At 59.8% G+C, this 56,807-nt stretch carries 53 protein-coding genes and 2 tRNA genes (1 of these 55 running past the window's edge); 22 read left to right on the top strand and 33 right to left on the bottom strand.

Features of this window, described 5'->3' with window-relative positions:
- From rlmD to H043_RS0113510, 4 genes are all read right to left on the bottom strand, one after another.
- Positions 1–1,211: the 5' portion of a 23S rRNA (uracil(1939)-C(5))-methyltransferase RlmD gene (rlmD, locus tag H043_RS0113525; RefSeq protein ID WP_027612304.1), read on the bottom strand. 166 nt of this gene lie to the left of the window's left edge; the window shows 1,211 of its 1,377 coding nt (coding positions 1–1,211); its start codon is at positions 1,209–1,211; its stop codon lies beyond the left edge, outside the window.
- The gene (gene cysM, locus H043_RS0113520; RefSeq protein ID WP_027612303.1) at positions 1,211–2,113 is read right to left on the bottom strand and encodes a cysteine synthase CysM; all 903 of its coding nucleotides are present in this window, start codon (positions 2,111–2,113) and stop codon (positions 1,211–1,213) included. Before cysM ends, rlmD begins: the two co-directional genes overlap by 1 nt.
- A 202-nt stretch (positions 2,114–2,315) precedes the next feature.
- Positions 2,316–3,740, bottom strand: a complete 1,425-nt coding sequence (locus H043_RS0113515) for a sensor histidine kinase (RefSeq protein WP_027612302.1) — start codon at positions 3,738–3,740, stop codon at positions 2,316–2,318.
- The gene (locus H043_RS0113510; protein ID WP_027612301.1) at positions 3,727–4,449 is read right to left on the bottom strand and encodes a response regulator transcription factor; all 723 of its coding nucleotides are present in this window, start codon (positions 4,447–4,449) and stop codon (positions 3,727–3,729) included. The genes H043_RS0113515 and H043_RS0113510 overlap by 14 nt, the downstream gene beginning before the upstream one ends.
- Before the next feature lie 217 nt (positions 4,450–4,666).
- Between H043_RS0113510 and H043_RS0113505 the strand changes: the two genes are divergently transcribed.
- Positions 4,667–7,420: a response regulator gene (locus H043_RS0113505; protein WP_027612300.1), complete on the top strand. Its 2,754-nt coding sequence runs from the start codon at positions 4,667–4,669 to the stop codon at positions 7,418–7,420.
- A gap of 83 nt (positions 7,421–7,503) precedes the next feature.
- A complete protein-coding gene (locus tag H043_RS0113500) occupies positions 7,504–8,493 on the top strand; it encodes a 2-hydroxyacid dehydrogenase (protein WP_027612299.1) in 990 nt (329 codons plus the stop codon).
- Positions 8,494–8,505: 12 nt separating this feature from the next.
- On the opposite strand, the gene H043_RS0113495 is transcribed toward H043_RS0113500, so the two are convergent.
- A complete protein-coding gene (locus H043_RS0113495; RefSeq protein WP_027612298.1) occupies positions 8,506–8,946 on the bottom strand; it encodes a hypothetical protein in 441 nt (146 codons plus the stop codon).
- Between the two features lie 133 nt (positions 8,947–9,079).
- On the opposite strand from H043_RS0113495, the gene H043_RS0113490 reads away from it, so the two are divergent.
- Both H043_RS0113490 and H043_RS0113485 read left to right on the top strand, forming a co-directional pair.
- The gene (locus tag H043_RS0113490; protein ID WP_025112952.1) at positions 9,080–9,514 is read left to right on the top strand and encodes a hypothetical protein; all 435 of its coding nucleotides are present in this window, start codon (positions 9,080–9,082) and stop codon (positions 9,512–9,514) included.
- Positions 9,514–9,918 carry an META domain-containing protein gene (locus H043_RS0113485; RefSeq protein WP_007968709.1) on the top strand — a complete coding sequence of 135 codons (405 nt, stop codon included), beginning with the start codon at positions 9,514–9,516 and terminating at the stop codon, positions 9,916–9,918. Before H043_RS0113490 ends, H043_RS0113485 begins: the two co-directional genes overlap by 1 nt.
- A gap of 177 nt (positions 9,919–10,095) precedes the next feature.
- On the opposite strand, the gene H043_RS0113480 is transcribed toward H043_RS0113485, so the two are convergent.
- Positions 10,096–10,563, bottom strand: coding sequence for a TlpA disulfide reductase family protein (locus tag H043_RS0113480; RefSeq protein ID WP_027612297.1), 468 nt, complete (start codon positions 10,561–10,563; stop codon positions 10,096–10,098).
- Between the two features lie 114 nt (positions 10,564–10,677).
- Between H043_RS0113480 and arsC the strand changes: the two genes are divergently transcribed.
- The 3 genes from arsC to H043_RS0113465 are packed head-to-tail and all read left to right on the top strand — an operon-like array spanning position 10,678 to position 12,052.
- Complete coding sequence (gene arsC, locus H043_RS0113475; protein WP_027612296.1) at positions 10,678–11,031, top strand: arsenate reductase (glutaredoxin); 354 nt, start codon at positions 10,678–10,680, stop codon at positions 11,029–11,031.
- Positions 11,028–11,624, top strand: coding sequence for an NAD(P)H:quinone oxidoreductase (gene wrbA / locus H043_RS0113470; protein ID WP_027612295.1), 597 nt, complete (start codon positions 11,028–11,030; stop codon positions 11,622–11,624). The genes arsC and wrbA overlap by 4 nt, the downstream gene beginning before the upstream one ends.
- Positions 11,625–11,626: 2 nt before the next feature.
- Positions 11,627–12,052 carry a DUF2069 domain-containing protein gene (locus H043_RS0113465; protein ID WP_027612294.1) on the top strand — a complete coding sequence of 142 codons (426 nt, stop codon included), beginning with the start codon at positions 11,627–11,629 and terminating at the stop codon, positions 12,050–12,052.
- Between the two features lie 90 nt (positions 12,053–12,142).
- On the opposite strand, the gene H043_RS0113460 is transcribed toward H043_RS0113465, so the two are convergent.
- Complete coding sequence (locus H043_RS0113460) at positions 12,143–12,817, bottom strand: DNA-3-methyladenine glycosylase I (protein ID WP_027612293.1); 675 nt, start codon at positions 12,815–12,817, stop codon at positions 12,143–12,145.
- A gap of 167 nt (positions 12,818–12,984) precedes the next feature.
- A complete protein-coding gene (gene ttcA, locus H043_RS0113455) occupies positions 12,985–13,809 on the bottom strand; it encodes a tRNA 2-thiocytidine(32) synthetase TtcA (protein ID WP_007968702.1) in 825 nt (274 codons plus the stop codon).
- Between the two features lie 374 nt (positions 13,810–14,183).
- On the opposite strand from ttcA, the gene H043_RS0113450 reads away from it, so the two are divergent.
- A complete protein-coding gene (locus H043_RS0113450) occupies positions 14,184–14,786 on the top strand; it encodes a Yip1 family protein (protein WP_016773629.1) in 603 nt (200 codons plus the stop codon).
- Between the two features lie 148 nt (positions 14,787–14,934).
- Positions 14,935–15,429 carry a SprT family zinc-dependent metalloprotease gene (locus tag H043_RS0113445; RefSeq protein ID WP_003227192.1) on the top strand — a complete coding sequence of 165 codons (495 nt, stop codon included), beginning with the start codon at positions 14,935–14,937 and terminating at the stop codon, positions 15,427–15,429.
- 111 nt (positions 15,430–15,540) lie between these two features.
- Here H043_RS0113445 and H043_RS0113440 read toward each other — a convergent pair whose 3' ends face one another.
- Complete coding sequence (locus H043_RS0113440) at positions 15,541–16,722, bottom strand: CaiB/BaiF CoA-transferase family protein (RefSeq protein ID WP_027612292.1); 1,182 nt, start codon at positions 16,720–16,722, stop codon at positions 15,541–15,543.
- Between the two features lie 257 nt (positions 16,723–16,979).
- Entirely contained in the window at positions 16,980–18,314 is a 1,335-nt protein-coding gene (locus H043_RS0113435; protein ID WP_027612291.1) for a dicarboxylate/amino acid:cation symporter, read from the bottom strand.
- Positions 18,315–18,664: 350 nt separating this feature from the next.
- Here H043_RS0113435 and H043_RS0113430 point away from each other — a divergent pair, with 350 nt between their 5' ends.
- A complete protein-coding gene (locus H043_RS0113430) occupies positions 18,665–19,663 on the top strand; it encodes an AraC family transcriptional regulator (protein WP_027612290.1) in 999 nt (332 codons plus the stop codon).
- Positions 19,664–19,806: 143 nt separating this feature from the next.
- Here the strand turns inward: H043_RS0113430 and H043_RS0113425 are convergent, their stop codons facing one another.
- The 3 genes from H043_RS0113425 to H043_RS0113415 all read right to left on the bottom strand — a co-directional run bounded on the left by H043_RS0113425 (position 19,807) and on the right by H043_RS0113415 (position 22,584).
- Positions 19,807–21,153 carry an ATP-binding protein gene (locus H043_RS0113425; RefSeq protein WP_027612289.1) on the bottom strand — a complete coding sequence of 449 codons (1,347 nt, stop codon included), beginning with the start codon at positions 21,151–21,153 and terminating at the stop codon, positions 19,807–19,809.
- Complete coding sequence (locus tag H043_RS0113420) at positions 21,150–21,827, bottom strand: response regulator transcription factor (RefSeq protein ID WP_027612288.1); 678 nt, start codon at positions 21,825–21,827, stop codon at positions 21,150–21,152. The genes H043_RS0113425 and H043_RS0113420 overlap by 4 nt, the downstream gene beginning before the upstream one ends.
- A gap of 151 nt (positions 21,828–21,978) precedes the next feature.
- Complete coding sequence (locus H043_RS0113415) at positions 21,979–22,584, bottom strand: membrane protein (RefSeq protein ID WP_027612287.1); 606 nt, start codon at positions 22,582–22,584, stop codon at positions 21,979–21,981.
- Positions 22,585–22,725: 141 nt separating this feature from the next.
- On the opposite strand from H043_RS0113415, the gene H043_RS0113405 reads away from it, so the two are divergent.
- A complete protein-coding gene (locus H043_RS0113405; protein WP_027612286.1) occupies positions 22,726–23,517 on the top strand; it encodes a dienelactone hydrolase family protein in 792 nt (263 codons plus the stop codon).
- A 139-nt stretch (positions 23,518–23,656) separates the two neighbouring features.
- Entirely contained in the window at positions 23,657–24,382 is a 726-nt protein-coding gene (locus tag H043_RS0113400; protein WP_049827886.1) for a 4'-phosphopantetheinyl transferase, read from the top strand.
- Positions 24,383–24,497: 115 nt separating this feature from the next.
- Here the strand turns inward: H043_RS0113400 and H043_RS0113395 are convergent, their stop codons facing one another.
- Both H043_RS0113395 and H043_RS0113390 read right to left on the bottom strand, forming a co-directional pair.
- Entirely contained in the window at positions 24,498–26,108 is a 1,611-nt protein-coding gene (locus H043_RS0113395) for an ATP-binding protein (protein ID WP_027612284.1), read from the bottom strand.
- On the bottom strand, positions 26,105–26,827 hold the full coding sequence (locus tag H043_RS0113390; protein WP_027612283.1) for a response regulator: 723 nt from the start codon (positions 26,825–26,827) through the stop codon (positions 26,105–26,107). The genes H043_RS0113395 and H043_RS0113390 overlap by 4 nt, the downstream gene beginning before the upstream one ends.
- An 857-nt stretch (positions 26,828–27,684) precedes the next feature.
- Here H043_RS0113390 and H043_RS0113385 point away from each other — a divergent pair.
- Positions 27,685–30,579, top strand: a complete 2,895-nt coding sequence (locus H043_RS0113385; protein WP_007968485.1) for a ribonucleoside-diphosphate reductase subunit alpha — start codon at positions 27,685–27,687, stop codon at positions 30,577–30,579.
- Positions 30,580–31,335: 756 nt separating this feature from the next.
- Here H043_RS0113385 and H043_RS0113380 read toward each other — a convergent pair.
- The 9 genes from H043_RS0113380 to H043_RS0113340 form a co-directional block, all read right to left on the bottom strand.
- Complete coding sequence (locus H043_RS0113380) at positions 31,336–32,721, bottom strand: efflux transporter outer membrane subunit (RefSeq protein WP_027612282.1); 1,386 nt, start codon at positions 32,719–32,721, stop codon at positions 31,336–31,338.
- Positions 32,718–34,694 (bottom strand): MacB family efflux pump subunit, encoded by a 1,977-nt coding sequence (locus tag H043_RS0113375; protein ID WP_027612281.1) that lies wholly within the window; start codon positions 34,692–34,694, stop codon positions 32,718–32,720. The genes H043_RS0113380 and H043_RS0113375 overlap by 4 nt, the downstream gene beginning before the upstream one ends.
- Before the next feature lie 38 nt (positions 34,695–34,732).
- On the bottom strand, positions 34,733–35,893 hold the full coding sequence (locus H043_RS0113370; RefSeq protein ID WP_027612280.1) for an efflux RND transporter periplasmic adaptor subunit: 1,161 nt from the start codon (positions 35,891–35,893) through the stop codon (positions 34,733–34,735).
- A 190-nt stretch (positions 35,894–36,083) separates the two neighbouring features.
- Complete coding sequence (gene flgE, locus H043_RS0113365) at positions 36,084–37,400, bottom strand: flagellar hook protein FlgE (RefSeq protein ID WP_027612279.1); 1,317 nt, start codon at positions 37,398–37,400, stop codon at positions 36,084–36,086.
- Positions 37,401–37,430: 30 nt separating this feature from the next.
- Positions 37,431–38,156: a flagellar hook assembly protein FlgD gene (flgD, locus tag H043_RS0113360; protein WP_027612278.1), complete on the bottom strand. Its 726-nt coding sequence runs from the start codon at positions 38,154–38,156 to the stop codon at positions 37,431–37,433.
- A gap of 15 nt (positions 38,157–38,171) precedes the next feature.
- Positions 38,172–38,615, bottom strand: a complete 444-nt coding sequence (flgC, locus tag H043_RS0113355; protein ID WP_003227217.1) for a flagellar basal body rod protein FlgC — start codon at positions 38,613–38,615, stop codon at positions 38,172–38,174.
- 3 nt (positions 38,616–38,618) lie between these two features.
- The gene (flgB, locus tag H043_RS0113350) at positions 38,619–39,026 is read right to left on the bottom strand and encodes a flagellar basal body rod protein FlgB (protein WP_007917581.1); all 408 of its coding nucleotides are present in this window, start codon (positions 39,024–39,026) and stop codon (positions 38,619–38,621) included.
- A 366-nt stretch (positions 39,027–39,392) separates the two neighbouring features.
- Positions 39,393–40,220, bottom strand: a complete 828-nt coding sequence (gene cheR / locus H043_RS0113345) for a protein-glutamate O-methyltransferase CheR (protein WP_007963053.1) — start codon at positions 40,218–40,220, stop codon at positions 39,393–39,395.
- Positions 40,221–40,266: 46 nt separating this feature from the next.
- Positions 40,267–41,199 carry a chemotaxis protein CheV gene (locus tag H043_RS0113340; RefSeq protein ID WP_027612277.1) on the bottom strand — a complete coding sequence of 311 codons (933 nt, stop codon included), beginning with the start codon at positions 41,197–41,199 and terminating at the stop codon, positions 40,267–40,269.
- Positions 41,200–41,281: 82 nt separating this feature from the next.
- On the opposite strand from H043_RS0113340, the gene flgA reads away from it, so the two are divergent.
- From flgA to H043_RS0113320, 4 genes are all read left to right on the top strand, one after another.
- A complete protein-coding gene (flgA, locus tag H043_RS0113335; protein WP_027612276.1) occupies positions 41,282–42,043 on the top strand; it encodes a flagellar basal body P-ring formation chaperone FlgA in 762 nt (253 codons plus the stop codon).
- Positions 42,044–42,203: 160 nt separating this feature from the next.
- Complete coding sequence (gene flgM / locus H043_RS0113330) at positions 42,204–42,530, top strand: flagellar biosynthesis anti-sigma factor FlgM (protein WP_007917589.1); 327 nt, start codon at positions 42,204–42,206, stop codon at positions 42,528–42,530.
- 48 nt (positions 42,531–42,578) lie between these two features.
- The gene (locus H043_RS0113325) at positions 42,579–43,046 is read left to right on the top strand and encodes a flagella synthesis protein FlgN (RefSeq protein ID WP_027612275.1); all 468 of its coding nucleotides are present in this window, start codon (positions 42,579–42,581) and stop codon (positions 43,044–43,046) included.
- Between the two features lie 92 nt (positions 43,047–43,138).
- Positions 43,139–43,885 (top strand): flagellar brake protein, encoded by a 747-nt coding sequence (locus tag H043_RS0113320; RefSeq protein WP_027612274.1) that lies wholly within the window; start codon positions 43,139–43,141, stop codon positions 43,883–43,885.
- A 178-nt stretch (positions 43,886–44,063) separates the two neighbouring features.
- On the opposite strand, the gene H043_RS0113315 is transcribed toward H043_RS0113320, so the two are convergent.
- The 4 genes from H043_RS0113315 to H043_RS0113300 form a co-directional block, all read right to left on the bottom strand.
- On the bottom strand, positions 44,064–45,440 hold the full coding sequence (locus H043_RS0113315) for an MFS transporter (RefSeq protein ID WP_027612273.1): 1,377 nt from the start codon (positions 45,438–45,440) through the stop codon (positions 44,064–44,066).
- A 69-nt stretch (positions 45,441–45,509) separates the two neighbouring features.
- Entirely contained in the window at positions 45,510–46,751 is a 1,242-nt protein-coding gene (locus H043_RS0113310) for a glutamine synthetase family protein (protein ID WP_177325629.1), read from the bottom strand.
- Between the two features lie 200 nt (positions 46,752–46,951).
- Positions 46,952–47,644, bottom strand: a complete 693-nt coding sequence (locus tag H043_RS0113305; protein WP_027612271.1) for a sensor histidine kinase KdpD — start codon at positions 47,642–47,644, stop codon at positions 46,952–46,954.
- Positions 47,641–49,245: a tetratricopeptide repeat-containing response regulator gene (locus H043_RS0113300; RefSeq protein ID WP_027612270.1), complete on the bottom strand. Its 1,605-nt coding sequence runs from the start codon at positions 49,243–49,245 to the stop codon at positions 47,641–47,643. The genes H043_RS0113305 and H043_RS0113300 overlap by 4 nt, the downstream gene beginning before the upstream one ends.
- Before the next feature lie 236 nt (positions 49,246–49,481).
- Between H043_RS0113300 and H043_RS0113295 the strand changes: the two genes are divergently transcribed.
- Entirely contained in the window at positions 49,482–50,825 is a 1,344-nt protein-coding gene (locus H043_RS0113295; RefSeq protein ID WP_256214202.1) for a lysozyme inhibitor LprI family protein, read from the top strand.
- A gap of 82 nt (positions 50,826–50,907) precedes the next feature.
- Here H043_RS0113295 and H043_RS0113290 read toward each other — a convergent pair.
- Positions 50,908–50,984, bottom strand: a tRNA-Arg gene (locus H043_RS0113290).
- A 294-nt stretch (positions 50,985–51,278) separates the two neighbouring features.
- Between H043_RS0113290 and H043_RS0113285 the strand changes: the two genes are divergently transcribed.
- Entirely contained in the window at positions 51,279–51,509 is a 231-nt protein-coding gene (locus H043_RS0113285; RefSeq protein WP_027612268.1) for a hypothetical protein, read from the top strand.
- Positions 51,510–51,529: 20 nt separating this feature from the next.
- Entirely contained in the window at positions 51,530–51,709 is a 180-nt protein-coding gene (locus H043_RS0113280; protein ID WP_027612267.1) for a PA3371 family protein, read from the top strand.
- Here H043_RS0113280 and phnN read toward each other — a convergent pair.
- Positions 51,684–52,253 (bottom strand): phosphonate metabolism protein/1,5-bisphosphokinase (PRPP-forming) PhnN, encoded by a 570-nt coding sequence (gene phnN, locus H043_RS0113275; protein ID WP_027612266.1) that lies wholly within the window; start codon positions 52,251–52,253, stop codon positions 51,684–51,686. The genes H043_RS0113280 and phnN overlap by 26 nt on opposite strands.
- Positions 52,254–52,641: 388 nt before the next feature.
- Here phnN and H043_RS0113270 point away from each other — a divergent pair, with 388 nt between their 5' ends.
- Positions 52,642–52,968: an Arc family DNA-binding protein gene (locus H043_RS0113270; protein WP_003178899.1), complete on the top strand. Its 327-nt coding sequence runs from the start codon at positions 52,642–52,644 to the stop codon at positions 52,966–52,968.
- 118 nt (positions 52,969–53,086) lie between these two features.
- Here the strand turns inward: H043_RS0113270 and H043_RS29120 are convergent.
- Positions 53,087–54,309, bottom strand: a protein-coding gene (locus H043_RS29120; protein ID WP_177325627.1) for an IS3 family transposase whose coding sequence is annotated in 2 segments (ribosomal slippage) — positions 53,087–53,958 and positions 53,958–54,309 — 1,224 coding nt in all. Because the reading frame shifts where the segments join, the coding sequence is not laid out codon by codon here.
- A gap of 103 nt (positions 54,310–54,412) precedes the next feature.
- Positions 54,413–55,855, bottom strand: a complete 1,443-nt coding sequence (gene mgtE / locus H043_RS0113255; RefSeq protein WP_027612263.1) for a magnesium transporter — start codon at positions 55,853–55,855, stop codon at positions 54,413–54,415.
- A 321-nt stretch (positions 55,856–56,176) separates the two neighbouring features.
- Here mgtE and H043_RS0113250 point away from each other — a divergent pair, with 321 nt between their 5' ends.
- On the top strand, positions 56,177–56,695 hold the full coding sequence (locus tag H043_RS0113250) for a hypothetical protein (protein ID WP_027612262.1): 519 nt from the start codon (positions 56,177–56,179) through the stop codon (positions 56,693–56,695).
- Between the two features lie 18 nt (positions 56,696–56,713).
- On the opposite strand, the gene H043_RS0113245 is transcribed toward H043_RS0113250, so the two are convergent.
- Positions 56,714–56,790 (bottom strand) — tRNA-Arg (locus H043_RS0113245).
- Positions 56,791–56,807: the final 17 nt, after the last annotated feature.

Genomic DNA, 56,807 nt, shown 5'->3' with positions numbered 1-56,807 from the left:
TACACCAACCGTTTGGCACCCAGGGTCGCGAGCTTGCGCACCACCTCGAAAGCACCGTCACGCGGTGGGTCCAAGAGTACCGCAGAAAAGCCGTTTCCGATCCACTGAGCATCGGTCAAAGGCTGGGATAAATCGGCTTGAAAAAACTTTGTGTTATGCAAATTGTTGCTAGCAGCGTTCGCAGCGGCACGGTCGACCATGGTCTGCACGCCCTCCACCGCCACCACTTCACGCACGCTTTTGGCCAGCGGCAAGGCGAAGTTGCCCAGACCGCAGAACAGGTCGAGTACGCGCTCGTCACCGGTCGGCTTCAGCCAGTCCAGCGCCTGCGCGACCATGGCCTCATTGACCCCGGCGTTGACCTGAATGAAATCCCCTGGCCGCCAGGCCAGATCGAGATCCCATTGCTCCAGGCGATAGCCCAGCGCCTGCGTGGCATCCACCGGTTGCGGCTCGCCCTCACCATGCAGCCACAGTTGCGCCTGATGGAACTGGCAGAAATCCTTGAGGATCGTCAGGTCGGCTTCGGACAGTGGCGCCATGTGTCGCAACAACACCGCCAGCGATGAACCACTGAACAACTCGACATGCCCCAGCGCCTGCGGTTTGCTCAAACGACGGAGCATCTCCGGCAAACGGGTCATGATCGGTTGCAAGGGCTGTACCAGCACCGGGCATTCGTTGATGGCGACGATGTCCTGACTGCCGGCAGCGCGGAAACCGACTTCAAGCTGCTTGGCTTTCATGTCCCAGCGCACGGCGATCCGCGCGCGGCGGCGATAGCCGAATTCCGGGCCGGTCAAGGGCGCAGCCCATTCGTCAGGCGCGACCCCGGCAACCTTCGACAACTGCTCGGCGAGCATGCGCTGTTTCAGGGCAAGCTGTTCGGCGTGGGGCAAGTGTTGCACGCTGCACCCGCCGCAGCGGCCGGCATGCTGACAGGCTGCCGGGCGACGCAACTCGCTGGCCTTGAACACGCGCTCGGTGCGCGCTTCGACCACTTTGCCGCGGGCGCCAAGCACCCGCGCCTCGACCTCTTCACCGGCGAGGGCGCCGAGGACGAACCAGGTTTTGCCTTCGAAAAACGCGATGCCGCGACCGTCATTGGCCAGGCGCTCGATGTTCAAGCGCTGTTTTTTGCCGGTCGGAATTTGCGCGGCCTTGCTGCCGCCGGTGGGCTGGAAGCGCAGGCCTCTCTCGTGCTTGGCCATCAGTTGGGCGCGTCGAAAATGCCGGTCGACAGATAACGGTCGCCACGGTCGCAAATGATCGCGACGATCACCGCGTTTTCAACTTCTTTGGACAGGCGCAGCATCGCTGCCACCGCACCGCCCGAGGACACGCCACAGAAGATGCCTTCTTCGCGGGCCAGACGCCGGGTGACGTCCTCGGCTTCGCTTTGCGCCATGTCGACAATGCGGTCGACGCGGTCGGCCTGATAGATCTTCGGCAGGTATTCCTGCGGCCAGCGACGGATACCGGGAATGGCCGAGCCTTCCATCGGTTGCAGCCCGATGATCTGCACGCTGTCGCTCTGCTCTTTCAAGTAGCGCGAGACGCCCATGATGGTGCCGGTGGTGCCCATCGAACTGACGAAATGGGTGATGGTGCCCTGGGTCTGACGCCAGATTTCCGGGCCGGTGGTGGTGTAATGCGCTTCCGGATTATCGCCGTTGGCGAACTGATCGAGCACCTTGCCACGGCCTTCGGCTTCCATCCGCTGGGCGAGATCGCGAGCGCCTTCCATGCCCTCTTCCTGACTGACCAGAATCAGCTCGGCACCGTAAGCGGTCATCGCCGCTTTACGTTCGGCACTGGAGTTGTCCGGCATGATCAGGATCATCTTGTAACCCTTGATCGCGGCGGCCATGGCCAGCGCAATCCCGGTGTTGCCCGAGGTCGCTTCGATCAGCGTGTCACCGGCGTGGATCTGCCCGCGCAGTTCGGCACGGGTGATCATCGACAGCGCCGGACGGTCCTTGACCGAGCCCGCCGGGTTGTTCCCTTCGAGCTTGAGCAATAGGGTGTTGCTGGTGGCACCGGGCAGGCGCTGCAAACGCACCAGCGGAGTGTTGCCGACGCAATCGGCGATGGTTGGGTACTGCAGGGTCATGGCGTATTCGCAATCCAGACGTGCGGGGGCGCCTATCATACCGGCAAACGTTCGCAGGCCATATCACGCAAAGTGCGGTGCTTATGGTTTCTGGGAATAAGCAGATGAATGTCGCACCGGTGGTGCGACTTTTGAGTTCAGCGGTGAATCGAAGGGCCCCTTCGCGAGCAAGCCCGCTCCCACAGGAGGGTGGCGGTGTTGGTTATACAATCTGCGGACGCCCCACATCCACTGTGGGAGCGGGCTTGCTCGCGAAGGCGTCAGCCGTCACGCCGCCGTCATCGGCAATCAGCCGAAAATTCAAGCGCAACCCCGCCCCACCATTCTCCGCCCACACCATCCCACCCTGACGCTGCACCGCATTCCTCGCAATGCTCAGCCCCAGCCCAAAACCGCCGTCCCCCGGGCGCGAGCCGTCGAGGCGGGTGAAGGGTGAGAAGATCCGTTGCAGATCGCCCTCGGCCACCCCGCCGCCCTGATCCTCCAGCCATAAATGCCAGTAATCGCCGTCACGCCGTCCATCGAGGCGCACGATGCCGCCCTCGGGCGAATGCCGAATGGCGTTGCGCAGGATGTTCTCCAGCGCCTGCGCCAAAGTATTGAGGTTGCCGCGCACCCAGCACGACGCCGGCACCGCGCACTGCAATTGCAGGCTCGGCCAGCCGCTTTCATAACAGGCATTGTCGGTGAGCATTTCCCACAAGGCCTGAATCTGGATCGCCTCGTCCGGCAGCGGCGCACGCTCGGTGTCGAGCCACGCCAGTTGCAGGGTGTCTTCGACCAGTCGTTGCATGCCGTCGACTTCACGGCTGATGCGCTCGCGCAGTTGCCGTAGATCCTGTTCGCTTTCACTGGCCACCCGCAGCCGGCTCAGCGGCGTGCGCAGTTCATGGGACAGGTCGCGCAGCAATTGCTGTTGCAGGGCGACGGTGGATTGCAGGCGTTCGGACATTGAATCGAAGGCCCGCGCCAGTTCACCGAGTTCGTCCGGGCGCTGGGTAATGCCGCTCGACAGACGCACATTCAATTGGTCGGCACGCCACGCATTGGCCTGCTTGCGTAGATTGTTCAGCGGCACCACCAGCAAGCGATACAGACCGACACACAGCAGCAAGGTGAACAATCCCGGAATCACCCCGTTGGTGATCACCCGCCAGAACACCCGGTATTTCCCCGGCAGGAAGCGCTCGGGCAACTCGATTACCAGACTGCCGGCGGACGGATTCTGCGGAAACGGTACGCGCAGCCATGGCCGGCCTTGCTTGTGGATCGGCCAGTCGAGGCCGCGCAAAAAGGTCAGGTGCTGGATTTCCTGTTCATCCAGCGGATCGCTGCTCAACGACTGCAGATTGCGGTCGATCACCCCGACCCAGGCGGCTTCGCGCAGCTCCATGCTCTGCAACCAGTTATCGACCCCGTCACGCTCACCGCGCTGCCACGCGCGCTCGGCTTCGCCGGCATAGCGGCTGAGGGTGCCGCGCGCCTCGTCGGAGAGATACTGGTTGCGCTCTTCCATGTAGCGGCCCCAGGACCAGCTCAGCCAGATCATCAACAGACAGAACGCTACCAGCAGACACGCCAGTTTCCAGAACAGCGAATGCCGCCCCGGCAGGTCAGAGACTTTCATCGGATGCACTCAGCACATAACCCTTGCCCCACACCGTGCGCACTTCCCGTTCGAGGTAACCGATGGCCTTGAGTTTGCGGCGGATCTGGCTGATGTGCATGTCGAGGCTGCGGTCGTGGGCCGCGTAGCCGCGTTGCAGCACATGCTGATAAAGGAAGGCCTTGCTCAGCACTTCTTCGTCGTTGCGATTGAGGGTTTCCAGCAGACGGTATTCGCTGCGAGTCAGACCGGCGGCTTGTGCGTTATAGAAGACTTCGCATTGTTCGTCGTCGAAGCGCAGCGCGCCGTGGATCGCAGCCGGGGCAATCGCTGCCGGGCGCCGATCCAGCGCCACCCGGCGCAGGATCGCCTCGATCCGCACATGCAGCTCGGCCATGCTGAACGGCTTGGGCAGGTAATCATCGGCGCCCAGGCGAAAACCGCTGATGCGATCGGCCTCGGCGCCCAGCGCCGACATCAGCAGCACCGGCGTCGAATGACTCTGGCGCAACTGAGTCAGCACCTTCAGGCCGTCGAGCCCCGGCAGCAGAATGTCCATCAGCACCACGTCGAACGGCTGGCGACGCGCAATGTTCAGCCCTTCCTGACCGTTCTGGCACCAGGTCACCGCAAAGCCGCTGCGGCCCAGATGCTCGTGAACATAGGCGCCCAGCACCGGGTCGTCCTCAATGGCGAGAATGCGTGGCAGGTCGGTGGAAACAGGAGTCATGAGTATCTGCTAATAATTCTCAGTTGGCCGATTATTCAAGATTGCCCGCCATCGGGCAACCCAAGCTTGACCGGCCGGACAAACGCGCCAGGCCGCGCCGACCAATGGCGACATGATTTTTCCGAAGATTGCCTGCCTGCAAATCGCTACACTGCGCCAATGTCGCGTGCCGGACGCACGTGCGAGTCAACAGTTCAGCGGGATGCAGGAGATGGGTGTGCTCAAGAAACTGGGAATCAAAGGTCGCGTGTTGTTGCTGACCCTGTTGCCCACCAGCCTGATGGCGTTGGTGCTCGGTGGCTATTTCACCTGGATGCAACAGTCCGATTTGCAGACCCAATTGATGCAGCGCGGTGAAATGATCGCCGAACAACTGGCGCCGCTGGTGGCGCCCGCCATGGGCCACGGCAACACCGATCTGCTCGAACGCATCGCCACCCAGTCCCTCGAACAACCTGACGTGCGCGCCGTCACCTTCCTCGCCCCCGACCGCACACCGCTGGCGCACGCCGGCCCGACCATGCTCAATCAGGCGCCCAGCGGTGACAGTGCACAACTGCAACGGCGCAGCGGCAATGACGCCACCCGTTACCTGATGCCGGTGTTCGGCAAGCATCGCAACCTCGCTGGTGATCTGATCCCCGAAGAATCCGACCGTCTGCTCGGCTGGGTCGAACTGGAGCTGTCGCACAACGGCATGCTGCTGCGCGGTTATCGCAGCCTGTTTGCCAGCCTGCTGCTGATCGCCGCCGGTCTGGCGGGCGCGGCCCTGCTCGCGTTGCGCATGGGCCGCACCATCAACCGCCCGCTGAGCCAGATCAAACAGGCGGTTGCCCAGCTCAAGGACGGTCATCTGGAAACCCGCCTGCCACCGCTCGGCAGTCAGGAACTGGACGAGCTCGCCTCGGGCATCAACCGCATGGCCGGCACCTTGCAGAACGCTCGCGAAGAACTGCAGCACAGCGTCGATCAGGCCACCGAAGACGTGCGGCAGAATCTGGAAACCATCGAGATCCAGAACATCGAACTGGACCTGGCGCGCAAAGAAGCACTGGAGGCGAGCCGGATCAAATCCGAGTTCCTCGCCAACATGAGCCATGAGATCCGCACGCCGCTCAACGGCATTCTCGGTTTCACGCATCTGTTGCAGAAAAGCGAACTGACCCCGCGCCAGCTCGACTATCTGGGCACCATCGAAAAGTCCGCCGACAGCCTGCTGGGGATCATCAACGAGATTCTCGATTTCTCGAAGATCGAGGCCGGCAAACTGGTGCTCGACCACATCCCGTTCAACCTGCGCGATCTGCTGCAGGACACCCTGACCATCCTGGCCCCGGCCGCCCACGCCAAGCAATTGGAGCTGGTGAGTCTGGTCTATCGCGATACGCCGCTGTCACTGGTCGGCGACCCGCTGCGCCTCAAGCAGATCCTCACCAACCTGGTCAGCAACGCGATCAAATTCACCCGCGAAGGCACCATCGTCGCCCGCGCCATGCTTGAAGAAGAACACGAAGACAGCGTGCAGTTGCGCATCAGCATTCAGGACACCGGCATCGGCCTGTCGAGTCAGGACGTGCGCGCGTTGTTCCAGGCATTCAGTCAGGCCGACAACTCGCTGTCGCGCCAACCCGGCGGTACCGGTCTGGGTCTGGTGATCTCCAAGCGTCTGATCGAACAGATGGGTGGCGAAATCGGCGTCGACAGCACCCCGGGCGAAGGCTCGGAATTCTGGATCAGCCTGAGCCTGCCGAAAACCCGCGACGACAGCGAAGACCTGCCGGGCCCGCCACTGCTCGGGCGTCGCGTGGCGGTGCTGGAAAATCACGAACTGGCACGTCAGGCGCTGCAGCATCAACTGGAAGACTGCGGCCTCGACGTCACGCCGTTCAATACGCTGGAGAGCCTGACCAACGGCGTCACTGGCGCACACCAGACCGATCAGGCGATCGACCTTGCGGTGCTCGGCATCACCAGCAACGATATGCTCCCGGAGCGCCTGAACCAGCACATCTGGGATCTCGAACACCTCGGTTGCAAAGTGCTGGTGCTGTGCCCGACCACCGAACAGACGCTGTTCCATCTCTCGGTGCCCAACCCGCACAGCCAGCTGCAAGCCAAACCAGCCTGCACGCGCAAACTGCGTCGAGCGTTGGCCGATCTGGCCAATCCACGCCAGCCGCGTAACGAGCCGGGTGAGCCGCTGTCGAGCCGTGCACCGAAAGTGCTGTGCGTCGACGACAACCCGGCCAACCTGTTGCTGGTGCAGACCCTGCTCGAAGACATGGGCGCCAAGGTTCTGGCCGTGGAAAGCGGCTACGCAGCAGTCAAAGCGGTGCAGAGCGAGTCCTTCGATCTGGTGCTGATGGATGTACAGATGCCGGGCATGGACGGACGCCAGACCACCGAAACCATTCGCCAGTGGGAAAGCGAACGGCATAGCACACCGCTGCCGATCGTCGCCCTCACCGCCCACGCCATGGCCAACGAAAAACGCGCCTTGCTGCAAAGCGGCATGGATGACTATCTGACCAAGCCGATCAGCGAGCGGCAACTGGCGCAAGTGGTGCTGAAGTGGACCGGTCTGGCCTTGCGCAATCAAGGAACGGAACGGGCCAGCGACAGCGCGGCGGGTGGCAATGAGTTGCCGGTGCTCGACCACGAAGAAGGCTTGCGTCTGGCCGCCGGCAAGGCCGATCTGGCAGCCGACATGCTGGCCATGTTGCTCGCCTCGCTGGAGGCTGACCGCGAAGCCATTCGTGCCGCCAGTGAAGCCCGCGATCAGAACGCACTGATCGAGCGCGTGCATCGCCTGCACGGTGCGACCCGATATTGTGGCGTGCCGCAGTTACGCGCGGCCTGTCAGCGCAGTGAAACCCTGCTCAAACAGGGCGATCCGAAGGCAGTGGTGGCGCTGGAAGAACTGGAGCGGGCGATCAATCGACTCGCGACGCAAGCCAGGATCAGCGCCTGATCCACGGCAATGCCGGCAGCGGCATCCGCCGTTAAAGTGGTGGCCGTCAACGCTGACTCGCCACCCCGTTCCAGGAGGAATTCATGCGCACGCTCGTTTTCAGCAGCCAGACCTACGACCGCGACAGTTTCCTCGGCGCCGCCTGCCCGGCCGGGATAGAACTGCACTTTCAACCGGCCCGGCTCAGTCTCGACACCGCCGCCCTGGCCGAGCAGCATGAGGTGGTCTGCGCCTTCATCAATGACGATCTCAGTGCGCCGGTGCTGGAGCGCCTCGCCGCCGGTGGCACACAGCTGATCGCCCTGCGCTCGGCGGGCTACAACCATGTCGATCTGCTCGCGGCAAAACGCCTCGGGCTGGCCGTGGTGCGGGTACCTGCCTACTCGCCACATGCGGTGGCCGAACACGCGGTGGCGCTGATTCTGGCACTCAACCGACGCCTGCACCGCGCCTACAACCGCACCCGCGAAGGCGATTTCACGCTGCACGGCCTGACGGGTTTCGATCTGGTGGGCAAGACCGTGGGGATTGTCGGCACCGGGCAGATCGGCGCGACGTTCGCGAAAATCATGCACGGTTTCGGTTGCCAATTGCTGGCCTACGACCCGTACCCAAACCCTGAGGTCGTGGCGCTGGGCGCACGTTACCTGAGTCTGCCGGAGCTGCTCGCGCAGTCACGAATCATCAGCCTGCACTGCCCACTCAACGCCCAGAGCAAACACTTGATCAACCGCGAGTCACTGGCACACCTGCAACCGGGGGCGATGTTGATCAACACCGGACGCGGCGGCCTGGTCGACACGCCGGCGCTGATCGACGCCTTGAAGGACGGCCAACTGGGCTATCTGGGACTGGATGTGTATGAAGAAGAGGCGCAGCTGTTTTTCGAGGATCGCAGCGACTTGCCGTTGCAGGACGACGTATTGGCGCGGCTGCTGACCTTCCCGAACGTGATCATCACCGCCCATCAGGCGTTTCTGACCCATGAGGCGCTGGGCGCGATTGCCGCGACCACCCTGCACAACATCGCGACCTGGGCCGCAGGCGCGCCGCAGAACCAGGTCGAAGGTTGAAGGCTTGCCGGTTTACTTCGGCGACAGCGACGAGGCCAGGATCAGCAACGCCAGCCAGCCAAAACCGAAAAAGCGCTGCTTCATCGAATGACCGTTACGCAGCAGGAACCAGACGAAGACTATCGGTAGCAGGAACACCATGATCTTCAACCAGCCTTCCACCGGCCGCGAACCGTCGGCGTTGGGCTGAAGTTGAGGTGCGGGTTCCCGTTGCCGACGGCGACGACCGACCGCCGCCGGTGAAACGCGCGGCGCGGGCTCAGGGGCTGCTGGCGGGATAAACGCCTCGGGCACGGATTTGTTGCGCGGCAGGCTGCCAAATGAAATCGTCGCGGCGGCGGCTTGCGCCGGTGTGTGCTCGTGCTGCTGCGCCATCGGAGCACCACAATGAATGCACGCCTTTGCTTCCGAGCTGATGCTCCGCTTGCATTCATAACATTCGATCAGCGCCATGTTCCGTTCCCTCAGAGTGAAGGGCGGCAGTTTGCCATGAGCGCCGGACGATTTGAACCGGATCGAAGGTCGCACGTGTACGCCATCCTGCAATCCAGCCCGTGCTAGCATGTCGCGCAGATTTGGAGGACCCATGGTCGAACACGATTTCCGCTACACCCTGATGAACCCGCAACACACCCTCACCGAATGCCGCGCCCTCGTACCGGGCCGCTATCAGGTCACCGGCAACGGTGGCTCGATCCGCAACGGTGACGTCCTGTTGGTCACCCTCAAAGGCAGCAAGGATTTGTCCATGCGCCTGACCGTCGACACCGTGCGCCACCTGATCAATCCGCCGGGCCAATGGACCGCGATGACCACCGGCCCGGTATTCGGCGAACTGGCGATCCACACCTGGCAGGTCAACTGCGACAGCTGCGCCAAAGAGCTGAACTTCGAGTTCGCGGTGGACGCCAAGCTGGGCAAGACCGCCGAGAAACCGGCCGCCACGGCGCGCATCGCCGAGCTGGGCTGGAAAGCCGTCGGCGACAAGCACCTGTGCCCGAAATGCCAGGAGCCTGCGTGATGAAACGCCTTGCCCTGCCGCTGCTGGTCGGTGCCGCTCTGGTGGGCTGCGCCGCAGAGCCTGTGCAATTGCAGCAGAACCGCAGCTACATTCTGGAGTGGATCGGCGAGCGGCCATTGATGGATTACAGCCATCTGACCGTGACCCTTGGTGACGATGGCCGCGCATATGGCAACGGCGGTTGCAACCACTGGTTCGCGCCGTACACCCTCGACGGCGACAAGCTGAGCTTCGGCCCGATCGGCAAGACCCGCAAACTCTGCGCGCCGGCGCTGATGGAGCAGGAACAACGCTTCCTGCAGGCGCTGCAAGGCGTTGAGCGCTGGGACATCTCGCCGATCGAGCAGATGCGCTTCTGGCCGGCCGAAGGCAAGCCGTTGCGTTGGTGGCTGGAAGAGGGTTAACCCCCTCCTGCTGCTGAGACTACCCTGTGGCGAGGGGATTTATCCCCGATGGGTCGCGGAGCGACCCCCTTCGGAGGTTGAGGATAAACCGGGTTTTCGGGTTTCAGGGCTGCTGCGCAGCCCATCGGGGCGGTGCGACGTTTCGCTAAATCCCCTCACCACAAAACCTCACTTGCCCTACTTGGTAGCCTGCAACGCCTCCAGCTTGGCCATCACCCCCGCCGCCGTCTGCTCGCCCATCAACTGCTCACGCACCTTTCCCTTGTTGTCGATGATGTAAGTCACCGGCAAGGCCTCACTGCGCGGCAGGTCGAACAGGTCCGCCGGATCCTGCGCCAGCACGGTGAATTTGATGCCCAGTTTCTCGCTGGCGCTCTTCAGGTCTTCACCCTGGACGTTGTCGAAGTTGACCCCGAACACACCCACGTTCTTGCTCTTGAGTTCGTCAGCCAAATGATTGAGCTCCGGAATTTCCGTGCGGCACGGGCCGCACCATTCGGCCCAGTAATTGATGACTACCCATTGCTTGTCCAGACGTTCGGACGCGACCTTCTGACCATTCTGGTCAATGCCGTAGTCATTGCCGCAGCCCCCCAGCATCAACGCCCCGATTATCGTCAATGCCGCTGCCAATCGCCGTGTCATGTCATGTTCCCTGGTCAAAAATTGAAGGCGCCTGCGACCCATCGCCTCTGAAGGTTCTGGATTGCGCGCTGCACAGTTAGAATAGCCGCCACTTTACGCCAGAAGCGACCCGCCATGACCGATCTGACGCTTTATCACAATCCGCGCTGCTCGAAATCCCGCGGCGCGCTGGAACTACTTGAGGCCCGTGGCCTGACCCCGAACGTGGTGCGTTACCTCGAAACCCCGCTGAATGCGGTGCAAATCAAGGCACTGCTCGGCAAGCTCAGGATCAGCGCGCGTCAGTTGCTGCGCAGCGGAGAAGATGAATACAAAATGCTTCAGCTGGCTGACGAAAGCCTCAGCGAAGCGCAATTGATCGACGCCATCGCCCAGCATCCAAAACTGATGGAACGACCGATTCTCGAAGTCGGCGACAAGGCTGTGATCGGCCGTCCGCCGGAAAATGTGCTGGAGCTGCTGCCGTGAGCGCGCCGTACATTCTGGTTCTGTATTACAGCCGCAACGGTTCGACCAACGAGATGGCCCGGCAGATTGCCCGCGGTGTCGAACAGGCCGGCCTCGAAGCGCGCCTGCGGACCGTGCCGGCAATCTCAACCGAGTGTGAGGCGGTCGCCCCGGACATCCCGGAAGACGGTGCGCTCTACGCCACCCTCGATGACCTGAAGAACTGCGCCGGCCTCGCCCTTGGCAGCCCGACGCGCTTCGGCAACATGGCCGCGCCGCTGAAGTACTTCCTCGACGGCACCAGCAACCTGTGGCTGACCGGCGCACTGGTCGGCAAACCGGCCGGCGTGTTCACCTCCACTGCCAGCCTGCACGGCGGTCAGGAAACCACCCTGCTGTCGATGATGCTGCCGCTGTTGCACCACGGCATGCTGATCACCGGCCTGCCGTACAGCGAGTCGGCGCTGCTGGAAACCCAGGGCGGCGGCACGCCGTATGGCGCCAGTCATCACGCCGGCGCCGATGGCAAGAAAGGTCTCGATCAGCACGAGATGGCACTGTGTCGCGCACTCGGCGCACGCCTGGCCAAGACCGCGCAAAAACTGGAGGGCTGAGGGTGGCGAAGAAGCCGAAAGTCCTGCCCTCCGTCGAGTGGCTTGAACCCCGCGTCAAGGCGATGCGGGTCGTCAGCCTGTTGTGCTTCTTCGGCCTCGCCGGGCTGCTCGCCGCTTACTACCTGGTGTTCGCCGACCTGCACGGCGCCCGACCGTGGGTGATCCTGCTGGTCGAGCTGATCCCGTGGCTGATCCTCGCGCCGGGGATGCTGATGGGCAACGCGCGTGCGCACTCGTGGATGTGTTTTGTGGTGAATCTGTATTTCATCAAGGGCGCGCTGGCAGCGTATGACCCGAACCGGCAACTGTTCGGCGTGCTGGAGATGGCCGCGAGCCTGGCGCTGTTCTGCTCGGCGCTGCTGTATGTGCGGTGGCGGTATCAGTTGAATCGCAAGCTGGCGGGTGAAGGCGAGATCAGCGTCGCCTGATCTGACGCCTTCGCGAGCAGGCTCGCTCCCACATTTGAAATGTATTCCCTCTGTGGGAGCGGGCTTGCTCGCGAATGGGGCGACGCGGTCTTAATGGTTGACGGTGTACGCGAGCATCATCGAAATCTGGCTCATCGGCCGCCCGCCACTCTGTTCATGCCACTGATTGAACGCGTTCTGCACAATCGCCAGATCGCGCAGACTGGTCGGCACCTTGTCGACGATCTTCTGCGCATTCAGCGCGGCGACCACGTCATAGCTCGGCACGAAGGTGTCCTTGCCGACCATGCGCAGGAAGCGCGGCGCCGACAGCCCGCCCAACTGACTCCCGTGCTTTTTCAGGTAGGTCCACAGACCGACGATATCGGTCACCGGCCAGTCGGCGATCAGCGCGCCGAAACTGCCCTTGTCCTTTTCCACATCGAGGATGAACTGGGCATTGCGCGGCACGCTCTTGAGCTTGCCCAGGTGGCGGATGATGCGCGCGTCCTGCATCAGGCGTTCGAGGTGTTCGGCGCTCATCAGCACGACTTTTTCCGGGTCGAACCTGAAGAACACTTCTTCGAAGGCCGGCCACTTGGCGTCCACCAGGCTGTGCTTGAGACCAGCGCGAAACACGCGCAGGGCCATGGTCGAGAGGTAACGATCGTCGCTGATCTTGCGCAGTTGCGCGGGAGTCTTGGGAACGGGCAGATGGGCTTCCAGTTCAGCCGCCGAACCGAAGCGGTTCAGACAGTATTCGTGCAGCCACTTGTAATCGCGCATGCCCTCTCCTATTGAATAAAACGAAAAACCAATGTGGGAGCGGCCCCTGTGGTGAGGGGATTCATCCCCGATGGGCTGCGCAGCAGCCCCAGCTTTTCTGGGGGCGCTTCGCGCCCCATCGGGGATAAATCCCCTCACCACAGGGCTCACTCCCACAATGATTGTGCTTACAGATTGACGACGTTAACGAAGCGCGAAGCCGCCGTTTCGTCGATCTTCAGGCTGGTGAAGTCGAACAGGTTGCGGTCGGCCAGTTGCGACGGCACCACGTTCTGCAGACTGCGGAAGATGCTTTCAGTTCGGCCCGGAGTCTTGCGCTCCCAGTCCTGAAGCATTTCCTTGACCACCTGACGCTGCAGGTTTTCCTGCGAACCGCAGAGGTTGCACGGGATGATCGGGAATTCCTTGAAGTCCGAGTAGGCCTGGATGTCTTTCTCGTTGCAGTAGGCCAGCGGACGGATCACCACGTTGCGCCCGTCGTCGGCGCGCAACTTCGGCGGCATCGCCTTGAGGGTGCCGTTGAAGAACATGTTGAGGAAGAACGTCTCGACGATGTCGTCACGGTGGTGACCGAGGGCCATTTTGGTCGCGCCGATTTCGTCGGCAAAGGTGTACAGCGTGCCGCGACGCAGGCGCGAGCACAGCGAGCAGGTGGTCTTGCCTTCCGGCACCAGCTCCTTGACCACCGAATAGGTGTCCTTCTCGACGATGTGGTACTCGACGCCCAGCTCTTTCAGGTAGGCCGGCAGTACGTGCTCGGGGAAGCCCGGCTGCTTCTGGTCCATGTTCACCGCGACGATCTCGAACTTGATCGGTGCAACCTTCTGCAGGTGCAGCAGCACGTCGAGCATGGTGTAGCTGTCCTTGCCCCCGGACAGGCAGACCATGACCTTGTCGCCGTCTTCGATCATGTTGAAATCGGCGACCGCTTCGCCGGCCAGGCGGCGCAGGCGCTTTTGCAGTTTGTTCTGGTTGACCGTAAGAGTGCCCATGACGCGAAATCCGTGAGGTGTGACGAAAGGCGGGCATTTTACGCAAAAACCCACCAGCGGCGAAGCGTCCTGACGGACGCACCCTGTAGGAGCTGCCGAAGGCTGCGATCTTTTGATTGTAAAAAATCAGGATCAAAAGATCGCAGCCTCGTTTCACTCGTCAGCTCCTACAGGGATCAATACAAGAGCAGACGGCGATTACGCTCCGTGTTTACAGCGCAATTTGCTCTAAGCCCCTAGTCCCTGTGCGGTTAAGTCCTTTCTATACTGCGACATAAGGTCGCACACAATCTGAAGACCTGAATTTGCTCGGCCACCTTGGCCCGTAGGCGCTCCGCTGGGGGGCGATGGCAATAACAAGAGGAGTGACTGGCATGATCCATCACGTAGTGGGACTTTTTACCCACCCCGATCAGGAATGGAAGGAAATCCGTGGCGACCAAGAGGAAAGCATCAGCCACATGTACCTGACGCACACGCTGATCCTGGCGGCGATTCCGGCGGTTTCGGCGTTTATCGGCACCACTCAGGTCGGCTGGGTGATCGGCAACCGCGCACCGGTGATGCTGACCTTCGAAAGCGCACTGTGGATGACCATCATGTCGTACCTGGCGATGCTCGGCGGGGTCGCGGTGATGGGCGCCTTCGTGCACTGGATGGCCCGCACCTATGACGCCAATCCGAGTCTGGCCCGTTGCGTGGCCTTCGCCACCTACACCGCGACACCTTTGTTCGTCGGCGGATTGGCGGCGCTGTATCCACACATGTGGCTGGGAATGATCGTCGGCACGGCGGCCATCTGCTACACGGTGTATCTGCTGTACGTGGGGCTGCCGACGTTCATGAACATTCCGTCGGACGAAGGCTTCCTGTTTTCCAGCTCGGTGCTGGCGGTGGGTCTGGTGGTGCTGGTGGCCATCATGGCGTTCACCGTGATTGTCTGGGGCCTCGGCGTGGGGCCGGTGTATACCAACTGACAAGCTTCACCCCCGAGAAAAACAAGATCTGCCAATACAGGCCGCCGCAAGGCGGCCTTCTCGTTTGGCGGATGACCATTCGGCAGGTCAGCGATTCGCAAGTCAGGAACGTTGCGGCATACTCGACGCCTCTGGAGATCCATCAAGCATGCCCGAGCAACTCAATACCCGCGTCGAAGACTGTTACCAACTCGCTGAAGCCTTTTTCAAACGTCATTTCCAACGCCCCGTCGTCAGCCTCAAGCTGCGCGGGCAAAAAGCCGGTGTCGCGCATCTGCACGAGAACCTGCTGCGCTTCAACCCGCAGCTGTACCGGGAAAACACCGAACACTTCCTCAAGCAGACCGTGGCCCACGAAGTCGCGCACCTGATCGCCCACCAACTGTTCGGCGACCGCATCCAGCCCCACGGCGAGGAGTGGCAACTGATCATGCGCGGGGTTTACGAACTGCCGCCGGATCGCTGCCACACCTACGCAATCAAACGCCGCAGCGTGACCCGCTACATCTACAAATGCCCGTGCGCCGACAGTGATTTTCCGTTTTCGGCGCAGCGTCATAGCCTGGTGCGCCAAGGGCGACGGTATTTGTGCCGTAGATGCCGCAACACTTTGGTGTTCAGTGGTGAGATGCGGGTGGAATAGCCGATTTTTGTATTGCCCCAACTGGCCCCTTCGCGAGCAGGCTCGCTCCCACAAGGGGAACGCATTTCAAATGTGGGAGCGAGCCTGCTCGCGAAGAGGCCGGTACAGACGCTAGAGAATTACCTTGGCCGCCCGCAATTGAGCAATCCGCTCAGCACCAAACCCCAACTCCCCCAACACCTGCTCCGTATGCTGTCCCAACCCCGCCCCAACATGCCGCGGCGCCGGCAGCGTTTCGGAGAATTTCAGCGGACAGGCAATCTGCGCCTGGGTTGTACCGTCGCCACGCGGCACCTGGGTCACCAGCTCCCGCGCCTGCAACTGCGGATGTTGCACCGCCTCGCTCAGGTTCAAGACCGGTTCGACGCAGGCATCGACTCCGGCGAACAATTCACACAACTCGGCAAAGTCGTGCTTCTCGAATTCAACTTTCAGCGCATCCTTCAATAACCGTTGCTGCTCGGGTTTCGGCGACAAGCCCTGCGCCGCCAGCTCCGGCCGGCCCAGCGCTTGACACAGTTGCTGCATGAACCCCGGTTCAAGACTGCCCACCGACAGCCAGCGCCCGTCGCGCGAGCGGTAGTAGTCATAAAAGCTGCCGCCATTGAGCATCTGCTCTTCCCAATGCGGTTCGTCGCCACAGGCCAGATAGCCAGCGCCAGCCATGGCGTTCAGGCTGAAGGCGCAATCAGTCATGCTCACATCCAGATGCGTGCCCTGCCCGGTCTGCTGCCGGGCGATGACCGCCGCCAGCAGGCCGATCACCCCATGCAGCGAACCACCCGCGATATCCGCCACCTGCATGCCCAGTGGCAACGGCCCGCTGTCGGCGCGGCCGGTGTAACTGGACAGACCGGCCAGGGCGAGGTAGTTGATGTCATGCCCGGCGCGATCCTTGTACGGCCCGGTCTGGCCATAGCCGGTGATCGACACGTAAATCAGCTTCGGGTTGATCGCCTTCAGCGCCTCATAACCCAGACCCAGACGCTCCATTACACCGGGGCGGAACTGCTCGAGGACGATGTCGTAGTCGGCCAGCAACTGCCTGACCACCTCCAGCGCCTCAGGCTGTTTGAGATCCAGCGCCAGACTGCGCTTGTTGCGATTGAGGTAAGCGTGGCTGGCTGACACACCTTGATCATGCGGCGGCAACACCCGCAGCAGGTCCATGCGCGTTGGCGATTCGATGCGCAGCACTTCGGCGCCCATGTCCGCCAGCAACAGCGAGGCGAACGGCCCCGGCAGCAGGGTCGAGAAATCCAGAATCTTCAGTGAGGCCAGCGGCGCGGACATGGGCGAACTCCTTGGGCGATGCACTCAGCCTAGGCAGCGATGCCGCGCACGGCAATCACCGGATGCATCAGCGGCAGTGACCGTAATGCTCAAATCGCAGGCAATAAAAAACCCCTGTAGCGAGGGGATTCATCCCCGATGGACTGCGCAGCAGTCCCCTTCTATCTAAGAAGGGGGCCGCTTCGCGACCCATCGGGGATGAATCCCCTCACCACAAGGGCTCTCAGACTCCAGCATTACACTGGAGCCAATTCAGATTACTTGACGTTGCTCGGAGTAGCACCTTCAGCCACACCCAGGTCATCTTCCGGACGGGTGTCAGCAATACCGCGACCACCCGACGCCAGCTCGGATTGCAGCACGTCGGTGTCCAGCTCTTTCACCCACTTGGCAACCACGATGGTCGCTACAGCGTTGCCGACCAGGTTGGTCAGGGCGCGGGCTTCGGACATGAAGCGGTCGATACCGAGGATCAGCGCCAGACCGGCCACCGGCAAGTGACCGACTGCCGACAGGGTGGCGGCCAGCACGATGAAGCCCGAACCGGTCACACCGGCGGCGCCTTTCGAGGACAGCAGCAACACCACCAGCAGGGTGATCTGATGGGTGATGTCCATGTGCGTGTCGGTGGCCTGAGCAATGAATACTGCAGCCATGGTCAGGTAGATCGCAGTACCGTCGAGGTTGAACGAGTAACCGGTCGGGATCACCAGACCCACGACGGATTTCTTCGCGCCCAGACGCTCCATCTTGATCAGCATGCGTGGCAGTACCGATTCCGAGGACGAGGTACCGAGTACGATCAGCAGTTCTTCACGGATGTAGCGGATCATCTTCAGCACGCTGAAGCCGTGCATGCGGGCGATGGCACCCAGCACGATCAGGATGAAGGCCAGGCAGGTGATGTAGAAGCAGGCCATCAGTTGACCCAACTGCACCAGCGAGCCGACACCGTAAGCACCGATGGTGAACGCCATCGCGCCGAAGGCACCGATTGGCGCGAGCTTCATGATCATGTTGATGATGTTGAACATCACGTGGGCGAAGCGATCGATGAAGTCAAGGATCGGGCGGCCGTAGTCACCCAGGCGATGCAGGGCGAAACCGAAGATCACCGAGAACATCAGCACTTGCAGGATGTCACCGGTGGCGAACGCGCCGACGATGGTGGTCGGGATCACGTTGAGCAGGAAGCCGACTACGCTCTGGTCTGCGCCTTGCTGCACGTAAGTCGCGACTTTCGAGGCGTCGAGGGTGCTGACGTCGATGTGCATGCCGTTGCCCGGCTGCACGATGTTGACCACGATCAGGCCCACCAGCAGGGCGATGGTCGAAACGATTTCGAAGTACAGAAGTGCGTAACCGCCGGTCTTGCCGACCGACTTCATGCTTTGCATGCCAGCGATGCCGCTGACCACGGTGCAGAAGATGATCGGGGCGATGATCATTTTGATCAGCTTGATGAATCCGTCACCCAGTGGCTTTACCGCCACACCGAACTGCGGGTAGTAGTGACCAAGGGCAATACCGATGATGATCGCGACGATCACCTGGAAATACAGGGATTTGTACAGTGGCTGACGAGTCGTCATTGCAAGTGTCCTCAAGCGTCCCGCGGGCAACATCCATCTGTTGGGCGCAGAACCTGAATTGCGAACCCTCCTGCACTGGAGGGATTTGTTGTTGGAGCGGCGCTATTCCCGCGGAATAGACGCACACTTCTGTCGCTCTTATCGCAAACGCCGTGCCACTTTGGTGCAATTCGCTGCAAGCCTTTTGATATCAGGGGATGCAGAGTATTTTTTGTCACTGCCCGGTGACGCCAGTGTGGCGGATTTCCGCCAAGTCAGCGGATCTCGTCCTACAATTTGGCGGAAATCCGCCTTGTTGCCCTGCGCATGCCCCGGCTACCATCCGGCGTCTGAGGAAGGATCTGCCGCTTATGCGCGAACGTACCATCGCCAGTCATTTCGCCCGCGCCGCCCTTGGTGGCGCACGCCGTTCGGGGTTCGACTATGCGCCGCTGCTGCAGCAACTGGGCATCAGTCCCGAATTGCTCGATGAACCTCGGGCGCGCATCGCCCCGGAGCAATTCACCCAACTGATCCAGAGCCTGTGGCTGGCGCTGGATGACGAATACCTGGGCTTTGGCACCGCGCCGAGCAAGCCCGGCAGCTTCGCGATGATGTGCCACGCGCTGATCCACTGCCGCAATCTGGAGAAGGCACTGCAACGCGGTTTATTGTTTTATAGCCTATTCCCCGAGGCTCCGCGCCTGAGCCTGAGCCGCGAAGACGAATGGGTGCGCCTGAGCCTTGATGACTCGCAGTTATGGGACCCGGATCACTTTCTCAGCGAGAGCCTGCTGGTGATCTGGCATCGCCTCGGCAGTTGGCTGATCGGCCAGCGGATTCGTCTGGAGCAGGCCACCTTCAGTTATCCGAAACCGGCGCACGGTGCCGAGTACGACCTGCTGTTCCCTTGCCCGCTGGTGTTTTGCGCCCAGCAGAGCAGCCTGCTGTTTCACAGTCGCTATCTGCACATGCCGCTGTTGCAGGACGAACGCACCCTCAAGCACTTTCTCGAACGCTCACCCGCCGACCTGCTGTCGCGCCCGGACGACGGCGACAGCCTCAGCAGTCGCCTGCGCCGCTTGCTCAGCCGCGACAGTGCGCACTGGCCGGACCTCGAAGCGGTGGCCGCGCAGCTGCACATCAGCCCGCAAACCCTGCGTCGGCATTTGCGTGAGGAAGGCAGCAGTTTTCAGGAATTGAAGGATCAGTTGCGCCGCGACATCGCGATCTATCATCTGGGACGGGCGGATCTGTCGTTGCAACAGATTGCCGAGCAGTTGGGTTTTTCCGAACCGTCGGCGTTTCACCGGGCGTTCAAGAAATGGACGGGGCTGACACCGGGGGCGTATCGGGCGCAGGAGCAGTGATCTGTTCGCCGTCTGTGACGCCTTGACTGGCCTCATCGCTGGCAAGCCAGCTCCCACAGGTTTTGATGTCGTTCAAGGAGTTTGTATACGACTCGGACACTGTGGGAGCTGGCTTGCCAGCGATGGCGCCCGAAAGGCACCGACTAAACCGCAGGAAACTGAATCCTGAACGCCGCCCCGCCCATCGGCGAATCCCCGAGCATCAGCTTGGCGTTGTAGCTCTCGATGATGTCCTTGACCACCGCCAGCCCGATGCCCTGCCCCGGATGCTGGCGATCCAGTCGTTCGCCGCGCTCAAGGATCCGCGCGCGCTGATTCGGTGGCACACCGGGGCCGTCGTCTTCGATGCACAACTCGATGCCGGCGAGGGTCTCGCGCACGCTGATGCGCACTTCGCCCAGGCACAGGCGATAGGCGTTTTCCAGCAGGTTGCCCATCATCTCCAACAGCGCGCCCTGTTCGATCGGCACGTAGCAGTGCTCCGGCAGATCAAACGCCACCCGCACGTGTTTGTCGCGGTAGACCTTGTCCAGCGTGTCGCACAGGCTTTTGAGCACCGGTTGCAGCCGCACCTGATGGCGCACCAAGCCGCTCTTGCGCAGGCTGGCGCGCTGCAGTTGATAGCTGATCTGCTGACTCATGCGCTCGATCTGGGTTTGCAGCACCCAGGCCTGATCGCGATCTTCCGGGCGTTGGGCCATGTCTTCACTGACCCCTTGCAGTACCGCCAACGGGGTTTTCAGGCTGTGCGCCAGATCATCGAGGGAGTCACGGTAGCGGCTGCGCTGCTGGCGCTCACTGTGCAGCAAACGGTTGAGCGAGCCGGTCAGGCGCAGCAGTTCGCGTGGGTGCTGTTCGGTGAGGCTTTCACGAGTGCCGCTTTCGATCTCGTCGAGTTCCTGACTGAGCCGACGCAGCGCCTTGAGACCCCAGGTCAGGCCGATCCACAACAGCGCCAGCAGCACCAGCAATGCGGCGCCGAAGCCCAGGTAGAGATTTTCGCGCAGGCCTTCGAGGGTATTTTCGTATTCGCGCACCGGTTGCAGAGCGACGATGCTGAACGCGGCACTTTTACCGCCGAGCAGTTTGACTTCGACGTCGTAGACGAAGAACTCCTGGCCATTGCTCTCGCGGATCCGCGCGAACTCGTTGCCCATGCCGTCGTAACGCGGCTTGTAGTTGATCTGCTCTTCCTGCGTGCCTTTCGAGCGCCAGACCAGTTTGCCTTCGCGGTCGTAGATGTAGCCGAGCAGGCGGTTGTCGGTGAGGTTGAAGCGCTCATCCGGCAGCTGCGCCGGCATCACCAGATGGCCACTGTCGACGCGTGCCGCCGAGATCAGCGTGGTGACGTCCGAGGCCAGGCGTTGCTCGATCGAGTCCTGCAACGCCAGGCTGAACGCGCCCTGCATGGCCGGCAGCAAGCCGAGCATGAACAACACCGCCAACGTGGTGGCGGCGAGCATCAAGCGAACGCGAAGAGAACGAATCAAGTGCAGCGCTCATTGAACAGGTAGCCGAGACCGCGCACGGTGTCGATCGGCTTGAACCCGCCCGGTCCTTCGAGCTTGCGGCGCAGACGGCCGACCAGCACTTCGATCACGTTCGGATCGCGCTCGTCGTCATCCGGATAGAGCTGCTCCATCAGGCGATCCTTGGGCACCACTTGCTGGTGGTGGCGCATCAGGTATTCGAGGATGCGGTATTCGTAGGCGGTCAGTGCCAGCGGCTCTTCATCCAGCGACGCCTGCTTGCGATTGAGATCAAGCAACAACGGCCCGGCGACGATGGTCGACTGGGTGAAGCCGCTGGAGCGACGCAGCAAGGCATTCAGGCGCGCGTCGAGTTCCTCGAACTGGAACGGCTTGACCACGTAGTCGTCGGCACCGGCGGCGAGGCCTTCGACCTTGTCCTGCCAATTGCCGCGCGCGGTGAGGATCAGGATCGGAAAGGTCTTGCCGCTCGAGCGCAACTGCCGGATCAGGTCCAGACCGCCCATGCCCGGCAGCCCGAGGTCAATCACCGCCAGATCGAAGTTGAACTGCCCGGTCTGGTACAGCGCCTCTTCGGCATTGGCCACGGACTCGACCACGTGACCGCTCTCCGTCAGGCGGGTTTGCAGGTGATGGCGCAACAGCGCTTCATCTTCGACGACCAACAGTTTCATAACGCTCTCCCGGGTAAATCAAAAACTCCAACAACGCACCTGTGGGAGCGGGCTTGCTCGCGAAGGCGATGTATCAGCCAACATTGTTGTCGACTGATAGACCGCTTTCGCGAGCAAGCTCGCTCCCACAGGGTCTAGAACGAACCGCGCTTTAGAAAGCGTAGTTCGCCGACAGGTAAGTCTGGGCGCTGCTGGTCAAGTCCAGCGAGCCTTGCTTGCTGCCACCGCTTTCTTTCATTTCAGTGCTGGCGTTGCTCATCAGGTAACGGTAACCGAGTTCCACCGAAACGTTCTGCGCCACTTGTTGCAGCACACCGAACTGGCCACCGACGGCGTAACCGATGTCGCTGTCACGGCTATAGCCCGGCGAGTCCTGAGTCAGCTTGGTCAAACCGGCCGTTGCACCACCGAACAGTTTGGTGCTGCCGCCCACTGGATAGAACAGATCGTAGCTGCCCAGCAGGTTTTCCTGGCGCAGTTTAATGCCATTGTGCGAACCGGACACGTTGTCGTAGGTCGCGTAGTAACGACCTTGCGAGTTTTGCTGACCGAGGCGCACGCCGTAGGTGTTGTTGCCGTCGATTGCGCCGCTGGCGTCAGGGTGGCCAAGGTTGTCGTTCAGCGCGTGGGATTTTTTAACCTTGTCACTGGTCTGGCCAAAGGTCAGGCCGGCGAAGTTGCTGGTGTCATCGGCATGTGCCGCAAGGCTGGAGCCCAACAAGGTAAAAGCCAGCAGCAGTTTGTTTAGACGATTCATCGCGTTTCCTCTTTCACAGTGCTGTTTGGGTATGGCGCAAGGTTACTGACCCGCCCCTGTACCTGCCCTGAACACTCTCTGAACCTGCGCTGAATCAAATCGACTAGGCTGTCCTGACCACTTTCGATAAGGAGACCGACCATGCGCCTGTTCCTCGCCCTCGTCTTGCTCGCCGCCAGCAATCTGGCCAACGCCGCGATCAAGACTCAGGAGATTCCCTACCAGAGTGCCGACGGCACCAAGCTGATCGGCTACTACGCCTATGACGACGCGATCAAGGGCAAACGCCCGGGAGTCGTCGTGGTGCATGAATGGTGGGGCCTTAACGATTACGCCAAACGTCGCGCCCGCGACCTCGCCGAACTGGGCTACAGCGCGCTGGCGATCGACATGTATGGCGAAGGCAAGAACACTGAGCACCCGAAAGATGCGATGGCGTTCATGCAAGCCGCGACCCGGGATGCCGCGGCCTCCAGCAAACGTTTCGAGGCCGGGTTGAACCTGCTGAAAAAGCAGCCGCAGACCGACGTCAATAAAATCGCCGCCATCGGTTACTGCTTCGGCGGTGGCGTGGTGCTCAACGCCGCGCGTCAGGGCGAGCCGCTGGCGGGCGTGGTGAGTTTCCACGGTGCGCTGGCGACCACCACCCCGGCGACGCCCGGCGGTGTGAAGGCGAAGATTCTGGTCGAGCATGGTGCGCTGGACAGCATGGTCACTCCAGACAACGTCACCGCATTCAAATCCGAGATGGACAAGGCCGGCGCCGACTACACATTCGTCAGCCTCGACGGCGCCAAGCATGGCTTCACCAATCCGGATGCCGATCGCTTGAGCCACGGCGATCACGGCGGCCCGGATATCGGCTACAACAAGGCGGCCGATGAAAAATCCTGGGCGGACATGAAGGCGTTCTTCCAGAAAATCTTTGGCTGATCAGATAGATTGCAGCGCGGCCTTCGCGAGCAGGCGCGCTCCCACATGGGAATGCGTTCCAAATGTGGGAGCGCGCCTGCTCGCGAAAGCCGCACCGCCGATCTCGACCTTGCCCCTGCGAATCGGCAAAATGGCCGCCATGAATTCCAGCCCGCCCCTCCCCGCCTGCTGCACCCCGCTCGACGCCCATTGGCCGTTGCCCAACGTGTTGCCCGAGACCGTGCTGCTCAGTACCCGTTTCGACCCGAAGCAACTGCTGGGCGATGACTTCCAGCGCAGCGCCATCGAGCCGCCGCCGAGCATTCAGCGCTCGGTGGCCAAACGGCAGGCCGAGTTTCTTGCCGGACGAATCTGCGCCCGGGCCGCGCTGCAGCAACTGGAAGGCTCAAGCGTGATTCCGGCGATTGGCGAAGACCGCGCACCGGTGTGGCCGGCGCACATCTGCGGCTCGATCACTCACAGCACCGGACACGCGGCGGCGATTGTCGCCAACAAGCGGCACTGGCGCGGCTTGGGCATGGATCTGGAAAACCTGCTCGAGACCGAGCGCGCCGAACGCCTGGCCGGGGAGATTCTGACACCGCCGGAGCTGCAACGCATGGCCGCCGGTGCGCGGGAACAACTGGCGTTGTGCGTGACCCTGACGTTTTCGGTGAAAGAGAGCCTGTTCAAGGCGCTGTATCCGATTGTGCAGAAGCGCTTCTACTTCGAGCACGCCGAGGTGCTGGAGTGGACGGAGCAGGGTCAGGTCCGGTTGCGTTTGCTGACTGACTTGTCTGGCGAATGGCGTAATGGCACCGAGCTGGAGGCGCAATTTGGTGTGCAGGATGGGCAGTTGTTGAGTCTGGTCAGCATTCCGGCCTGAGGATTTTTCGGCGACTGTTGCACCGCCTTCGCGAGCAAGCCCGCTCCCACCCTTGAAATACATCCCCTGTGGGAGCGGGCTTGCTCGCGAAGGCGTCATTTCTGCTGACACAAACTCAACGGCGCTCCTGATTCCTTGGCCAGCTCAGACTGAAGCAAGCCCCACCCAGACTCTTGCTCTTGTTGATCAGCGCCCGACCGTCATGCCAGTGAATGATCCGCCGCACAATCGACAGCCCCAGCCCATGCCCACCAGAGGCCCGGGTGCGGCTGTCATCCAGACGCAGGAACGGCGTGAAGATCCGCTCCCACGCCGACTCCGGTACGCCCGGCCCGTCATCCTCGACATCGACCCGGCAGCGCAACTGCCCGACCTGATAACTCACCGTGACGTTAGAGCGTGCATGGCGCATCGCGTTGCTCACCAGATTCTGCAACGCCCGATGCAGGAAGCGCGGCTCGGCTTCGACCCAGGCGCCATCGTTGTCCGCCGCTGACAGGCACAACCCGCGCTGCACCGTGACCTCGGCACGCAACGGCGCCAGTTCTTCGATCACCTGATTGACCAGCGCATCGAGGTCGATGCGTTGAAAGGTCAGCGCTGGCGAACCCTGCTCCAGCCGCGCGTAAGTGAGCATTTCGTCCACCAGCTTATCGAGATCCTCGATGTCGTGATCCATGCCCTCGCGGTACTTCTCCAGCGCCTGCGGGGTGGTGGCCGAGCCGATCATCTCCAGACCGAAGCGCAGGCGCGCCACTGGCGTGCGTAGTTCGTGGGACACCGCGCGCACCAGCTCGCGCTGGATCGCCAGCAACTGCTGCAAGTGCTCGGCCATGCCGTTGAACGCTGCTGCCAGTCGCCCGACCGAGTCAGCTCCGCGGGCCGGCACGCGGGTTTCCAGGCTGCCCTTGGCGATGCGCGTGGCCGCGGCTTCGAGTCCGCGCAGACGTCGTTCGAGCTGACGCACCAGCAGATATACGATCAGACCGATCAAGGTCAGGCCCAGGGCAGCGATCAACACCAGCCATTGCGGCGGATACGGATTCATCTGATACAGCGGGCCGATCTCCAGCACCCACGGCGTGCCGACCATGCCGGCAAACACCCGGATCGAATCCCCGCCCTTGCCCAGCGCCATCACCGTATCGCCCTCGGACACGCGACGGCTCTGGTCTTCGTCCATGTCGGCTTCATTGACCGTGACCAGTCGCAGATCGAAACCGAAACCCTTCTCTTCCTTTAACTGCGCCAGTCGTTTGGGCTGTTCGCCGACCGGCACCCGTACCAGTTCATCGGCCAACAGATAAATAGTCGCGCGCGCCAGTTGCTCGCTGATCTGCTGCACGTCGCCGGTGAGCACCAATTGTTCTTTATCACTGACCAGTCTGTAGACTCGCGCCGCATGCGGGCCGGTCTGCTCCACCAAGGCCTGACCGCGCTGCACCCGGGCGCGCTGAGAGAGATCCAGATCGGTCTCGGAAAACTTCTTCAGTGCCAGCGGAATCCCCAGCAGACGCTCCCAGACCAGCAACGCCCGGTGGCGCTCGGTTTCGTTCATCGGTTGCAGGTTGTCGGCCATCAGCGAGAACGTGCCGTGGGCCAAGCGCTCGCGGTATTGCTCGCTGCGCACCTGATTGAGCAGGTGCAGTGCCAGCACACCGAGCACTGCCACCAGAATCAGCGCCGCGCACATGCCGCCATAGATACGCAGGAAGATCGAGTTCACAACGCCAGATCCACACACGCTTCAGGGACGAACAGATAGCCTTTGCTGCGGATGGTCTTGATCAGGCGCGGGTGATCCGGGTCGTCACCGATTTTCGGGCGGATGCGCGAGATGCGCACATCGATCGAGCGATCCTGGCCGTCATAGCCGATGCCGCGCAACGCAGTGAAGATTTCTTCGCGAGAGAGGATTCGCCCGGCGTTCGACACCAACAGCCAGAGCAGGTCGAATTCGGCGCTGGTCAGTTCGATGCCGCTGTCGCTGAGCCAGGCTTCACGCAAGGCGTTGTCCACCACCAGCGGGCCGAATTGCAGGCGACGGCTTTTTTCCACGATTGGCTCGGCTGTGTCGCTGCGTCGCAGCAAAGCCTGAATGCGCGCGAGCAACAGCCGTGGGCGCACCGGTTTGCATACGTAATCGTCAGCGCCGAGGTCGAGGCCTTGAATCTGGTCGGCGTCGTCAGTGCGCGCGGTGAGCATCAGGATCGGACCGTCGTAACGATCGCGCACCTTGCGGCAAATGCTCAGGCCGTCTTCACCGGGCAGCATCAGGTCGAGGATCACCAGGTCCGGCTGCTCCTTGATGATCCGCGCCGCCGCCAGCGCGCCGTTGCCTTCAATCTCAACGCGCAATCCATTGGCTTGCAGGTATTCGCGGGTGAGTTCGGCCAGACGCTGGTCGTCCTCGACTATCAATACCTGCCAGGCTTCTTGCTCCACCGGTGACCTCTGCTTGCTGTTGTTATTAATAAAGGAAGAACCGTACGACGCAGCACAATCCATGTGGGAGCGAGCCTGCTCGCGAATGCGTCGGCAGGTTCAGCATCAATGTTGGCTGATCCAACGCTTTCGCAAGCAGGCTCGCTCCCACAGTTGTAGATCCTCCCGTCTTTTTGTCATCTTTCGGGAGGATAAGAATGGGTAAACACCGCCCGATTGTATAAACGGCGTACAGCCAGAACACAAGTCGGCAAATGCGTTCGGACACGGCGGTTTTTTGTGGTAGGGTTCGCGCCCTTAAAATTCCGCTGAAGCGTTTTTCCCAAGTGAAAAACAGTGACAAACGGTCTAGCTCAGCAGGTTCGCGGCCTACACGCGAATCAGCCCTTTCGCACACAATTTACGCACAGGTTTATCCACAGGCTATACGTTGCAATACTCCCCCAAAACGCATTATCTTGTAGCCCGTGCGTAAAAAACCCCTACATGTAGGGTTTTTCGCAAAAAACCAAACACAAACCGGACAGTGAATTCAAGGCTTTTTATTGCCATTGTCGGGTTGAACCTAACGTATTTTCAGAAGCCCAAACCGCGCCTGCGGATGGCTACCGTTTTTCAGTCGACCACGACGATAACGGTACGGGTGTTGCAGTGACGAATCTGCTCCCCGAAAGGAATGCGGTCTCACGCGTATCGCGAGAACCGAAGACTTCGGCATGGAAGCGGCGCCCACAAGGCCCCCTTCCTGAACTGTCCCGAAGTCGTTATGCCCGGCGCGTGCCGGTTGTAGTGCTTCAGGACGGAACGGTGGGCACCTTGATGGTGCCCAAACAAACATAGAGAACGTGGAGACACCCATGCAAACCGACACAACTCGCGAGAACCCGCAGGGCACCTTGCCGCAGGCCGCCGATTCGAATTCGGATCTGGCCGCCACCGCGCCTGGTCAACTGCGCGTGATCAAGCGCAATGGCACTGTCGTTCCTTACACCGATGACAAGATCACCGTCGCTATCACCAAAGCGTTTCTCGCAGTTGAGGGCGGCACCGCTGCCGCTTCGTCGCGAATCCACGACACCGTTGCCCGCCTGACCGAACAAGTCACCGCGACCTTCAAGCGTCGCATGCCTTCGGGCGGCACCATCCACATCGAAGAAATCCAGGACCAGGTCGAACTGGCCCTGATGCGTGCCGGCGAGCAGAAAGTCGCTCGTGACTACGTGATCTACCGTGACGGCCGCTCGAAAGAACGCGCTGCCCACGCCCCGGTCGAAGCGGCAGTCAATGCGCACCCGTCGATCCGCATCACCCGTGCTGATGGCAGTCTCGCGCCGCTGGACATGGGCCGCCTGAACACCATCGTCACCGAAGCCTGCGAAGGCCTGGCTGAAGTCGACGGCGACCTGATCCAGCGCGAAACCCTGAAGAACCTGTACGACGGCGTGGCCCTGAACGACGTCAACACCGCACTGGTAATGACCGCGCGTACCCTGGTTGAACGTGAGCCGAACTACTCGTTCGTCACCGCCCGCCTGCTGATGGACACCCTGCGTGCCGAAGGCCTGGGCTTCCTCGAAGTGGCCGAAAGCGCCACTCACCACGAGATGGCCGACCTGTACGCCAAGGCGCTGCCGGCTTACATCGCCAAAGGTATCGAGTTCGAACTGCTGAACCCTGTGCTGGCCACCTTCGACCTGGAAAAACTGGGCAAGGCGATCAACCACGAGCGCGATCAGCAATTCACCTACCTGGGCCTGCAGACCCTGTACGACCGTTACTTCATCCACAAGGATGGCGTGCGTTTCGAACTGCCGCAGATCTTCTTCATGCGTGTGGCCATGGGCCTGGCGATCGAAGAGAAGCAGAAAGAAGACCGTGCGATCGAGTTCTACAACCTGCTGTCCTCGTTCGACTACATGGCTTCGACCCCGACTCTGTTCAACGCCGGCACCCTGCGTCCACAGCTGTCGAGCTGCTACCTGACCACCGTTCCGGACGACCTGTCGGGCATCTACCACGCGATCCACGACAACGCCATGTTGTCCAAATTCGCTGGCGGCCTGGGCAACGACTGGACCCCTGTGCGTGCCCTGGGTTCGTACATCAAAGGCACCAACGGCAAGTCGCAAGGCGTGGTTCCGTTCCTGAAAGTAGTGAACGACACCGCCGTAGCCGTTAACCAGGGTGGCAAGCGCAAAGGCGCTGTGTGTGCCTACCTGGAAACCTGGCACATGGACATCGAAGAGTTCATCGAACTGCGCAAGAACACCGGTGATGATCGTCGTCGTACCCACGACATGAACACCGCCAACTGGATCCCTGACCTGTTCATGAAGCGCGTCTTCGATGACGGCAAGTGGACCCTGTTCTCGCCATCCGAAGTTCCTGACCTGCACGACCTGACCGGTAAAGCCTTCGAAGAGCGTTACGAGTACTACGAAGCCCTGACCGAGTACCCGGGCAAGGTCAAGCTGTTCAAGACCATCCAGGCCAAAGACCTGTGGCGCAAAATGCTCTCCATGCTGTTCGAAACCGGCCACCCATGGCTGACTTTCAAAGACCCGTGCAACCTGCGTAGCCCGCAGCAGCACGTCGGCGTGGTTCACAGCTCGAACCTGTGCACCGAGATCACCTTGAACACCAACAAGGACGAGATCGCCGTTTGCAACCTGGGCTCGATCAACCTGCCGAACCACATCGTCGACGGCAAGCTGGACACCGCCAAGCTGCAACGCACCGTGAACACCGCCGTGCGCATGCTCGACAACGTGATCGACATCAACTACTACTCGGTGCCGCAAGCGAAGAACTCCAACTTCCGCCACCGTCCGGTCGGTCTGGGCATCATGGGCTTCCAGGACGCGCTGTACCTGCAGCACATCCCTTACGGTTCCGACGCTGCCGTCGAGTTCGCCGACAAGTCGATGGAAGCGGTCAGCTACTACGCGATCCAGGCGTCCTGCGACCTGGCAGACGAGCGTGGCGCGTACGAGACCTTCAACGGTTCGCTGTGGTCCAAAGGCATCCTGCCGCTGGATTCGCAACAGATCCTGATCGAACAACGCGGTCAGAAGTACATCGACGTTGACCTGAACGAAACCCTGGACTGGGCACCGGTTCGCGCCCGTGTACAGAAAGGCATTCGTAACTCCAACATCATGGCCATCGCACCGACCGCGACCATCGCCAACATCACCGGCGTATCGCAGTCGATCGAACCGACCTACCAGAACCTGTATGTGAAATCGAACCTGTCGGGCGAATTCACCGTGATCAACCCGTACCTGGTTCGCGACCTCAAGGCGCGCGGTCTGTGGGACTCGGTCATGATCAACGACCTGAAGTACTACGACGGTTCGGTTCAGCAGATCGAGCGCATCCCGCAAGAACTCAAAGAGCTCTACGCGACCGCGTTCGAAGTGGACACCAAGTGGATCGTTGACGCCGCCAGCCGTCGTCAGAAGTGGATCGACCAGGCCCAGTCGCTGAACCTGTACATCGCCGGCGCATCGGGCAAGAAGCTCGACGTGACCTACCGCATGGCCTGGTACCGTGGTCTGAAAACCACCTACTACCTCCGTGCCCTGGCTGCGACCAGCACCGAGAAGTCGACCATCAACACCGGCAAGCTGAACGCTGTTTCCAGCGGCGGCAACCACGGCGACGATTCGGTTCTGGCAGCTCCGGCAGGTCCGGCGCCAGTGCCAAAGGCTTGCGCGATCGACGAGCCGGATTGCGAAGCTTGCCAATAAGCTGAGCCGGGTCAGGCGTCGCGAGACGCCTGATTTCTCCAGGCAAAAGAACCCCCCCGACAGACTTCTGGTTTGTCGGGGGTTTTCTTTTGTCTGCCAAACACCAAGGCTCTAATGAACAGGGTTCAGCCGATACAAAAAAGGCCCCTTCACAGAAGGAGCCTCCTTATTGGTGCTTACTATCGGCAGCCGCCGTTATTGTAAGGACCGGCAACACGAACCCAGCCACTGGCTTGTGGAACGTTGCTGCACATAGTACGGCCGGTCGAAGCCGACTGATAAAGCCACCAGGAAGCCGGTGCAGCTTGAACAACGACTGCACCCAACAGCAAACTTGCGGCCAAAGTCAGACCAAAACCCATACGCAGCGACATAACGATCTCCATTTCAAATAAACGTCTCAAACGGTCGTCAGCGCAATAACTTCATAGATCATCATCTTGCCGACACAACCAGAGACAGCAGTAAGAGTGTTGCACACCGAACACCCATCATTCATCAAGGCCCTGACGAAAGAGCGCGCACCTTACATTGCTAAACAACTAAAAACAATAAATAAAACCCCCACAACCAAAACTATTTATTAATTAAATCAACTCAAAAAAATCAACAACCACACAAAGACCTACAACATCAATTGCATACAAACCACTGACCCAAATCAAAAAAATACGCTAACTAAAACCAGACACGCGGCACAATCTTCCTTAATTAAAAACAACATCCCAATAAGTTAACGTTTGTCTGCGCAATAAATTAACGCGCGAAGCCTCCGCCCAGCGCCAGGTACAGTCCCATTTGCGCCTGCAGTCGCTCGAAGCGATTCTGCGCCAGTGAAATTTGCGCGGCACGCCGGCTCTCTTGCAGATCCAGCCACTCCTTGATACCCGTTTGCCCGCTGCGATAACGAATTTCGGCCAACCCTTCGGCTTTCATTGCGGCGACCAGAGCCTGCTCTCGCCGTCCCCCCTGATCAGCCAACTGCACTTGCGCCGACAGGGCGTCTTCAACTTCCGCCAGCGCGATATAAAGGCTCTGACGAAAGTCGATTATCGCCGCCTCATAGTCCACCGCCGATATACCCACTGTGTACTTGCGAACATTCCATTGCACAAACGGCAGACTGATACCAACACCCATTAGACCGACAGGGTTATTGAGCACTTGGCTTAACTCTCGACTACCGCCAGTAGCCAGACCGCCCGTCAGTGTGAACGAGGGATAGAAACTGGCACGCGTTGCGTCATAGTTCGACAGCGCCTGGCGCAATCGCCATTCAGCCGCCTGCAAATCCGGACGTCGATCAACCAGATCAGCCGGCAAGCCTGCCGGCACACTCGCCAATGCCGTCGAAGGTAATTGCACAAGTTCTGCAAACCGATGCTCGGGTGCCTGATCAAAGACAATGGCCAGTGCGTTGCGCGCCACTTCAAGTTGCTGCAAATAGTCACTCAATACAGCACGCTGCGTGGCCAACACCTGCTCGGCTTGTGCCTCTTCAAGACCCGTCGCCGCACCCGCCAGATGTTGAGACTGCACCAGTTGCAACGTCTGCTCGGCGTACCCGATACTTTCCCGCGCAGACCGGACCAGTTCGTTGAACAGGCCAATCTGCCAATACAGGCGCGCCGTCGTACCCACCAGGCTCAGCGCGCTGGCACGCCGGTCAAAGTCAGTCGCCAACAGCGCCCATTGCCCGGCATCGCGCGTACTCGCCAGTTTCCCCCACAAATCGACTTCGTAACGCACCGTCGCGCTCGTGGAAAATCGACGCTGGCTTGAATTGTCTCGATGTAGATTCCTGCTCCAGTCCGCCCCCGCCCCCACGTCCAGATCGGGCGTGATATTGGTGCCGGTGAGCCCTGCCTGAAGCGCTGCCCGACGCACTCTGAGCGCAGCAACTGCAAGATCGTTATTGCGCGCCAGGGCGTCGTCGACCAAGGCGTTCAGACGTGGATCATCAAACGTTTCCCACCATCGCTCTCGCACACTCAATGAGCGCTCACGGGATGCGTCGCCAAACCAGAAGGCCGGCGTCTTCACTTGCGGTTGACGATATTCGCTGTGCAGCAGAGCGCTGCAGCCGCCCAACAACAAAGGCAATGGCAATGCCCAGATCCACTTGCGCTTGGTATACTTCATTCTCTGGACAACGCCTGAATGGGATCAAGCCGGGCGGCATTGCGCGCCGGGATATAACCGAACAACACGCCGACCAGCAGCGAACACAAACACGCTGAAATCATGGCCAAAGCCGTGAATTCCATAACGATTGTCTGCACGAAATAGCCGAACACCTGGCTGATCAACAACGAAAGCAGGACACCCAACAAGCCCCCCAGCAGACAGACCAGCACCGCCTCGATCAAAAACTGCTGCAGGATGTCCGTGCGCCGCGCGCCGACCGCCATGCGGATGCCAATCTCCCGGGTGCGCTCGGTGACCGACACCAGCATGATATTCATCACGCCGATACCACCAACCAACAGTGAAATGAGCGCCACCGCAGAAATCAGCAGGGTCAGTGTGTCTGTGGTTTTCTGTACGATTTTAAGGATGCTGTCGCTGGAGCTGAGGAAAAAATCCGCGCGCCCATGACGTGCCACCAACAATGTTTGCAGTGCTTGCTCTGCTGCTGGACTGGCAACCTGCTCCCTGAGCCGAACCTTGATCGAATTGAAATGGCTCTGCCCCAACAAGCGCCCCATCACCGTCGTATAAGGCAGATAGACCTGCAGGCTTGGCCCTGAAAAACCGTCATCGCGACTTTCCATGACCCCTACCACCGTGCAAGGCAGGCCGCCCACCAGGATGACTTTGCCCAGTGGCTGCTCCCACTCCTTGAACAGCCGTTGTCGAGTATTGTGATCAATGATCAGGGTCTGGCCGCGGCGCATTACATCGCTGGCACTGAACACCGCCCCCTTGCTCATGCGGATGCCCATCACCTGGAAGTAATCGTGGCCGACACCATTGATGGTGGCACTGACATGCAGATTGCGATAGCGAATCGTTCGGCTGCCATTGACCATCGCCGAGACACTGTCGACCCAGGACTGCCCTTGGATGATCCGCAGATCCACAGGTTGCAGGGTGCGGATCGAGGCGGCCTGCTCATCTCCCCAGTCCTTGCCAGGATAAACATCGATGGTATTGGTGCCCATGGCGCTGATATCGCGCAGTACTCGGGTCTGCGCGCCCTGCCCCAAAGCGACCACCGACACCACTGAGGCGATGCCGATGATGATCCCCAGCATGGTCAGCAATGTACGCATACGATGGCTGCAGAGGGAAACCCAGGCCATCTTGAAAGCCTCGCTGAAGCGACGCCACTGCACCGCCGCTACTTCGCGCCCCTGATCTTGCGTACTTTCACCAGCCTCGGCGACCTGCGCCGCAGGCACTTTTCGGCTGGCATTCGATTGATCCGCGACGATCTCTCCGTCATGAATCTCGATAATTCGGTCAGCGTGCTGCGCCACCTGCACGTCATGGGTCACGATAATAATGGTGTGGCCGCTACGGTGCAGTTCACGCAGGATGGCCATTACCTCTTCACCACTGCGTGAGTCCAGCGAGCCGGTAGGTTCGTCAGCCAGGATCACCGCGCCACCATTGATCAGCGCACGGGCAATACTGACCCGCTGCTGCTGACCACCGGAAAGCTGCCCCGGCCGATGCTGCAGGCGCTGCCCCAGCCCCAGGCGTTGCAACAATGCCCTGGCCTGTTGCTGACATTCGATAAACGACTGGTCGGCGTAAATGGCCGGCACCTGGACGTTGGCCTCGGCGCTCAAATGCGACAGCAAATGAAAGCGCTGGAAAATGAACCCGAAATGCTCACGACGCAATGTCGCCAGCTCATCGCTGCTCATACCGGCCATGTCGAGACCGTTGATGCAGTAGCGACCGGCGGAGGGACGATCCAGACAGCCGAGGATATTCATCAGGCTGGATTTTCCGGAGCCGGACGGACCGATAATCGCCACCATTTCTCCGGCGCCAATGGTCAGATTCACGTCCCGCAACACTTGCGTTCTGGCCTCGCCATCAGCGAACCAACGCTGCACACCTTCAAGGGACAATAGCGGCTTGGCCGGCAACACGTCGTTCATCGCATCCGGCGTCAAGCCGCGAAGATCGTTCGCGCTGCTCATTGAGGCTCCGGCTCTTCGCCGAGGACAACTTCGTCATGCTCCTTGAGACCGTCCAACACCTGAACATTAAGGTCATTGCGCAAGCCGGTCTTGACCAGCACCGTCTGCAACTGACCATCAACCAGTCGACGCACTTCATAGCGGCCATCCGCGGCACGCTTGCCCAACGCAGCCACCGACACCGTTGTGGCTTTTGGCGCAGAAGCGAGCAGCACACTGACCTGCGCCGTCATTGATGTGCGCAACGAACGATCGTCATTGGGCACGTCAAACAGAGCGTTGTAGTACACCGCTGCGTCGGCACCGCCAGCAGTCGAGCCACCGCTACCCTGCATTGTGTCCTGCCGGGCAATGGACTCTGGCGCCGGTTCTACCGCCCGAATATGACTTTCAAAGCGCCGATCCGGATCGCCCAGGATACTGAAGGACACCGCCTGGCCTGGCTTGACTCGAACCACGTCAGCTTCAGATATCCGCGCCTCGACCGTCATCCGGTCCAGTCGGGCCAGGATCAGCAAAGTCGGGACACTTTGCGCGGAAACGACGGTCTGCCCCTGCCTCGTCACCACGGCAATGACTTCCCCGTCCATCGGCGCACTGATACGCGTATAGCCAAGGTTGACTTCGGCGATGCGGATTTCTATCTCCGCCTGGGAAATCTGCGCAGCCAGGGATGCCAGTTCGGCACGTGAGCTTTGCAATTGCGCTTCGGCTATTTCCAGATCGGCCCGCGACCCGGCCTCACTGGCAACCAGACTTTGCTTGCGACGAAAATCAAGTTCGTACTGGCGAATCAGCGCCTGTCGAGCCTTATATTGTGCCCGGACACTAAGCAACGCTGCCCGTGACTTGAGCAGTTCGTTCTGTGGCAACAGCGGGTCAATCTCGGCCAGCAGCTGACCTTGGCGCACCGTATCGCCCAACCCGGCCTTCAGGCTCTGGAGTTGCCCGTTGACCTGTGCGCCAACACTGACTTGCTGGAAAGGCTTGACCGTACCACTGGCCAATACGGTTTCTTCAAGGTCCTCGACGGTGACGGTCGTGGTCAGATATTTCCTTGGCGTGGCGCCCCAGCCATGCCCCCCTATAAACCAGACCAGCAATGCACTGACGAACAACGTCCCGAGGACGATTCGGGAGCGAGAGAAAAAAACCATGGAGTGATCGTTACATCCCTGTCTGTGGTTGGGCGAACCGTTCATTGGCGCCCGGGTGTTGCCTGAGCAAGCGCATGAATACGCCGGCACAAATACGATGCCGCAGACGAGTGGCCCCCGGCGCGCGCATTAAACAAGAAAGCCCCTCAAAGAGGGGCTTTCCGTTACAGCTTTTTACAAAACATCGATATCAGGTCATCTGAATGATGGTTTGCATGATGGTGCTCTGGGTCGAAATGGTCTTCGCGTTCGCCTGATAGTTGCTCTGGCCCTTGATCAGGTCTACCAGCTCGTTGGTCAGGTTAACGTTCGACTCTTCCAGCGAGTTGGACTGGATGGAACCCAGGGTACCGGTTTGCGGAGCGTCATAACCCGGGATACCCGAGGCGAACGTTTCCTTCCAGCTCGTTCCGCCGATCGCTTGCAGGCCTTGCTCGTTAGTGAAGCTGGCCAGCGCAACCTGGCCGATGGCCTTGTTCTGGTTGTTGCTGAAGTTGGCGAACAGGGTACCGGTACCGTCGATGGTCAGGTTGGTGATCTGGCCAGTAGCATAGCCGTCCTGGGTCGGGATCGAGCGGGCGGTATCGGCGTTGTACTGGGTCGTCTGCGCCATCGAAATGGTAATGCCGGCCGTGTTCGCGGCGGCACCGTTAGGTTTGAAGGTACCGTTGACCACGTTACCCGGAACCCAGCCGCTGAGCTTCAAGTCGCTGCTGATCACTGGACCAGGCAGGGTGCTGACCTGAGTCAGCTTGCCAGCGGAGTCAAACGTCATGGTCGAAGGTGTCGGCGCGGTGACCTTCGGATCGCTACCGGTAGCGTCCGGATTACGACCGTCTACCAGGGTGTAGACCTTCCAGGTGTTGGCACCGGTCTTGACCACGTACTGATCCATCGGGTGCATGTTGCCCTGGCTGTCATAGATCGGCGTGCTGAACGATTTGGTGTAGGTCGCAAGGTTGGTCGGGTCGAATTTGCCGGCCGGCGCTGTGTCGTCGATCACCGGAGCGGTCGAGTCCAGGTTGATGGTCGACGTCACCAGCGAGGTGGACTTTGGCGCCAGGTTCGAGGTGTCGATCTTCAGGTCGGTCAGTACGCCGTTAATGACCTTGCCGTTGGCATCCACGCCATAGCCCTGCAGACGCGAGGTGTAGTCGGTGTTGGTGATGTAGCCTTTATCGTCGACCTTGAACGTACCGGCCCGGGTGTAGGAGATCGAGCCGTTGTTGCTCATGGTGAAGAAGCCCGAACCGTTGATGCCCATGTCCAGCACGTTACCGGTGTTGTTGATATCACCCTGGGTGAACTGCTGGGATACGTTGGCCAGACGCACGCCGTTACCGATGACCTTGCTGCCGGTACCCAGGCGAGTGGCCGAGTAAACATCTGCGAATTCTGCACGGGACGATTTGAAACCGGCGGTCGCGACGTTGGCGATGTTGTTGCCGGTCACGTCCAGTTGTTTGTTGGCTGCATAGAGACCGCTAAGGCCGATATTGAAAGACATATTCCACTCCTTTGTGCCGGTTAGTCGGCTCTATATACCAATGGTTTGTACTTTGGACAGGGCGACGGTGCCCTTGCCGGACAGGTTGAGCATCAGCTCGCCACCGGTCTGGCTGATGGTCACGCTGTTGACCGTGGCTGGCAGGTACGTTGCCAGGTCGGTCGCGGTGCCATTGATTGATGCGTTGGCTTTGACGGTGTAGGTCCCGGCCTTCACCAGATTGCCGTCTTTGTCCTTGCCATCCCAGGTGAAGCTCGCGCTGCCTGCGGCGCGACTGCCCAGATCAATGGTTCGCACGATCGCGCCGCTGCTGTCGGTGATGGTGACCGTGCCGCCGGCAATCGACGACGGAACGGTGGCCGAACCGGTCATGCCCTTGCTCGGGTCGTCCATCTGCACGCTGTTGGTCTGCACGATCACGTTGCGACCGACCAGCGACGACGCCTGCAGTGCCTGCGACGAGTTGTAGTTGCCGGCCAGCGAGCTGACGGTGCTGTTGAGGGTGGTAATGCCCTCAAGGCTGCTGAACTGCGCCAACTGCGCCACGAAGGCACTGTTGTCCTGCGGATCGAGCGGGTTCTGGTTTTTCAGCTGGGTGACCAGCAGTTGCAGGAACGCATCCTTGCCCAGCGCCTGGCCGCCGGTGGCGCTGTTGGTGGCCGAAGCAATGCCACCGGTGGTCGAACTGGTCTTTTTCGACGAGTTCGCCAGGATGTCATTCATGCTCAGGCTGCTGGTGGTATCGGTAACGCTCATGGCAGTCGCCCCTTATTACTGACCGAGGGTCAGTACCTTCTGCATCATGGTTTTGGCGGTGTTCATCATTTCGGCGTTGGTCTGGAACGAACGGCTCGCGGAAATCATGTCAGCCATTTCTTCCACCACGTTGACGTTCGGGTAGTAGACGTAGCCTTTGGCGTCAGCGGCCGGATGGTTCGGCTCGTAACGCGCTTCGAGGTTGCTCTGGTCTTCGACCACGCCAAGTACCTGCACGCCCTGCCCTGCGGCGTCCTGGCTCTGGAACAGCGAGTTGCTGCCACTGTTCTGGCCGCCTTGGAACATGGTGGCAAACACCGGGTGACGGGCGCGGTAGGTCTGGTCGATGCTCGACGAAACGGTTTCGGCGTTGGCGATGTTCGAAGCCACGGTGTTCAGACGCGTGGTTTGTGCGCTCATGCCGCTGCCGGCAATGTTGAAAACGCTGGACAGGGACATGGATTACTCTCCGCGCAGGGCTGACACCAGCCCTTTGAATTTGCTGTTGAGCAGGGTGAAGCTGGCCTGGAAGCCGACCGCGTTTTCCGCGTAGTTCGACTGCTCAAGCTGAGCGTCAACGGTGTTCTGGTCGATCGAAGGCTGCATCGGCGTGCGATACATCAGCGACTCGTCGCCATTGCCCAGGCCTTCAGCTTCGATGTGACGGCTGTTGGTCATGTTCAGGGCGATGGTGCCGTTGGCGTTCTTCTGGGTCTGTGCTTCAAGCACTTTGGAGAAGTCCAGATCCCGAGCCTTGTAGTTCGGGGTATCGGCGTTGGCAATGTTGTTGGCCAACACTTCGGCACGCTGGGCGCGGAAGCCCAGTGCCTTTTCGTGAATGCCGAGCGCTTTATCGAAGCTGATGCTCATGTCGGGAACCTTCGGGTGACCGGTTTTTCGTACCTGAGCTTTAGCAAGCGCCGTGCCAAACAGAACAACCCCCGTAAACCGGGGCTTTGCGAGGAGTCGGCAAAGCGGCAATGCCAGAAAAGCGGCAACCGGTTTCCGCTGGCTGCCGCTTTTCTGCCGCTTGTAACTGGCAACGACTATCCAATGTGGGAGCGGGCTTGCTCGCGAAGGCGTCGTGTCAGTCGACATTTGCTTTGACTGGCATACCGCATTCGCGAGCAAGCCCGCTCCCACATTGGATTGTTGTAGGCTCAGGGAAATCATCAGGCATAAAAAAACGGGAGCCCCCTAAGGACTCCCGTTTTTTTTATGCCTGCCGCTTTTGAATCACTTCGCCTGGTAAATGATCCCCGGGCTGCACTGGACCATCTGGTAATGATCCGGCAAACCGTTCAGCGCTTCGGACGCGCCAAGGAACAGGTACCCGCCCGGCTTCAATGTGCTGTGAATGCGCAACAGGATGTCTTTCTTCACCTCGGCGGAGAAGTAGATCAGCACGTTGCGGCAGAACACGATGTCGAACTTGCCCAGACTCGCGTAGCTGTCGAGCAGGTTGAACGAACGGAATTCCACCCGGTTCTTGATCGGCGCCTTGATCACCCAGCGCCCCGGCCCTTTCGGGTCGAAGTAGCGCTGCAGACGATCGGCGGACAAACCGCGACCGATCGCCAGGCTGTCGTACTCGCCGGTCTTGCAGTTGGTCAGCATGCTGCCGGATAAGTCCGTGGCAACGATCTGCACGCCCATCTTCAACTGACCGAGGTTGCTGCGCTCGAACTCGTCGATCGACATCGACAGCGAATACGGTTCCTGACCCGACGAGCACGCCGCCGACCAGATCCGCAGACGCTGGTTGGGACTGGCCTTGATCGCCTCGGGCAGCACCTTGTTCTTCAAGACTTCAAACGGATAGGTGTCCCGAAACCACAGGGTTTCGTTGGTCGTCATGGCATCGACCACCTGCTCGCGCAAACCGCTGCGCGGCTGGGTCTGGATGCGCTGTACCAGCTCACCCAGGGACTTGATGCCTTGCTGCTCCATCAGTTTGTTGAGACGGCTCGAGACCAGGTACTGCTTGTTTTCACCGAGCAAAATGCCACAGGCTTTTTCCAGGAAGACCCGGAATTGTTCGAAATCCAAATTACCCGTAGACAATGATGCCGCCTCTTAAATCGTGTTGACCGCCAGGGACAAAAGGTCCCTAGCTGATATCTGCTGCTTTGATCCGGTCGACTACCCGGGATGCCAGGTCATCAGGACGGAATTTGGCCAGGAAGTCATCGGCACCGACTTTCTTGACCATCGCCTGATTGAATACCCCCGACAACGAAGTATGCAGGATGATATGAAGCTTTTGCATGCGCGGGTCGCTGCGGATCTCCGCCGTCAGGGTGTACCCGTCCATCTCCGGCATCTCGATGTCGGAAATCATCATCAGGAACTCTTCTTCCGGCTTCTTGCCCTCATCGACCAGCTTGCGCAGGTAATCCAGTGCCTGCTTGCCGTCGTTCAGCGCCACCACTTCGACCCCGACCGTCTGCAGGCAACGCGTGACCTGCTTGCGCGCCACTGACGAGTCATCGACCGTCAGCACCCGCAGCGACAACGCCTTGGTCTGGGTTTCGACATCGACCACACCGACCGAAATCGCCTCGGGCGTCGGCGCCACTTCCGCCAGCACCTTCTCGACATCGATGATTTCGACTAACTGATTGTCGACCCGAGTCACAGCGGTCAGGTAGTGATCGCGCCCGGTGCCCTTGGGCGGCGGATGGATCTCTTCCCAGTTCATGTTGACGATGCGCTCCACCGAGCGAACCAGGAAACCCTGGGTCTTGGTGTTGTACTCCGTGATGATCACGAACGGACTGTTCTTGTCTTTCAACGCCCCGGAACCGGTCGCCATTGCCAGATCAAGGATCGGAATGGTCGCCCCCCGGATATTCGCCACCCCGCACACGACAGGACTGGACTTGGGCATCAACGTCAGCGACGGGCATTGCAGCACTTCCCGCACCTTGAACACGTTGATGCCGTAGAGCTGTTGACCGTCGAGACGGAACAACAACAGCTCCAGGCGATTCTGCCCTACCAGTTGCGTGCGCTGGTTCACCGAATCCATTACACCAGCCATGCCCAGACTCCTACACCAACGCCAAGTGTTGTTGCGACGCACATTCATTGCTAAACGGCACGGCGCTTGCTTTTTAACTCGTATGAACGCTCAAACGACATTTTTCCGACGCCTGACCTCCCGCACCCGCAAAGCGCTGTGCGCGGTGTCTGCCGTCTGCTTCTTCTTCGCTGGCAGCCCTGCCGGTGCTGATACGGTTACCTTGCCTGACATGCTTATCGGCGTCACCCAAGGCTTTCTTGAGTTCACCGTAGAAGACTATCTGGCTACCAGTCAAACGGAAGGCCGCTACGAAATCGAGGTCAACCAGCTCGACCCGCGTATGCGCATGCCTATGTGCGACAAGGAATTGACAGCGTCGCTGGAGAGTCCGGCCCGTCCGCTGGGCCGGGTTACGGTCAAGGTCCGGTGCGAGGGAAGCTCGCCGTGGACGGTGTTCGTGCCCGCTCAAGTCCGCCTGTTTCGCGAGATTGTTACCACCACCCGCCCGCTGAAACGCGCCGGAATTATCGAGCCGCAGGATGTGACCTTGCGTGAACGCGACATCAGCCAGATCAATCAGGGTTTCCTGACGTCGGTGGATGAAGCCATCGGGCAGAAATTGACCCGACCAACGGTCGCCGATCAGGTGATTACCCTGGTGCATCTGGAACAGGCTGAAGTGGTGCGCAAGGGTGATCAGGTGGTCATCATCGCCCGCAGCGGTACGCTCGCTGTGCGCATGCCCGGCGAAGCCCTGGCCAATGGCGGTTTGAAAGAACAGATCCGGGTGAAAAACCTCAATTCCAACCGGGTGATCAAGGCGCAGGTCATCGCGCCGGGCCAGGTGGAAGTGGCCATGTAAAACGCTCAGGCAGAAAACTGGCGCCGGCCTCGATGCTTCCCTAAACTGTGCCGCAGCAGAACACGCTTCGGCACATGCAGCTCATTGCAAAGTGAGCCTAAAGTTTTCCAGGGAATGGCCGAGAACATGGCAAGCGTCCAAATTCCCAGAGGTTTTTAACATGGTCATCGATTTCAGCCGTTTGAACAGCTCCTCGTCACTTACGGGCAGTACACGTACCAGCAACGCCAAGGAAACCGCCGAATCCGGCACCTCCGCGCCGCTGAATACCCAGGCCGAAACGGCCAGTACCGCAAAAAGCGGGGAATCGGTACACCTCAGCAATGAGGCTCAACAGTTGCAGAAGGTCACTGACAAGCTGCGCGATCAGCCTGCCGTCGACAAAGCCCGGGTGGCCGAGTTGAAAGCAGCGATTGCCGATGGCAGCTATAAAGTCGACAGCAACCGTGTAGCCAGCAAACTGCTCAACTTCGAAGCCCAGCGCTAGGCTTTTGCCGGCGCCAGGCTTTTGGACGCTTAAAACCCAAGGCCAGCCATGCACGACACTAATTTATTGCAACTGATCACCGACGACTTTGCTCCAGCTCAACAATTGCTGGAGTTGCTGCAAACCGAGTCCCTCGCTTTGCACGGTCGTGACATGCCTTTGCTCGAAGACATTCTGGCGCGCAAACAGGCATTGATCATTTTGCTTGAACAGCATGGCCGCAAGCGCAGCGAAATCCTCGCCAGCCTCAACCTGCCGCTCGACCGTCAGGGTCTGGAGCAACTGGCCAGCCAGTCGAGCATTGGCGATCAGTTGCTGTCCCAGAGCGATGTACTGACCGACCTGATTGCCCAGTGCCAGGCCGCCAATGTGAAAAACGGCCAGTCGATCCAGATTCAGCAGGCCGCCACGGCCAATCAACTGAAAATCCTCACCGGGGGCGAGCCGCCAGCGTTGTATGACGCCTCGGGCACTTTCGCCAAACCCACCAAGCCGCGTACGCTCAGCCAGGCGTGAGCCATTCGATGTGCCTGCACTATCAACCCGCGAAACATGCTGGCAAAATGCTGGCTAGTCGTAGTCAAATTTTGTCTGGAGATTGAGAAAACGTGCCAAACGCCCTAAGCGCGGATGATAGTCCGCAGCCACCAAAGGTGCTGACCACGCCCCTGGAAATCTCCAGCAACCTGCGCCAGCTGCAAGAAAGCCACGATCCGCTGATCATCACGTTCCACGAGCGCAGCCAGCGCTTTCAGAGCTACCTGATCAAGGTCGACCGCGAAACCGCAACGATTGCCCTGGACGAAATGATCCCGCGCGATGGCGAGCGCTTTCTGCAGGCGGGCGAACCGTTCAAGGTCGAAGGCTTCCACGAGGGCGTGCGCATCGCCTGGGAATGCACCGGTAAGCTGAACATTGAAGAGTCCGAGGGCGATCGCTTCTACACCGGCGAACTGCCGACCGAAGTGGTTTACCACCAGCGCCGCAACGCCTTTCGTGCAGCCCTGAAGCTGACTGACCTGGTCAGCGTCGAACTCGGCGGCGAAAAGCTCAAGGCGCCGATCAACGGCAAACTGCTGGATATTTCCGCCACCGGTTGTAAGCTGCGCTTTGAAGGCGACATCACCGACCGCCTGCAACTGGGCCAGGTCTACGACCGCATGATCGCCACCCCGCTGTTTGGCAATCAACCGATCTCGGTCGAACTGCGTTATCTGCACTTCGAAGAAAAGCTCAACATCACCTTCGCCGGCCTGCGTTTCCACAACATCAGCGGCCAGGCGGCGCGCAACGTCGAACGCTTCGTCTATCAGTTGCAGCGTGAAGCACGCCGGTTCGATAAAGACGATCTGTAATTCCTACAGGCAAATAGAAAGGGCAGTCCTTGGCGGGACTGCCCTTTTTTATGCGCGATTGAATCTCGCGGCGACTGGAGATCCATTGTGGGAGCGGGTTTGCTCGCGAATACGGCCCGACATTAAAAATTGATGCTGGCTGACACGCCGCCTTCGCGAGCAAGCCCGCTCCCACATTTCAGGGTCTGGCCCCACTGATGTCCGGTGCTGGTTTATCCCCCTCATCAGCCGGATCAGCTTCCACCGCCGCTTCAGGCTGCACTTTGGGTTCTGGCTCCGGTTCTGGCGTAACCGTGGTCTGCATCTGCTCCTGCACCACCTGCTCATCCACTCGCGGATCGAGTGCTGCCACCAACGGCGAGCTGGACATGCTGTCCGGCATCGCCACGTGATGCAGCGGTGCGTCGTCGACCTGATGCAGATTGGTCACCGCTTTCGGGCGGATGCGCCACACCAGCACCAGCGCGAAGAAACTGAAAAACGCGTACAGACTCTGGCTGCCAAACAGCTTCATCAGCACACCGGCCAGTAACGGCCCGATACTGGCGCCGACACCGTAAGTCACCAGCAGCATCGCCGTCAGCGACACCCGGCGATCGCCCTCGACGTGGTCGTTGGAGAACGCCACTGCCAACGGATACAGGCAGAACTGCACCAGCGAACACATGAACCCGACGACAAACAGAACTTCCAGCGGCACCTGCGGCAGGATCGCCAACGGCAACGCCGCCACCGCGAGGAACCCGGCGAAGCAGCGGATCAGCAGCGCCCGGTCATAACGGTCGGACAACCAGCCCAACGGCCACTGCACCAGCAGCCCGGCAAAAATGCAGCTACCCATGAACAGACCGACCTGCTCGGTCGACAGCCCCTGCTGCGACGCATACAGCGGCGCCAGACCGTAGAACGAGCCGATGATCAAGCCGGCGCCCAGCACCGTGCTCAACGACTGCGGCACGCGCTTGATGAAGAAGCGCGGTTCCATCGGTGCCGGATGCAGCGGCGCCGGGTGAATCCGGCGGGTCAGCGCCACCGGCACCAGACACAGGGCAAAACACAGGGCGACCAGCATCAGCAGCTCCAGGCCGAGGCCCGGATGCATGACCAGAATCAACTGACCGAGCACCAGCCCCAGATACGAAGCGATCATGTAGCCGCTGAACACCAGCCCACGCTGGTTGGCGTCGGCCTGCTCGTTGAGCCAGCTCTCGATCACCATGTATTGGCACATCATGCCCAGACCGACGATGGTCCGCAGCACCAGCCATGCCGGCAGCCAGTCGACCAGGCCATGCCCAAGCACCGCCGCGCCGACGATCCCGGCACACGCCGAATACGCTCGAATGTGTCCGACCCGGGCGATCAAGCGGTGACCGATCTTGCCGCCCAGCACCAGGCCGAAATAGTTGGCCGCCATCAGCGCACCGACCCACAGTCCGTCGACATGGTCAGCAGCCAGGCGCAATGCCAGATAAGTAGATAGAAGGCCCGAGCCGATCAACATCATCAGCGAGGCGAAATACAGCGCTCGAAAGGATTTCCAGATTTGGCGCATCGGCGTTCCGAGCGGCTCCTTGCAGTGAGTATCGGACTATCAAGACGATAGCCCGACGGCGACAGTTAGTCAGGCCTGGGCTGCTAGAACACGCCGTTCCCAGGGAGTGATTTCATCAAAGAAGCTGGTCAACTCCATGGTCTTCGAAGCGATGTAGCCTTCGATGAACTCCTGTCCGAACAGTTCCCTGGCCAATTGGCTACGTTTCAGACGCTCGAGCGCGGCATGCAAGGTACACGGCAGCGAAAGATTCTCCGGCACTTCGAATTCACCCTGAATCGCCGCACTCGGCTCCAGCTCATGCTCGATGCCATGCAAGCCGGCGGCCAGACTCGCGGCAATCGCCAGATACGGGTTGGCATCGGCGCCAGGCAAACGGTTTTCCACGCGTCGAGCCACCGGCGAACTGGCCGGAATCCGAAGCCCTGCGGCGCGGTTGTCGTGCGACCAGCAGGCATTGTTCGGCGACGCATACGGGTGACACAGACGCTGATAGGAGTTCACGTTCGGCGCAAACAGCGCGGTGAAATCGGACATGCCCGCCTGCTGCCCACCGATGAAATGGCGGAACATTGCGGTCGGCTGGCCGCTCTCGTCGCTGAACACATTCTTGCCGGTGGCGATCTCGACCAGGCTCTGGTGGATGTGCATCGAGCTGCCCGGCGTGTGCGCCAGCGGCTTGGCCATGCACACTACGCTCAGACCATGCTTGAGCGCGACTTCCTTGAGCAGGTGCTTGAACAGGAAGGTCTGATCGGCGAGCAACAGCGGATCACCGTGCAGCAGATTGATCTCGAACTGGCTGACGCCCATTTCATGCATGAAGGTATCGCGCGGCAGGCCGAGGGCGGCCATGCATTTATAGACTTCACTGAAGAACGGCCGCAGACCGTTATTGGAACTGACGCTGAAGGCCGACTGCCCATCCTCGCGACGTCCGTCGAGGCCGACTGGCGGACGGAACGGCTGGGTCGGATCAGTGTTCGGCGCGAAGACGAAGAATTCCAGCTCGGTCGCCACTACCGGCGCCAGACCGCGTGCGGCGTACCGGGCAATGACTTTCTTCAATTGACCGCGGGTCGACAGGTTGGAGCTCTCGCCGCTCAGTTCGTCGGCATCGCAGATGGCCAGGGCACGTGGCTCGTCGCTCCATGGCAGGGGATGGATCATGCTCGGCTCGGCCACCAGCGCGAGGTCGCCGTCATCGCTGCCGTAAAACCGCGCCGGCGGATAACCGCCCATGATGCATTGCAGCAGCACTCCCCGCGCCATCTGCAAACGCCGCCCTTCGAGGAAACCCTCGGCGGTCATCACCTTGCCGCGCGGCACGCCGTTCAAATCCGGCGTGACACATTCAATCTCATCAATGCCGGTCAGTCGCTGCGCGAGTGAACGCTGGCCATCGGTTGTCATGACGCAATCCTTGTTATTGTGCGAGCCGCAAGCGGCGACCCGTACAAAATAGGCTCCGGCTGTTCGGAATATCAAGCAGCGTCAAACAAAAACCCGAGTCACGGCAGATAAAGGCTGAACACCCCGCCACCCAATGGTCCGCCATTGCGAATCTCGGTGTGCCCGACCACGCCATTGCGCTGATGCAAAGCAGCAATGCGATTGGCGAAATACAGGCCCAGGCCGGTGCTGCCGCTGCCGTGATTGATGCCCTGCACGTAATCAGCCTGACGCTCGAGCATCGCTGCCGGGTAACCGTCGCCGTCATCGTTGATGCTCAACACCAGTTGCCCGGCCTCGTCGCTGACGGTAATCAGCAGCGACTCGCGGGCATAACGAATCGCGTTGTTGATGCAGTTGCCCAGCACTGACGCAACCAATTCGCGATCGAAGAAACCCAGCGGGCTCAGCGGATCAACTTCGTAGGTGGCAATGATCCCGCGACTGGCGAACACCTCTTGATGCGCGGCCAGTTGCGCCTCAATGAAATCATCCAGCTCGTGATACGCCGGTTGCAGCGGCAACTGGTTGACGCCGAGCTTGTACAGTCCAAGCAGTTGCACCAGCATGCCGTTGAGGTGGGCGAACTCGAAGTCGATCACACCCTGCTCCGCCCCACCGCGTTGCGCTTCGGGCAAGCGCGCCAGCCACTGGCTGTGGGCTTGCATCAGCATCGCCAGCGAGTTCTTCATGTCGTGAACGGTGGAGGCGATCACCGTGGAGAAATCCAGCGCCTGCTCGTCTTGGTTCATTCGCCAAACGCCTTGCTTTTCAGCTTCTGATAACGCGCATAACGCGCGTCGGTGTCGGGCATCAGGCCGACCATTTTCAGGCAGGCCCGACATTCTTCCAGCTCCGCCGACGGCACACTGGTGTCGGTGCCGTGCAGCAGCGACTGGGCCATGTTCAGCGCGATACTGATGTTCTTCGGTTGCATCTTCAGCGCCTTGCGGAACACCTCGCGGGCCTCCACCAGATTGCCGGTCTTGTACACGCGCACGCCCTGACGGTTGAGGTCGGCGGCGGCGTTGCTCGAACTGAGGATAGTCGGGTCGTCGGTGAGCTTGGCGATGTCTTTCATCACCGCCGGATCGTCACCGTAGATCTCCGCACAGCTCTTGAGCATCGAAGTGCCCGCCTCGGCCTGACCGAGCATCTGCAATTGCTTGGCGACCAGCAGCGCCGCTTCAGGGCTCATGAACTGTTCCATGCCGTCGAGGCGCATCAGTGCTTGCTCGGTAAGCTTGTCGGCGGTCTCGGCATCGTTGAGCAGCAGACTGGTGGCCTTCATCAGCCGCGCACGAATCTGCAGGCCGGGGTCAGACGGGTTCTCTTTGGCGACGGCGCTGAGCGTGGTGTTGATCTCCAGCCGCGTGCGCGTGTCGAGCCCGCGCTCACTGCCCTTGCTGATCAGGGCATGGGCCAGACCGAGGTTGCTTTCCGGGTCCTTGAAACGCGACTGCGCGCCCTGCGCCACCGCCTGACGATAGGCCCGGGACGCGGTGTCGAAATCCTCGTTGGCCATCGCCAGTTTGCCGAGCAACGCCTGCCGGCGCACCGCCAGCGGCGACAAACGAATCGCCTCTTCCAGCACCCGCTGCGCGCCTTTGGTATCGCCCTCGGCGACCAGCACATCGGCCATGCCGTCGTACAGCGCCGGCATCATCGGGAACACTTTCAGCGCCTTTTCGTAAACATCTTTGGCCTGCGCCACTTGCCCACGCTTGAACAGCAACTTGCCCAGCCCGGCAAACGCCCACGGCAACGGCCGATCAGCAATGATGGTGTCGTAGAGGCGTTCAAGGGCTTCGTTCTGGTTCATGTCGCGCAGCGCATCGGCGCGATAACGCAGGCACAGCGGCGAATAACGGATGTCCTGCTTGCACAGCGCAATACAGGCATTGAGCACCTCGACCGGTTTACCACGATCAAGGGCTTGCAGAATCGGTTTGAGCAACGTCTTGCGCTGCTCCAGACGCTCCAGGCGTTGAGCCAGACCGGAGCGGTTGAACGGCTTGGTCAGGTAAGCATCCGGCTCGTGCTCCAGCGCACTGAGCACCATCGCCTGACTGGTCTCGGCCGTGACCATGACAAACACCGCTTCATGGCTGATGAGCTTCTCCGACATCAAGTCTTCCAGCACCTGCTGGCCGTTCTTCTTGCCGTCGCCGAGGTGGAAATCCTGCAGGATGAAATCGTAGGACTTCTGCGCACACATCTTCAGCGCCTGCTCGCCGGTATCGGCGGTATCCACATCCTTGACCCCCAGTTCACGCAGCATCGAGCGTACGGAACTGCGGAAATCCGAGAAATCATCGACGATCAGAAAACTCTTTTGGTGATACGACAGCATCGAGGATTTCCAGGCAATTGAAGTGAGGGCAATTTCAGGCGCGCAGATGATAGCTGCCGGCCAAATGCTATCAAGCGATTTCACGCGACTTTTAAGTCACCGAGTGGGTTATCGGCCACAAGTGACGTTCTCTGAAGCGGACACTTCAAGATTCCTCGCGCAGCGATTAACCTGCGCACCGACTCACCTTTTCCCCCTACAAGGTTTATCTCGTGTACATCAAAGGACGTTGCATCATGTCCGCCTGTGCGCTGCTGTTTTTCCAGCAGGCGATGGCGGGCGGAATGGATTGTGCGAAAGCGGCGAGTGCCGTGGAGAAGGCTGTCTGTGCGGATAAAGGGTTGTATGCGCTGGATGCGCAGATGGGTGCGGCTTATCGGGAGCTGATGAAGATCTCCGGTGATGAGCAATCTGAACTTAAGCGCACACAACGGTTGTGGCTCAAGACACGTAATCAGTGCGAAGCGGATATTGCTTGCCTTGAACAAAGTTATCGTGGCCGGTTGAAGTTATTACAGGCGCAGCAGATGGATGCCGTTGCGCACAGACCGACCGACATCGACAAACAGGTTCTGGAAGATCTGCAACGCAGCATTCAGGCGGCCAGCGAGGGCGGCAATCGCGAGGTGGCGGTTGAACGAGTGCTGGCTTCACTGGCTTTCAACTCTGAAGAGACATCGTTTTCAGGCGACTCCGACAAAGAAAACCCCAGCGAGCAAACGCACTTTCCAGCTTCGATTCCCAAAGACGTTACACCGGATGAATGGAAGGCATTGACCGCCACCGAAATCGATGCGGCAGCAGAAACCGGTCAAACCTCCTACTCGTTGCTGGACATGGACGGCGACGGGCAACGAGACCTGATCGTCCAGACTTACGCCGGTGGCACCGGCATGTTTACCTACGTGGAAACCTGGCGCCGAGACGGTGACCATTTTGTCAAAAGGTCTCCTGAGCCTGAAAGCGCGCTGTTCTATACCAATGATCGCGGAGCCAACCAATCGGCGTACTGGATCAAGGCTCGGGGCAATATTTACCTCGCCTACCGCAACGGTGCCTACGGCGTTGATCACATCTACTTGCTCAATCCGTTGAAGATCAACCGTGAAGTGCCCACCGTAACCGTGCGATATGGCTACTACTTGAACGTGCCTACCACCCAACACAAGGATGACGGCACCAGCACCTTTGAGTTGGAACCTGATCTGCGGCTAACGCTCAATCAGGCAATCACCAAGGCGAACGAAGCACGCCCCCCTAAACCGGACACTCAGCGCATGCCTATTTGCCCGATTCCTGCAACAGGCGCAGGCGATAGCGATTACTACAGCTACGGCCCGGTGCATTACTCGGTGGAAGATGTTTTCGACCTGCCGGTGATTATCGGTAATGAATGCTACATCGGAAAACTGGTTGACTGGTTTGGCAGCTACGACGAGAAACATGGCTTGTTTGCACAACTGGCACTGCGCAAACCGGACGTTGATGCAGATGGACGCAGTTACGAAGTCAACGGGCGCCGGCATGTGATCGAAGTCAGCACCTCAATTGGCAAGGCCGACGGCGGAGCACTGAACTGAGCCACTTATCACGAGCATGAAAAAGCCCCGCTAGATGATTCTGCGCGGGGCTTTTTTCGAACCGTTGCAAGGCTCTGAATGATGGTGTCCCAGGGCAGGTTCGAACTGCCAACCTTCCCCTTAGGAGGGGGATGCTCTATCCAATTGAGCTACTGAGACACTGAGTTATCGCGGCCGGAGACGGCGCGACGGACGGCGTGCATGTTAACGGCCAGCCCTTGATTTGTCATGTCGTCCGTGGGCTTTTTAAGTGTAGGCAGGCGCCTTGCAATGCTGCGGGAACATTTACCGTGCAATTTGCACTACCACAAAAAGCCATCATTGCAGAATGCAACCCTCACCCTGTGAAAAACCCTTCCAAATCCTTGTTTTTAAAGGACTTCACAGCGGTTAGACTGTTGGCACGACGGCTGCTTTGTCTGTTCTCATAACAGCACAAACGGAGTCCGCCCCATGAACAGCACTCTTCTGCTCGCAAACGCTATCGCACTGGCGGTTTTGGTTGGCTTTCATTTTGTTCCAGAGAGTGCTGAACCGGTAGCTCAGCGTATGCCGCATTATTTGCAGGTGCAGAAAGCGCCGCAGTTGGCGGTGCTGAGCGATCAGAGCGACTACGCGGCGCAGGCAGTCAATGAGCCTGAGCAAGCAATGCCGACGCGCGACACCGAACGTCTGGTTTTTTGAAATATCTTCAGGAGTACAGCATGTCCAGATCAGCCGCAGGATTTCTGATCCTCGCCTTATTGAGTGGCGTTGTGCATTTTTCGCTGTTCGAGGAAACCTCAGTCACCCTGCCCCTGATTGGCTGCGGCGTGTTTGCGGTGTTGTTTGTGCTGGCCCTGGTGGCCGGGCGCAGGATCAAGTTTGATCCGGTGCTGCGTTAAGACAGATCAAGTCCAGCAGTTGCTTGACGGCGTCCGCCAGGTCGCCCGAGTTGTCGATCAGATGCACGGGCAAGTCAGTTGCCCTTCTGTCCTTGAACAGCGCATTGCGCGCCAGTCTCGCATCGATCTGCTCAGGCGTCTCCCGCCCTCGTCTGAGCAGGCGTTCACGCAAGACCTCATCCTTGACCGTCAGCAGCACCGGCAGCAGCGTCGGATAGCGCTCAAGCGCCTGACGCAGGTTGCCGCGTGAGCCGTTCACCAGCACAGATCGTCCAGCGCGCAACCATTCGTCGATTTCTGCCGGGATGCCATAAGCCAGCCCATTGGCCTGCCAGGACAGCGAGAAATTCCCGGCTTGCTGGCGTCGCTCGAACTCTTCGGGCGTCACGCCGATGGCATCCTCACCCACCGATTCCGCTGATCGTGTAATCACTCTGCGGATGATTTCGCATTTCAACTCACGCAAAGGCTCACGCGCGGCCTCGATCAGGCTGTCCTTGCCTGAACCGGAGGGTCCCATCAGATAAATAAGCCTGCCATCCATCCTGAAAACGCCCTCCAACGGGTGTTTGCCCTAGTAAATCGGCAAATTGCCACTATCCTGTACAGGTAAGGAACAAGGATTGAAAGCCGCATAGCATGCACGTTCTGACGTCTTCGGACATCAACAGATGTGCACCCGGAAGCGGTCATTGATGCGGACCAAGGCAAAGTTTTCAAACCAGTCCGCATTTCTGATAATTGGTGCTGGCATTACGCCTTTACCCAGCTCAATATTTGTCACAGAATTGACGCCAATGATCTGGCAATTTTGAGGCATGATGCGGGCCTCTTAACAATTCAGGTTGAACCATTTGGCGCGGATGCTTGTCCTACCACACATCCTGCGGCCAATCCCGAGAACCGCTCCCCTGAACTAACCGGTTAAATATATGCGCCCATTGAAACAGGCAATTTATTCCAGCCGTACGGCTGACAAGTTCGTCGTACGTCTGCCAGACGGGATGCGTGAACGCATTGCCGAGGTGGCTCGCAATCATCATCGCAGCATGAACTCCGAAATCATTGCGCGCCTTGAGCAGAGTCTTATTCAGGAAGGTGCACTGGGCGAAGAGTTGAGCATGCGCCTGGACAGCCCGGAGCTTTCGCTGCATGAGCGTGAGCTGCTGCAACGCTTCCGTCAGCTGTCGCACCGTCAACAGAACGCACTGGTGTCGCTGATCGCTCACGACGCCGAGATGGCCGCAGACGCGTCCTGAGTTGTGCCGAACATCTCAAGCCAGCTTAAGTGCTGGCTTTTTTTTGTTTGAAATCTGACCCTCACTACAAATAAAGACACATGTCTAGTCCTGAAATAGGTTTACACCTGTTTCAGTCTCAAAACGCCCGATGCACCGCATCGGGCGTTTTGTATTTCAGGGATAAGTGCGGCCGCTCCCGGTTGTAGATTTGCACCGATTCATCCACCATTTTCACTGCATCCGCCAGGTCTTTGGGGCGATGTAGCAAAAACTCAGTCTTCAAAATCCCATTTACCCTCTCCGCCATAGCGTTCTGATAGCAATCATAACCGTCAGTCATTGAGCACCTGATTCCATGCCGGGTATGCATCCGTTGGTATAAATCAGAGCAATACTGGGCTCCGCGATCTGAATGATGAATGAGCGGTTGATTGGATTTTCGCTGACTAACAGCCTTCTGCAGCGCCCTGACCACCGACTCCGTATGCAGGCTGCTGTGCACATGATGACCCACGATTTTGCGTGAGTACGCGTCTGTTATCAGGCTAACGTAAGCGACACTTTCCCGCGTTGGGAGATAGGTAATGTCTGCGACCCAAACCTGCTCAGGTCTGCTGGCTACAACTTGTTCCGGGCCAGCTTTGAGTAGGTTGGGGTGACGGCGGAAGCGATGATGGCTATGCGTGGTTTTATGATAAGCACGTTTGCGAGGAACCAGCTCTCGCGCCTCTCGCAAGATGGAAAACAGGCGGTCTCGACCGACACGTAGCGCTGTTGCGGCTTCAATTAGCATCAGGTGGTGCAGTTTGCGCGTCCCAAGCCTCGGCTGGCGCCGACGCTTTTCCAGAACGAATTCCACTACCTGCTGGTCTTGGCAAACTCTCGCGTCAAAGGCTCGGTTGCGCTTGTAATACGCTTGGCGCGAAATGCCCATAAACAGGCAAGCCCTGGTAATGCTCAGGTCTTGGATTTGCCCTTGCGAGAGGACTTGCCGGGTCGCTTTTTTACGATGGACACACCGTAATCATTTTTCAAGACGTTCACGACAGCTTCAAAGAACTGGGCCTTCTGATTGCTCAGCGCCAACTGTTCTTCAAGCTCTTTGATCCGCTGTTCGGGTGTCAGCGGTAGGTTGGGGTCGGTCATCGGCCTGCTCCGCAGCGCTCGGATTGAGGCGCCTTGGCTCCAGTCCTGTCGGCCATGCTTGCGTAACCAAACCAGTACCGTGGACCGGCCTTGAATGCCAAAGCGCCGTTGAGCCTCTTTATAACTCAACTCGCCTTTTTCGACTTGATCTACGACTGACAATTTAAAAGCTAGCGTGTAATCGCGCTGGCTCCGCCTTTTTCCGGTATCCATTGAATCCTCCTGAAGATTGGTCAGAAGGTGTAAACCTTATTCAGGACGCGACAACAGGCACAAAAAAGCCCGCCATTTCGGCGGGCTTTTGCATGGCAGCGAATCAGAGCAGGAAGATCGTCGCCAACCCCAGAAAGATGAAGAAGCCACCACTGTCGGTCATGGCCGTGATCATCACGCTGGCGCCCATCGCCGGGTCGCGGCCCATCTTGGCCAGCGTCATCGGGATCAACACCCCCATCAGCGCCGCAAGCAGCAGGTTGAGAGTCATCGCCGCCGTCATCACCACACCCAGCGACCAACTGCCGTAAAGCAGGTAGGCGACCACACCGATCACCCCGCCCCAGACCAGACCGTTGATCAACGCTACCGCCAGCTCCTTGCGCATCAGACGCGAGGTGTTGCCGGTGCTGACCTGGTCAAGCGCCATGGCACGCACGATCATGGTGATCGTCTGGTTACCGGAGTTGCCGCCGATACCCGCCACGATCGGCATCAGCGCCGCCAGCGCCACCAGCTTCTCGATCGAGCCTTCGAACAGACCGATCACCCGCGACGCGACAAAGGCAGTGATGAGGTTGATCGCCAGCCACGCCCAACGGTTGCGCAGGGATTTCCAGACGGAGGCGAAGATGTCTTCCTCTTCGCGCAGACCCGCCATGTTGAGGACTTCGCTTTCGCTCTCCTCACGAATCAGGTCGACCATTTCGTCAATGGTCAGACGGCCGATCAGCTTGCCGTTCTTGTCGACCACCGGGGCCGAGATCAAGTCGTAACGCTCGAACGCCTGAGCCGCGTCATAGGCGTCTTCGTCCGGGTGAAAACTCACCGGATCGCTGGCCATGACTTCAGAAACCTGTTTCTCCGGGTCGTTGACCAACAGACGCTTGATTGGCAGCACGCCCTTGAGCACGCCGTCGTAATCGACCACGAACAGTTTGTCGGTATGGCCCGGCAGCTCTTTGAGCCGACGCAGGTAACGCAGAACCACTTCGAGGCTGACATCCTCACGGATCGTCACCATCTCGAAGTCCATCAGCGCACCGACCTGCTCCTCGTCATAGGACAGGGCCGAACGCACGCGCTCGCGTTGCTGCTGGTCGAGCGTCTCCATCAGCTCATGGACGACGTCTCGCGGCAGCTCGGAGGCCAAGTCAGCAAGTTCGTCGGCGTCCATGTCCTTGGCCGCAGCCAGGAGCTCGTGATCGTCCATGTCGGCGATCAGCGTTTCACGAACGGAATCGGATACTTCGAGAAGAATGTCGCCGTCTCGATCAGCCTTGACCAGTTGCCAGAGCGTCAGACGGTCGTCCAGCGGCAAGGCTTCAAGGATGTAGGCAACGTCGGCGGAGTGCAGATCATCGAGTTTGCGTTGCAGCTCGACGAGGTTCTGCCGGTGAACCAGGTTCTCGACCCGGTCGTGGTGCGCGCCTTCCTGGCGATGAGTCAGGTCTTCGACGACCTTCTGGCGCTGCAGCAGCTCAACGACCTGAGCCAGGCGATCCTGCAGGCTTTCCTGGGTTTTCTTTACTTCGATTTCTGACATAGGCGAACTCCACTCCCAGCAGCGGGGCACGCCGGAAGGATCAATCAGTCAATTCATGATTGGTGAAACGGGCTACTGAGTAACTACTGGGTAAGTCCATGGAGGTTTTCCATAAGCCCCGGCGGGGCTGACGGGCGCAATGATACACCGCCTGACGGTTTTAAACGTTAAAAAATCGCGGTCGAAACAAGTGCTTGCGCGACAAAGTTGAGCGCTGTCCTGACCCGTGCAGATGCGACGACTCATCTTGAAAAGAAAACACACCGGCGTTGAAAAATGTAGCGGCTACCCTTGAGCGTAGACCGTCATGGAGGACGTCGAATGCTATCCAGAACATGCCTTTTTGTAGTCGCCAGCCTGCTCTGCCTGCCACCCGCTGGAGCCGCCACCACCCTTCACCGCTGCGAGGCTGCCGACGGCGGCATCACCTTCACGACCCTGAGCTGTGCGAGCGACGAGCAGCTTTCAGAGCAACAGGTTCACCCTTACTCGCCCGGATCCGTCGTACCGATCATGCCGGAACACAACCATGAGGAAATATCCGGTATGACAATCAGGGGACGTGAACCGGGCATCGTTGGCCGCCTGGCGGACAAATGCGGCAACCTGATCGATGCCAGGCAGCGCCGCGCAGCAATCATCAATCAACGAGTGATTGCCGGCATGAGCCAACAGGATGTCGAGAGCGCGCTCGGCAAACCGGACAAGGTGAATATTCAAACGTCGACGACTAGCTATCGCTATGACCTGAAAAGAGGCCGAAGTGCTCAAGTCGATTTTGACGAGAAGGGATGCGTGAAAGGAAAAGCCAAATCGCAGACAACAAAAAGCCCGCGTTAAACGCGGGCTTCTTGAATATGGTGCACTCGACAGGATTCGAACCTGTGACCGCTCGGTTCGTAGCCGAGTACTCTATCCAGCTGAGCTACGAGTGCATTTTGTGTTTTTAGAC

Origin of the sequence: Pseudomonas sp. URIL14HWK12:I6, assembly GCF_000514195.1 — a bacterium.
GTDB lineage: Bacteria > Pseudomonadota > Gammaproteobacteria > Pseudomonadales > Pseudomonadaceae > Aquipseudomonas > Aquipseudomonas putida_A.
Note: the sequence above shows the minus strand (reverse complement) of the source record. Positions and strands in the feature narration are given on the sequence as shown.

Excerpts from the sequence above, each read along its gene's own strand:
- H043_RS0113295 (WP_256214202.1), top strand. The coding sequence starts at position 49,482 with ATGTCCGCCTGTGCGCTGCTGTTTTTCCAGCAGGCGATGGCGGGCGGA.
- flgM (WP_007917589.1), top strand. The coding sequence starts at position 42,204 with ATGGTCATCGATTTCAGCCGTTTGAACAGCTCCTCGTCACTTACGGGC.
- H043_RS0113485 (WP_007968709.1), top strand. The coding sequence starts at position 9,514 with ATGAAACGCCTTGCCCTGCCGCTGCTGGTCGGTGCCGCTCTGGTGGGC.
- flgD (WP_027612278.1), bottom strand. The coding sequence starts at position 38,156 with ATGAGCGTTACCGATACCACCAGCAGCCTGAGCATGAATGACATCCTG.
- H043_RS0113385 (WP_007968485.1), top strand. The coding sequence starts at position 27,685 with ATGCAAACCGACACAACTCGCGAGAACCCGCAGGGCACCTTGCCGCAG.
- H043_RS0113435 (WP_027612291.1), bottom strand. The coding sequence starts at position 18,314 with ATGACGACTCGTCAGCCACTGTACAAATCCCTGTATTTCCAGGTGATC.
- H043_RS0113450 (WP_016773629.1), top strand. The coding sequence starts at position 14,184 with ATGATCCATCACGTAGTGGGACTTTTTACCCACCCCGATCAGGAATGG.
- arsC (WP_027612296.1), top strand. The coding sequence starts at position 10,678 with ATGACCGATCTGACGCTTTATCACAATCCGCGCTGCTCGAAATCCCGC.
- H043_RS0113510 (WP_027612301.1), bottom strand. The coding sequence starts at position 4,449 with ATGACTCCTGTTTCCACCGACCTGCCACGCATTCTCGCCATTGAGGAC.
- H043_RS0113400 (WP_049827886.1), top strand. The coding sequence starts at position 23,657 with ATGAATTCCAGCCCGCCCCTCCCCGCCTGCTGCACCCCGCTCGACGCC.
- H043_RS0113310 (WP_177325629.1), bottom strand. The coding sequence starts at position 46,751 with ATGACCGCCGAGGGTTTCCTCGAAGGGCGGCGTTTGCAGATGGCGCGG.
- H043_RS0113490 (WP_025112952.1), top strand. The coding sequence starts at position 9,080 with ATGGTCGAACACGATTTCCGCTACACCCTGATGAACCCGCAACACACC.
- H043_RS0113250 (WP_027612262.1), top strand. The coding sequence starts at position 56,177 with ATGCTATCCAGAACATGCCTTTTTGTAGTCGCCAGCCTGCTCTGCCTG.
- H043_RS0113500 (WP_027612299.1), top strand. The coding sequence starts at position 7,504 with ATGCGCACGCTCGTTTTCAGCAGCCAGACCTACGACCGCGACAGTTTC.
- H043_RS0113405 (WP_027612286.1), top strand. The coding sequence starts at position 22,726 with ATGCGCCTGTTCCTCGCCCTCGTCTTGCTCGCCGCCAGCAATCTGGCC.
- flgC (WP_003227217.1), bottom strand. The coding sequence starts at position 38,615 with ATGTCCCTGTCCAGCGTTTTCAACATTGCCGGCAGCGGCATGAGCGCA.
- mgtE (WP_027612263.1), bottom strand. The coding sequence starts at position 55,855 with ATGTCAGAAATCGAAGTAAAGAAAACCCAGGAAAGCCTGCAGGATCGC.
- H043_RS0113430 (WP_027612290.1), top strand. The coding sequence starts at position 18,665 with ATGCGCGAACGTACCATCGCCAGTCATTTCGCCCGCGCCGCCCTTGGT.
- flgB (WP_007917581.1), bottom strand. The coding sequence starts at position 39,026 with ATGAGCATCAGCTTCGATAAAGCGCTCGGCATTCACGAAAAGGCACTG.
- flgA (WP_027612276.1), top strand. The coding sequence starts at position 41,282 with ATGAACGCTCAAACGACATTTTTCCGACGCCTGACCTCCCGCACCCGC.
- H043_RS0113300 (WP_027612270.1), bottom strand. The coding sequence starts at position 49,245 with ATGCTGTCGTATCACCAAAAGAGTTTTCTGATCGTCGATGATTTCTCG.
- H043_RS0113280 (WP_027612267.1), top strand. The coding sequence starts at position 51,530 with ATGTCCAGATCAGCCGCAGGATTTCTGATCCTCGCCTTATTGAGTGGC.
- H043_RS0113325 (WP_027612275.1), top strand. The coding sequence starts at position 42,579 with ATGCACGACACTAATTTATTGCAACTGATCACCGACGACTTTGCTCCA.
- H043_RS0113440 (WP_027612292.1), bottom strand. The coding sequence starts at position 16,722 with ATGTCCGCGCCGCTGGCCTCACTGAAGATTCTGGATTTCTCGACCCTG.
- H043_RS0113495 (WP_027612298.1), bottom strand. The coding sequence starts at position 8,946 with ATGGCGCTGATCGAATGTTATGAATGCAAGCGGAGCATCAGCTCGGAA.
- H043_RS0113285 (WP_027612268.1), top strand. The coding sequence starts at position 51,279 with ATGAACAGCACTCTTCTGCTCGCAAACGCTATCGCACTGGCGGTTTTG.
- H043_RS0113370 (WP_027612280.1), bottom strand. The coding sequence starts at position 35,893 with ATGGTTTTTTTCTCTCGCTCCCGAATCGTCCTCGGGACGTTGTTCGTC.
- H043_RS0113315 (WP_027612273.1), bottom strand. The coding sequence starts at position 45,440 with ATGCGCCAAATCTGGAAATCCTTTCGAGCGCTGTATTTCGCCTCGCTG.
- ttcA (WP_007968702.1), bottom strand. The coding sequence starts at position 13,809 with ATGGGCACTCTTACGGTCAACCAGAACAAACTGCAAAAGCGCCTGCGC.
- H043_RS0113340 (WP_027612277.1), bottom strand. The coding sequence starts at position 41,199 with ATGGCTGGTGTAATGGATTCGGTGAACCAGCGCACGCAACTGGTAGGG.
- phnN (WP_027612266.1), bottom strand. The coding sequence starts at position 52,253 with ATGGATGGCAGGCTTATTTATCTGATGGGACCCTCCGGTTCAGGCAAG.
- H043_RS0113515 (WP_027612302.1), bottom strand. The coding sequence starts at position 3,740 with ATGAAAGTCTCTGACCTGCCGGGGCGGCATTCGCTGTTCTGGAAACTG.
- H043_RS0113460 (WP_027612293.1), bottom strand. The coding sequence starts at position 12,817 with ATGCGCGATTACAAGTGGCTGCACGAATACTGTCTGAACCGCTTCGGT.
- flgE (WP_027612279.1), bottom strand. The coding sequence starts at position 37,400 with ATGTCTTTCAATATCGGCCTTAGCGGTCTCTATGCAGCCAACAAACAA.
- H043_RS0113420 (WP_027612288.1), bottom strand. The coding sequence starts at position 21,827 with ATGAAACTGTTGGTCGTCGAAGATGAAGCGCTGTTGCGCCATCACCTG.
- cysM (WP_027612303.1), bottom strand. The coding sequence starts at position 2,113 with ATGACCCTGCAGTACCCAACCATCGCCGATTGCGTCGGCAACACTCCG.
- H043_RS0113445 (WP_003227192.1), top strand. The coding sequence starts at position 14,935 with ATGCCCGAGCAACTCAATACCCGCGTCGAAGACTGTTACCAACTCGCT.
- H043_RS0113480 (WP_027612297.1), bottom strand. The coding sequence starts at position 10,563 with ATGACACGGCGATTGGCAGCGGCATTGACGATAATCGGGGCGTTGATG.
- H043_RS0113375 (WP_027612281.1), bottom strand. The coding sequence starts at position 34,694 with ATGAACGACGTGTTGCCGGCCAAGCCGCTATTGTCCCTTGAAGGTGTG.
- H043_RS0113415 (WP_027612287.1), bottom strand. The coding sequence starts at position 22,584 with ATGAATCGTCTAAACAAACTGCTGCTGGCTTTTACCTTGTTGGGCTCC.
- H043_RS0113270 (WP_003178899.1), top strand. The coding sequence starts at position 52,642 with ATGCGCCCATTGAAACAGGCAATTTATTCCAGCCGTACGGCTGACAAG.
- H043_RS0113380 (WP_027612282.1), bottom strand. The coding sequence starts at position 32,721 with ATGAAGTATACCAAGCGCAAGTGGATCTGGGCATTGCCATTGCCTTTG.
- H043_RS0113305 (WP_027612271.1), bottom strand. The coding sequence starts at position 47,644 with ATGAACCAAGACGAGCAGGCGCTGGATTTCTCCACGGTGATCGCCTCC.